The organism is Nonomuraea phyllanthi (assembly GCF_006334985.2).
Classification (GTDB): domain Bacteria; phylum Actinomycetota; class Actinomycetes; order Streptosporangiales; family Streptosporangiaceae; genus Nonomuraea; species Nonomuraea phyllanthi.
The window spans coordinates 55,409-113,079 of the sequence record NZ_VDLX02000006.1 but is presented as its reverse complement, the minus strand read 5'-3'; the positions used below and the strand labels follow the sequence as shown (position 1 = coordinate 113,079).

The following is a 57,671-nucleotide window of genomic DNA, read 5'->3' as shown; positions in this document are numbered from 1 at the left end:
GTCGTCGATCCACTGCCGGAGCGGCAGCGTACCCGTGCCCGGCGCGCCCCTGCCCGGTGCGTCGGCGATCTGCACGTGGGAGATGCGCGCGGCGTGCCGCTCGATGACGGCGGGCACGTCGTCGCCGTTGACCGCCAGGTGGTAGAAGTCGGCGAGCAGCCCCACGCGGGCGCCGGGCACGCCGGCCACGCGGTCGAGCACGGCCACGGCGTCGCCGGCCGTCAGCAGCGGGTAGCGCGGGGCGCCGCTGACCGGCTCCACCAGCACGGTCCCCGCCACTCCCCGGGCGCAGGCCGCCAGCATCTCGGCCGCCAGCTCGTCCTGCTCCTCCGCCTCGACGCCCTCGACGCGGTTGCCGTACAGCGCGTTGAACGCCCGGCAGCCGAGCCGCTCACCGATGGCCGCCACCACGGGGATGTTGTCCAGCAGCTCGCGCGACCGCCCCGGCCACGACACCAGCCCCCGGTCGCCGCCCGGCATGTCGCCCGCGAAGAAGTTGAGCCCGCTCAGCCGCACCCCCGCGTCCGAGACGGCGCGGACGAACGCGTCCGCCTCACGGTCGCCGGGCACGGCGACCTGCCACGGCCACCAGAACTCGACCGCCGTGAACCCGTCGGCCGCCGCCGCGGCCGGGCGTTCGAGCAGGGGCAGGTCGGTGTAGAGGATCGAGCAGTTGACGCTCCACCGGCTCACCCGCGGGCCCACGCAACCCCTCCCAAAGGATCAATCGTCAGACGAGTATACGATTCGCGTCATTGGTCGTGGCCGGCCTCGTGGAGCGTCCCGTCCAGCTCGCGGAGTGCCCGGTCGAGCTCCTCCATGGCGGCGACCGTGTCGAGGACGCCCAGCTCCGCGGTGAGCCGTACGGCGTCGCGCACCGCGTCCTCGCCCGCCGCCTCCAGGGCCACGGCCACGTGCGCGCGGAACGACCCGCCGAAGGAGCGGGCGGCGACGTGCGCCGTCAGCGCCACGAACGCCCGCTCGCGCACGCTGAGCCGCACCTCCGACCAGGCCCGCCCGAGGCGGGAGGCCAGGAAGCCGTTCAGCCACAGGTCGTCGGCGCGCGAGCCCGGCCCGTGGGCGCCCTCGGCCACCTGAGCGGGCTCGGCGGCGGTGTCGATGCCCAGCTCCTTCGCGACCTGCTTGAGCCGCCCCAGCGCGTCGGCCGCCGCCGGATAGCCCGCGTACGGGGCGACGAACCTGATCAGGGCCAGCATGTCGGCGTACGGGACGCCGTGCATGTTCATGGCCATGACGTGCATCGTGTACGCCAGGCCGAGCCGGCCGGAGCACACGTCGTGCGCGGTGATCTGCAGGAGCTTCTCCCGCGTGCCGGTGCCCGGCAGGCCGAACGTCAGCCCGGCCGTCTCCAGGCCGATCTTCTCGAACTCGGGGTCCACGTCGGCCAGCGGGCTGCTGGGCAGGTCGACCATGAGCGCACCTCTTCCTCGTCGGTGGCACCGGGACGGCGCGCCCGTCGCGCGCCTTCCCTCCACGCCCGAGACGTTATATCCTCAGCCGAGGACTTACAAGTCTCCATATAAGGACTTTCCTTGGAAGGGACGGCCAGGATGTTCAGGTTCGGAGTGGTGCTGCACGAGCCCGCGACCCGCCGCGCGTGGGTGGAGAAGTGCAGGCGGGCGGAGTCCCTCGGCTACGACACCATCGCGGTGGCCGACCACCTGGGGATGCCGGCGCCGTTCCCCTCCCTGCTGCTCGCCGCCGAGGCGACCGAGCGGGTACGGCTCAGCACCCACATGCTCAACGCCGGCTTCTACCGGCCCGCGCTGGCCTACCGCGACGTCGCGTCCACCGACCTGCTCACCGAGGGGCGGCTGGAGCTGGGGATCGGCGCGGGGCACGCACAGGCCGAGTTCGAGGCCGCCGGGCTCCCGTACGGGAGCGGCGGGGAGCGGGTGGACGCGCTGGAGCGGATGGTGGCGGAGCTGCGCCGGATGTTCGCCGACCCCGCCGCGCTGCCCCGTCCCGCCCAGCCCTCCGGGCCGCCCATCATGATCGCCGGCAGGGGCAACCGGCTGCTGCGGTTCGCCGCGCGGGAGGCCGACATCATCGGCTTCAACGGCGCCGCCGCGGGCGCGCACACGGGCGGGCTGCCGGCCTTCGCCTCCAGGGCTGAGATGGCCGAACGGGTGGACTACGCCCGCGCCGCGCTGGGCGAGCGGGCCGGCGCGGTGGAGTTCAACAGCACGGTCCCGGCCGTCGTCATCACGAACGACCGCAGGGGGGCGCTGGAGCGGCTGGCGCACCACGCGCCGCAGCTCAGCGTGGAGGAGCGGGGGGAGGTGCCGAGCCTGCTGGTCGGCACGCGCGAGCAGATCGCCGATCAGCTCCGGGCGAACCGGGACCGGCTCGGCTTCTCGTACATCACCGTCATGGAGAACTCCCTGGAGCCGATGGGGCAGGTCATCGAGCTGTTCCGGTAGGGCAAGGGCCTCAGGGGCCTCAGGGGCCTCGGTGAGGCCGACTCCGGCCGACATCACGTCGAGAAGGGATCGATCATGTCCAAGACCGTGCTGGTCACCGGGGCGTCCACGGGGATCGGGCGGGCGACCGCGCTGCTCCTCGCCCGGCAGGGCTTCACCGTCCATGCCGGCGTGCGCAAGGACGCCGGCGGCGAGGCCCTCGGCCCGGCCGTGCGGCCGCTACCCGGTGGGCAAGGGCTCCCGCGTGATGAGCACCCTCGGCCGCCGGCTCCCCCAGCGCACTCTCGACACCCTGCGCCTTCGCGCCCTCGGCCTCTCGTGACACCGCTCGACGCGCCGATTCGCCCCAGGAGACGGTGCCGCCTCGCCCTGGAGACGGTGCCGATTCGCCCAGGAGACGGTGCCGCCTCGCCGGCGCGCGGGCCGGCGAGGCGGCGGGAGGAGATCAGGCGCCGATGTTCGCCTGCGGCCCCGCGTACGTCCTGAGCAGGGACGGCACTTCGGCGGCCGGGTCGAGCGTGTACACGTAGAACGAGCCGGGCGTGAAGGCCGAGCCGCTCGTGCTCTGCTTGCCGGTGCAGCTGACGCAGATGCTCCCGCTCTGGCGCAACTGGGCGGTGGGGTCGGGGTAGTACGGGTCCTTGACGTGGTCGTAGTAGCTGTTCTCGATCACCATCTTGGTGGCGCCGCGCGAGTAGTTGCCGTAGCTGGCGACGTTCTGCAGGTAGTTGTTGTACAGGTGCGCGTACGCCACGTTGTCGGTGCTGGGGTTGCGCTGGTTGGTGTCGTGGATCCAGTTGTGGTGAATGGTCATCCGCGCCGTGACGTTGTCGGTCCAGCCGATGCCGAACGCCTTGTTGTTCTCCGACAGCACGTTCCAGGACACGGTCAGGTAGCTCGTGTCCTTGCGGCTGTCGATCAGGCCGTCGTTCATGCGCGTGATGGTGTTGTGGTCGATCCAGACGTGGTGCGCGGTGTCCATCTGGATGCCGTCGTAGTCGTACTCCTTGTCGTCGGGGTCGTCGTCCGCCATGCGGGTGTCGCGGATGGTGAGGTTGCGGATGATCACGTTGCTCACGCCGGAGCCCAGGAAGAAGCCGCCGTTGACGATGTGGCCGCTGGTGCCGACGCCGACGATGGTCTTGTTGGAGGCGACCCTGATCTCGGTGCCGTACGGCGTGACGGTGATCGCGCCGTTGACCCTGATGACGTACGGAGCGCTGGCCGTGGCGTACCTGACCAGGTCGGCGTAGTTGGAGACGGTGACCGTGGCGCCGCCCGCGCCGCCGGTGGTGGTGCTCAGGCCGTTGCCGCTGGTGGCGGCGAACCCGTCGGCGCTGTCGGACCAGTCACGCCCGCCGCCGCCGGCGCTCTCGAAGGCCCACTGCTTGTTGCTGTTGTGGGTGCAGGTCTCCTGGATGACGGCGGCGCCCGAGGAGGTGGAGGCGCCCTCGTCGCTCATGCACAGCCCGCTCGCGACGCTGATGACCTGGTACGTCCCGCTCCCCGAGGCGGCGAACCGCCACAGCTGGTTGGTCTTGTCGCCGGCGCCGCACCCCCACTGCTGCAACCGCAGCCCCGAGGTGGCCGCTCCGTTGGGCACGTCGACGCATCGCTCGCTGTTCACGTTGCGGATCGTGTAGGTGCCCGACCCGGCGGACACGACCCGGAACCGCTGCCAGGCGTCGCCCGAGCAGCTCCACTGCTGGAGCTGCGCGCCGTTGTCCTTGGAGCCGCCCACCACGTCCAGGCACTTGCCGCTCTTGGTGACCTTGAGCTGGTAGACGCCGCCGTCCACGGGGGCGGCGGCCTGCGCGGGCGCGGCCGTCAGCCCGATGGCGGCCAGCACGGCCAGTACGGTGAATGTCGCACGGATGTTCATGATGGTCCTTCCGCGGGGCGGGATCAGCCGACGGGGTTCCAGCCGTCGGAACCGGCGAGATACTTCTGCGGGGTGTAGTTCGCGGCCTGCGAGTCGCTGAGCTGCGGCCGGTTGGAGTTCGTCCCGGCTCCCGCGCCGGTGTTGCGGTACTCGAAGAAGCGGGCGTTCTTCCAGGAGTTGCTGGACATGTCGGTCCACGGCTGGGAGGTCTTGATCAGGGAGCCGAGGGTGGACTCGCGGTAGAGCACCTGCGCGTTGGGGCGCCAGGGGCGGCCCAGGTTGGTGCTGCCCGCCGCGGACGCGCCGGTGATGTTCGACCGGTAGAACAGGAAGCCGTACGTCTTGCCCGCGTCCGTGCTGGCCGCGGTGTAGACGCCGCCGCTGCTCCGCTTCTCGTAGATGTCGCAGTCGTCGAAGACGATGGTGCCGCCGCCGAAGATGAAGTCGACGGTGCCCTCGATGTAGGAGTCGGTGACGTACGCCCGCGTGTCGTCGTTGACGAGGAACGTGTCCTGGTCGCCGAGCAGCCGCACGTTCGAGAACCGCGCCCGGTCGGCGTTCAGGTTGAGCGCCACCGCCTGCTGGCCGCTGGTCTGGGAGTTCTCGTCGAAGTCGTTGGAGATCGTCAGGTTGGTGGCGACGAAGTCGTGGCCGTCGACGAACGCGGTCGCGCTGCCGGATGTCCCGTATGCGCCCGCATAGTGGTTGTTAACGATCACAACGTCGGCAGGAGAGGACCCCAGCCCCTGGAGCGTGATGTACGGCTTGTTGGCGGGCACCCGGACGATCTCCCGGTACGACCCGGGCGCGATGGTGATCGTGACCCGGCTCGCGTTCCCCGCAGGCACGGCGTCGATGGCGGCCTGCACGGTCCGGTACGTCCCGCTGCCGTCCGCCGCCACCGTGGGCCTGGCCAGCGGCTCGAAGGCCCATTGCTTGTTGCTGTTGTGGGTGCAGGTCTCCTGGATGACGGCGGCGCCCGAGGAGGTGGAGGCGCCCTGGTCGCTCATGCACAGCCCGGTGGCGACGCTGATGACCTGGTACGTGCCGCTCCCCGACGCGGCGAACCGCCACAACTGGTTGGTCTTGTCGCCGGCCCCGCAGCCCCACTGCTGCAACCGCAGGCCGGAGGTGGCCTCGCCGTACGGCACGTCGACGCACCGGCCGCTGTTCACGTTGCGGATCGTGAAGACCCCGGACCCGGCGGACACGACCCGGAACTGCTGCCAGGTGTCCCCCGAGCAGCCCCACTGCTGCAGAAGCGCGCCGTTGTCCTGCGAGCCGGCCACCACGTCCAGGCACTTGCCGCTCTTGGTGACTTTGAGCTGGTAGACGCCGCCCGCGGCGGGCGCCTCCGCCGCCAGCGCGGCCGGCGGCGACACCCCCAGGACGACCGCCGCCGCCGTGAGCAGGGTGAGGCCCGTGAGCTTGCGCACGAACATCGTGTGTTCTCCTTCCTCGTCGCCACCGAGAAAGAAGGACGCGCCCCATATATGTCAACCCAAGAAACAAAATGGCCGGGAAAACCGGAGGTCGGGTCTGAAAGTTTCAGGCGGGGGCGGTGCTGCCCCGTACGACGAGGGTGGTCGGCACCTCCAGCCGCTCCGGCGGCAGGCCGGACAGCAGCGCGGACAGGGCGGCGCCGCCCAGCTCGGACCAGGGCTGGCGCACGGTCGTCAGGCCCGGAACGGTGTACATCGCCGCCAGCGAGTCGTCGAACCCGACCACGCTGACGTCGCCCGGCACCCGCAGCCCGCGCTCTGCGAGCGCCTGGCAGACGCCCACGGCCATCGTGTCGGAGCAGGCGAAGACGGCGGTCGGCGGCTCGGGGAGCTCGGCGAGCAGGTCGCGGGTGACCTGCAGGGCGATCTTGGGCTGGAAGTAGCCGCACATCTCCCAGCGCGGGTCCACCGGCAGCCCCGCCCCGGCCATGGCCGCGCGGTAGCCGGCCAGCCGCTCCTCCGCGCACGGCACGCCGGGCCGGCCGGTGACGATGGCGATGCGCTCGTGGCCCAGGCCGATCAGGTGCTCGGTCGCGGCCCTGGCGCCGGCCAGGTTGGCCGCGGCCACGACCGGCACGCCCCTCGGGGGCGTGCGGCGCGGGTCCACGAGCACGGCCGGGATGCCCTGGTCGGCCAGCCACGCCCGCTGCGTGGCGGTCGGCGACGTGCGCACCAGCAGCGCCCCGGCGCTGTCGCGGGCGCCGATCCGGTCCAGCCAGGCGGGCGGCGGCTGGCCGTTCTTGGTGCTCCTGGCGGCGGTGGAGACGACCACGTCCACGCCGAGCCGCCAGGCCGCGTCCTCCACGCCGCCGAGGATCGCCAGCGCGTACACCGAGTCCAGGCCCTGGAGCATGACGTCCACCAGGCTGCCGCGCGCCGGCTTGAGCCGCCGGCGGGGATAGCCGCGCCGCTCCAGCACCTCGGCCACCAGGCGCCGGGTGTGAGCGGAGACGTCGGACCTGCCGTTGAGCGCTTTGGAAACGGTTGCGACGGAGACGCCCGCCTCCCGGGCGATCACGGACAGCTTGGGCAACGGCCGGGGCTGGTCTTCTGCCGTCATACCCCCACTTTCCTCCCCGCCGCCGGAGAATGACCAGGCCATACCCCCGAAAATTTCGAAATTTAGGCATTTCCCCTGGTAGAGGCGCTTGCCACCTTCTGCTGCCATTGACGCCGAGCTCGGTGCTGCCGCAACGTTTCCTGCAACCGATTGCACTCCCCGCTGCCCCCTGCACCCCGAAGGAGAGACGCACGTTGGCCGTCGTCTCGGCGCGTCCGCCCGGCTCAAGACCCCGCCGAAGAGGGAGGTGGACCCCCTACGCGCTGATCGCCCCGTCGGTGATCGCGATGCTGGGGTTCCTCGTCTACCCGATGGGCAGCGTCATCTACTACAGCCTCCAGCACTACAACGTGACCAAGCCCTGGGACAACGGCTTCGCCGGGCTGGAGAACTTCGCCAGGCTGCTCTTCGACGACCCGATCTTCTGGCAGAGCCTCGGATTCAGCCTCAAGTGGGTGGTCGTGCAGGTCGTGCTGCAGTTCCTGCTGGGGCTCGCTCTCGCGCTGATCGTGAACGAGAGCTTCGTCGGCCGCGCGATCTCGCGGGCGCTGGTCTTCTCGCCGTGGGCGGTCTCCGGCGTGCTCACCACCGCCATCTGGGTCCTGCTCTACAACCCGTTCACCGGAATCTCGCGCTACCTGGCGGACCTGGGTCTCATGGACTACGGCGCGGCGCCGCTGGCGAACCCGGGCACCGTGTTCTGGGCCGCGGTGGTCGCCGAGCTCTGGCGCGGGGTGCCGTTCTTCGCGATCCTGCTCCTCGCCGACCTGCAGTCGGTGTCGAAGGACCTGTACGAGGCCGCCGCCGTGGACGGCGCGGGCCGGACGCGCCGCTTCTTCCACATCACGCTGCCGCACCTGCGCGACGCGATCATCCTGTCCACGCTGCTGCGCTCGGTGTGGGAGTTCAACAACGTCGACCTGCTCTACACGCTGACCGGCGGCGGCCCCGCCCACCAGACCACCACGCTGCCCCTCTACGTGGCCGCGCTCGCCGCCCAGTCGCACGACTTCGGCTACGCCACCGCGCTCACCACGGTCGCCTTCCTCATCCTGACCTTCTTCTCGATCGCCTACCTGAGGCTGAGCAAGTTCGGGGTCAAGGCATGAGCGGGCGGCGGAGCCGGGTGTCGCGATGGCAGATCTACGTGCCGCTGGCGCTGTACCTGCTGTTCACGCTGGTGCCGTTCTACTGGATGCTGGTCTTCGCGTTCCGGCCGGCGGGCTCGACGGCGGTCTTCCCGTGGCCGGTCACGTTCGAGCATTTCGCCACGGTCTGGAATGGGATGGGGTTCGCCGTCTTCTTCCGGAACAGCCTGATGGTCGGCGTGGCGTCCCTGATCACCACCACGGTCGTGGCCCTGGCGGGCGGGTACGCCCTGGCCCGCTACGCCTTCCGCGGCAAGGGCGCGTTCATGGTCGGGATGCTCTGCACGCAGTTCATCCCCGGCGCCCTCATGATCATCCCGCTGTTCGAGATCTTCCGCACGCTGGGGCTGACCAACTCCCTGTGGAGCCTGGTCGTCGCCGAGACGGTCTTCCAGCTGCCGCTCTCGCTGATCCTCATCAGCGGCTTCATCAGGAACATCCCGTACGAGCTGGAGCAGGCGGCCTGGGTGGACGGCTGCTCCAGGCTGCGCGGCTTCCTCGCGATCGTGCTGCCGCTGCTGCGCCCCGCGCTGGTGGCGGTCGGCTCCTTCGCCTTCATCCACAGCTGGAACAACTTCCTTTTCGCCCTCATGTTCATCAACGACCAGGAGAAGTTCACCGTGCCCGTGGGCCTGGCCTACAACCTCGGCGAGAACAGCGTCGACTTCGGCGCTCTCGCCGCCGGCGGCGTCGTCGCCGCACTGCCCGTCGTCGTCGTCTTCGCCTTCATCCAGCGTTACCTCGTCCAGGGGATGTCCGCCGGGGCGGTGAAGGGATGACCGGGGAGACCTACCGCAACCCGGTGCTCAACGCCGACTGGTCCGACCCCGACGTGATCCGCGTCGGCGACGACTTCTACCTGACCGCCTCCAGCTTCACCAAGGTGCCGGGCCTGCCGGTCCTGCACTCGCGCGACCTGGTCAACTGGACGATCATCGGGCACGCCGTGACCCGCGGCTACGACGACGTGCGGCCCGGCTGCGGGGTGTGGGCGCCGTCGCTGCGCCACCACGGCGGCCGGTTCTGGATCTTCTACGGCGACCCCGACGTGGGCATCTGCTGGGTGAGCGCGGAGGACCCGCGCGGCCCGTGGACCCCGCCGCACGTCGTCAAGCCCGGCTCCGGGCTGATCGACCCGTGCCCGCTGTGGGACGACGACGGGCAGGCGTACCTCGTGCACGCCTGGGCCAGGAGCCGCTCCGGCGTGAACAACCGGCTCACGCTGCACCGCATGGCGCCGGACGGCAGCCGGGTGCTGGACGAGGGCACGCTGGTCGTGGACGGCGACCTGCTGCCCGGCTACCGCACTCTGGAGGGTCCGAAGCTCTACAAGCGCGACGGCACGTACTGGATCTTCGCCCCGGCGGGCGGCGTGGAGCAGGGCTGGCAGTCGGTCTTCCGGGCAGATTCGATCTCCGGCCCGTACGAGGACCGCATCGTCCTGGAGCAGGGCGGCACCGACGTGAACGGCCCGCACCAGGGCGGCTGGGTGGACACCCCGTCCGGCGGGCACTGGTTCATGCACTTCCAGGACCGCGGCCCCTACGGCCGGGTCGTGCACCTGCAGCCGATGGAGTGGGGCGACGACGGCTGGCCCGTCATGGGCGACCGGGGCGAGCCGGTGGCCGGCGGTCCCGTGCCCGTCCCGGGCGGCGCGCCGAGCGCGCCCGCCACCTCCGACGACTTCTCCGGCCCCGGGCTGGGGCTGCAGTGGAGCTGGCAGGCCGACCCCGACCCCTCCTGGTGGGAGCTGCGCGACGGCACGCTGCGGCTGGCCTGCGTGCCGGGCCCCGAGGACCTCGGGCGGCGGCCGGCCGTGCTCGGGCAGCGGCTGCCCGGCGAGCCCTGCACCGTCACCACCACGCTCACGCTGGAGGGCGAGGGGCGGGCGGGGCTGGCCGTGGTGGGCGGGGCGTCCGCCTCCGTGGGGGTGGAGCGCACGCCGGACGGGACCGCCGTGGTCTGCGGGGACCTGCGGCCGGTGCCCGTCGGCGACGGCCGGCCCGTCACCGTCGGGGCGCGCATCGGCGAGGGGGCGCTGGTCACCTTCCTCGCCGACACCGGCGACGGGCTGTGCGAGGTGGGCGAGCCCTTCCAGGCCACCCAGGACAAGTGGGTGGGAGCGGTGCTCGGCCTGTACGCCGCGGGGGACGGCGAGGGCCACGCGATCTTCGAGGCATTCACCGTCCATATCGACGGGCACATCGAGAGGTAGATGGCTATGAGACGACATGGGCCGATGGCCGCGGTCGTGCTGGCCGCGGCCGTCCTGGCCGGGTGCGGCTCGGACGCGGGCTCGGGAGGCAAGACCGAGATCACCTTCTGGGACACCAACGCCGGCCCCGCGCGCACGCCGGTCTGGCAGCACGCGATCGCCGAGTTCGAGAAGGCCAACCCGACCATCAAGGTCAACTACGTGGGCGTGCCGATCGCGCAGTCGGCGCAGAAGATCGACACGGCCATCGCCGGCGGCGGCGTGCCGGACGTGGCCGACGTCTCCACCTCGGGGCTCGCCAACCTCGTCGCCCAGAAGGCGCTGGAACCGGTGGACGAGCGCATCGCCAGGAACCCCGCGCTGAACGGCAAGTTCAACGAGGCGCTGCTGACCACGGTCAAGAACGTCGTCCCCGACGGCAAGATGTACATCTATCCCACCTCCACCAACGCCGGCGCGTTCTGGTACCGCAAGGACTGGTTCAAGGACGCCGGGCTGGAGCCGCCCAAGACCTGGAGCGAGTTCTTCGCCACGGTCGACAAGCTGACCAAGCCCGGTGAGAACCGGTTCGGCTTCACCATCCGCGGCGGCTCCGGCTCCATCGCGCAGATGCTGGAGGTCGTCTACGGCCAGTCCGGCGTCACCGAGTTCTTCGACGCCGCCGGCAAGGCCACGCTCAACGACCCGCGCAACGTGACGGCCCTGGAGAAGTACGCCGGGCTGTACAAGAAGAACACCCCCGAGGGCGACCTGCAGAACGACTACGTCAAGATGGTCGCCCAGTTCGACACCGCCGGCAGCATCGCCATCATGCAGCACAACCTGGGCTCCTACCAGGACCACATGAAGGCGCTCGGCCCCGGCAAGGTCGCCTCCTTCTCCGTGCCCAGGTCCGACTCCGGCACCCAGTCCGTGCTGTCGAACCCGGTCGGCGGCGTCGGCGTCTTCTCCGCCGGCGAGAACAAGGAGGCCGCGTTCAAGCTGGCCGAGTTCTTCGCCTCGAAGGACATGGACGGCTACATCTCCAAGGAGACCGGCGTCATCCCGGCCAACACCGACGTGACGGACAAGATGCCCGACCACATCGTCGAGGCGCAGCGGGTGCTGAACGATCCCGCGACCAAGGTGGTGCAGATGCCGTACCACCTGCCGGAGTTCAACGAGATCACCAAGACGTGGGCCGAGCCGCAGTTCCAGAAGGTGCTGCTGGGCCAGTTGAGCGCCAAGGACTTCCTTGACCAGTTCGCGGCCAAGCTGACCGAGGCCCAGGCCGGCTACAAGCAGCGCAACGGAGGCTCGTGATGAGAGTCAATGCCCTGGTCGCCCTGCTCCTGGCGGGAGCGGCCGTCGCGGCCGTCCCCTCCCCCGCCGCGGCGGCGACCCGGTGGAGCGAGAAGGCGGACGGGTTCGCCGGGCTGAGCGCGCTCGGCGTGGACGGCACCACCGGCGGCGCGGCCGGGGAGACCGTGACCGTGGACAACCTGGCCGATCTGGAGAAGTACGCCACGGCCGCGGAGCCGTACGTGATCAAGGTCAAGGGCTCGATCACGATGGACCCGTACGGCGAGGAGATCGAGGTCGCCTCCGACAAGAGCATCGTCGGCGACGGCGCGGGCGCCGAGCTCGTGCACGGCGGGTTCTTCCTCAACGGCGTGCACAACGTCATCATCCGCAACCTGACGATCCGCGACACCTACGTCGCCGGCGACTGGGACGGCAAGAGCAAGGACTACGACGGTATCCAGATGGACACCGCCCACCACGTCTGGATCGACCACAACCGCTTCACCCGCACCGGGGACGGCCTGCTCGACATCCGCAAGGACAGCGACTACGTCACCGTCTCCTGGAACGTCTTCGCCGACCACAACAAGGCCGTCGGCGTCGGCTGGACCCCCAACGTGGTCACCAAGGTCACCTTCCACCACAACTGGATCCACGGCACCCACCAGCGCAACGCCAGCATCGACAACACCGAGGCCGCGCACTGGTACAACAACTACGTCCAGGACACCGCCCTCTACGGCACCATGATGCGCGGCAGCGGCCGGCTGGTCGTCGAGAACAGCTACTACCAGGACGTGCCCGACCCGATCGTGGCCAAGGACCAGACGTCGCAGATCGTGCAGCGGGGCAACATCTTCAAGAACACCTACGGCCGCGTCGACAGCGCGGGCACCGCGTTCGACCCGTCCTCCTACTACAGCTACAGGCTCGACCCCACGGCGCTGGTGCCCGCCATCGTGACCAGGGGTGCGGGGCCGGAGGGCAAGGAGGCGCCCGCGCCGCGCGACATCACCGTGGCGCTCGACGGCACCGGCGACTACGGCAGCCTCCAGGCGGCCATCGGCGCGGCCCGGCGCGGCGCGACGATCACCGTCAAGCCCGGCACCTACCACGAGATGCCGCGCGTCTGGCCGAGTGCCGAGGATGTGACGATCAAGGGCTCCACGGGGAACCCCGAGGACGTCGTGGTGGCGTACGAACTGGGTGCGCAGAGCGCGAAGTTCTACGGCGTCACGTGGGGTGACGCCCAGAGCGCCACCGTCAACGTGCTCGCCGACGGCGTCACGTTCAAGGACCTCACGCTCCGGAACACCTACGACGAGTCGCTCGCCCCCGGCCCCGCCGCCGCCGTGCGCACGACCGGTGACCGCGCCGCCTTCGAGAACGTGCGGCTGCTCGGCAACTCGGGCGTCGTCCAGGCCGACGGCCGCCGCTCCTACCTGCGCGACTGCTACGTGGAGGGCGACGCCGACATCGTCCGCGGCCCGGGCACGACCGTCCTGGACCGGTGCGCGGTCAAGTCACTCGGCCCCGGCGCCGTGACCGCGGGCGGCTCCGTCCTCGTCGCCGGCAGCCGGCTGGAGGGCTCCCCCGCCGGGTCCGTCTCCCTGGGGCGGTCCGGCGAGGTCGTGGTCCGCGACTCCTGGCTGGGCGACCAGATCAAGGCCGCACCGTGGGAGGGCGAGGGCCGCTTCGCCGAGTACCGCAACACCGGCCCCGGCGCGGCCGTCACTGCGGACCGGCCGCAGCTCACCGACCGGCAGGCGCGCCACTACACGGTGCGGGCCTTCCTGCGCGGCTGGAACCCGTGATCCCGCCGCCTACGGGGGCTGGATCCGCGTCTCCGCTTTCGCAAGCCCTGGGGTAGTTGCATAGAAACCGGTGTCGGTTCAAGCTCGTGATCCGGACAGCCGCGATCAGCGGGGGCTCCACCGCGCCGCCACAGCGGGGTGGACGCCTAGACTCCGTACTCGTTGCCGGAAGCGCTATCTAAGGACACATGTTGACCGACTACCTGACCGCGTACCGCCCGGGGGACGGCCGGCGGGCTCCCCGTGCCGCCTTCGACTCCGACGGCGCTCGCCTCAGCCTCAACGGCCGCTGGCGCTTCCGCCTGTCCCCCACGGCCGAGGGGCAGCCCGTCGACGCCGACTTCTCGTCGTGGGACGAGCTGCCCGTCCCGTCGATGTGGCAGCTGCAGGGGTACGGCGTGCCCGCCTACACCAATGTGAACTATCCCTTCCCGGTCGAGCCGCCGTACGTGCCGGACGACAATCCCACCGGCGACTACCGGCTGGAGTTCGAGGCGCCGTTCGAGCGGGGGGTGCTGCGGTTCGAGGGCGTCGACTCCTGCTTCAAGGTGTGGCTGAACGGCGAGGAGCTGGGCTGGTCCACGGGGAGCCGGCTGCCGTCGGAGTTCGACGTGAGCCTGCGGCCCGGGCGCAACGTGCTCGCCGTGCGGGTGCACCAGTGGTCGGCCGCCAGCTACCTGGAAGACCAGGACATGTGGTGGTTGTCCGGGATATTTCGTGATGTGACGTTGTTGGCGACGCCTGTCGTGAACGACTTCTTCGTCCATGCCGATTACGACCACCGGACCGGCAACGGCACGCTGGCGGTCGAGACCGGCGCGCCCGGCGCCACGCTGAGCGTGCCCGAGCTGGGGCTGTCCGGCGTCCCCGCGGCCGGCCCGTACACCCTGCCCGTGGAACCGTGGTCGGCGGAGCTGCCCCGCCTGTACGACGCGGAGCTGAGTGCCGGCGGCGAGAGCGTGCGCTTCAGGATCGGCTTCAGGACCGTGGCCGTCGAGGACGGCGTGATCAAGGTCAACGGCCGGCGCGTGCTCTTCCGTGGCGTCAACCGCCACGAGTTCCACCCCGAGACCGGCAGGACGCTCGACGAGGCCACGATGCGCGCCGACATCGAGCTGATGAAGCGGCACAACGTCAACGCCGTGCGCACCAGCCACTACCCGCCCCACCCCCGCTTCCTGGAGCTGTGCGACGAGTACGGCCTGTGGGTGATCGACGAGTGCGACCTGGAGACCCACGGCTTCCACCCGGTCGGCTGGCGCGGCAACCCGAGCGCCGACGCGCGCTGGCGCGAGCCGTACCTCGACCGGATGGCCCGCATGGTCGAGCGCGACAAGAACCACGCGAGCGTCGTCATCTGGTCGCTCGGCAACGAGTCGGGGACGGGTTCCAAGGAGCCGGGCGGGACCGACAACCTGCGGGCGATGGCCGAGTGGGCGCGCGAGCGCGACCCCTCGCGGCCCCTGCACTACGAGGGTGACTGGGACAGCGGCTACGTCGACATGTACAGCCGCATGTACGCCGGGGTCGAGGAGGTCGACGCGATCGGGCGGCGCGAGGAGAAGCCGCTCGACGACCCGGCCCTGGACGAGCACCGGCGCGGCCTGCCGTTCGTCCTGTGCGAGTACGCGCACGCGATGGGCAACGGGCCCGGGGGGCTGTCGGAGTACCAGGAGCTGTTCTACCGGCACGAACGCTGCCAGGGCGGCTTCGTCTGGGAGTGGATCGACCACGGGTTCTCCCACGAGCGGTACGGCTGGGCCTACGGCGGCGACTACGGCGAGGAGCTGCACGACGGCAACTTCGTCACCGACGGGCTGGTGTTCCCCGACCGCACGCCGTCGCCGGGGCTGGTGGAGTTCAAGAAGGTCATCGAGCCGGTCCGCGTCACCGTGTCGCCGGAGTCGGTGACGGTGACGAACCTGCACGACTTCCGCGACCTGTCCCACCTGTCGTTCTCCTGGGCGGTGGAGGAGGAGGGCCGCGAGGTCGCCTCGGGCGTGCTGGACGTGCCGGAGACCGGTCCGGACGCCTCCGTCACGCTCCCGCTGCCCGCGCTGCCGGAGACGGCCGCCGAGACGTGGCTGACCGTGCGCGCCGCCCTCGCCGCCGGCCAGCCCTGGGCCCCGGCGGGCCACGAGATCGCCTGGGGCCAGTGCCAGGTCCGCTCCGCCACCGCCGCGCCGGGAGCGTCCGCGGGCGCGACAGCCGGCGAGTCCGCGGAGGCGTCCGCCGCCACGGCCGGGAGCGGGCCCGCGAAGGCGTCCACCGTAGCGGTCGCCGGCACGTCCGAAGGAGCTTCCGCCGGCGGGGAGCTGGCGGTCGGGCCCGGCGTGTTCGACGCGGCGACAGGACGGCCGCTGCGGATCGGCGGCGTGCCCGTCGAGGACGTCCGGCTGGACCTGTGGCGCGCGCCCACAGACAACGACCTGCGCGGCTGGCCGACCCAGGTCGCCACCGAGTGGCGGCGGGCCGGGCTGGACCGGCTGCACCACCGCCTGCTCGGCGTCGACCGGACCGCCGGGGAGCTGGTGGTCCGGTCGAGGGTGGCCGCCGCCGCGCAGGACCGCGCCATGCTGGCCACGTACCGCTGGTCGGCCACCGGTGACGGCGGCCTCGCGCTCACGCTCACGACCGAGCCCGAGGGCGAGTGGGGCTTCCCGATCCCCCGGCTCGGGATCCGCGCGACGCTGCCCGCGTCCGTGGACACCGTCGAGTGGTACGGCCTCGGCCCCGGTGAGGCGTACTCCGACAGCGTCCAGGCCGCCAGGGTCGGCAGGTACGCAATGTCCGTGGACGACCTGCAGACGCCGTACGTCTTCCCCCAGGAGAACGGCCACCGGCCGGGCGTGCGCTGGGCCGAGCTGGGCGGGCTGCGGGTGGAGGGCCTGTTCGGGCTGACGGTGCGCCGCTGGACCAGCGAGGACCTGGACGCGGCCCGCCACCTGACCGACCTCGTCCCGCGCGAGGCGGTCTACGTCAACCTCGACCTGGCGCAGCAGGGACTCGGCACGGCCTCCTGCGGCCCCGGCGTGCTCCCCCGCTACGACCTGCCCGCCGAGCCCGCCACGTTCTCCCTGACGTTCCGGAGCGCTGTCTGATGTTCCGGAGCGCTCCCTGACGTTCCGGAGCGCTCCCTGACGTTCCGACGCGTCAGTAACTCCACCGCCTGAGCACGATCCGGTAGGGGGCGCGGTCCGCCGAATCGCGGGCCGCGCCCCTTCCCCTGCCGGTCCTCATGCGCCTCAGCCGGACATCAGGTGGGTCCCGTGGCCACGCGAAAGGTCACAACTGGGTGAAGCTGGCCCCCGCCATGGCGGCGCGGGCGCCCAGCACGTGGCCGCCGCACATCCTCGTCTCCGTGCCGCCCGGGTCGACCACCTTCCACGCCACCCGCTCGCGGCACGGCTGGCCGAGCCGGTCATAGCTCCAGCTGCGCTCGCACACCCGGCACGTGGCGACACCGGCGCTGGAGCGGAGCGTGTTGCCGTGCTCGGGGCAGACGCCCCACCCGATGCCGCACACCTGATCACGCAGGGCCTCCAGCCGCTCCAGCTCGGCGGCGGCCCGCTCCAGGTCCTCGACGCCCCTGGCCAGCCAGTCAGCCGCGTGCCGCGCCGCCCTGATGTGCTCGTGCTCGGCCGAGCCGCTGGGGGCGCCGCCGCAGACCTCCCTGACCTCGGCGGTGAGCGCTTCGGCGCGGCTCACGAGGTCGCGCATACGCGCGGCGGTGACGCTCATGCGGTCTCCCTCTCCACAGGTTCCGTCTCATGGGCCGCCGCAGGCCGCGGCCGGGGCTGATCGCGTCTCGGAACCCGCCGATCACCAGCGTAGTCGGTGATCGGCGGGGGTGCGGGGGGCGGCGGACGCGTCACCGGCGGGGAGCCGCCGTCTCTGCCCCCGTGGACGGTGTGGCCCTATGATCGAGTCACCTGCCCTCGCCCCCGCCCAGGAGTCCTGTGCCGGAGATCAAGCCCCTCAAGCCCGGAGATCCCAGGTCCGTCGACCGCTACCGGATCACGGGCCGCATCGGCGAGGGTGGCCAGGGAACGGTCTTCCTCGGGATCGACGAGCACGACGAGCGTGTGGCGATCAAAATCATGACGTCCGTCGACGCCTCCGACGTCGAGTCCAGGCTGCGGTTCCAGCGGGAGATCGAGGTGGCGTCCAAGGTCGCCTCCTTCTGCACGGTGCGCGTGCTCGGCCACGGGATGACCGACGACCGCCTCTACATGGTCAGCGAGTACATCCCGGGCGAATCACTCCAGCAGCACGTCCGCACCAGGGGGCCGCTGGAGCCGTCGGCGCTGACCCGGCTCGCCGTCAACACCTCCACGGCGCTGGTGTCGATCCACAACGCCGGGATCGTGCACCGCGACTTCAAGCCCAGCAACGTCCTGCTCGGCCCGGACGGCCCGTACGTGATCGACTTCGGGGTGGCGCGCTCGTTCGGCGACCAGACCGTGACCGTCACGGGGGTGCTCGGCACCCCCGCCTACATGTCGCCCGAGCAACTGGCGGGCGAGCGCGTCACGCCGGCCTCCGACCTGTTCAGCTGGGGCCTGACGATGACGTTCGCGGCGCTGGGGCGGCCCCTGTTCAGCGGCAGCACCATCGCGGCCATGGCCATCACGCTGCGCCAGGACGAGATCGACCTCAGTGGCATCACCGAGCCGCTGCGCTCGATCATCGCCTCCTGCCTGGTGCGCCGGCCGGAGTCACGGCCGACCGCGCACGAGGTGCTCAACTCCCTGATCGTGCCCTCGGCCCGCCCCGACTCCGGCGACCAGCCGCGGACGGGCGAGCGCGGTCCGCGCGTCCCCCTCGCTCCCTCCGAGCCGGGCGACCGCTCCCAGCCCGGCAGCCGGTCGCAGCAGGGCGACCGCTCGCAGCCCGGGGACCCGTCGCAGCCGGGCCACCCGTCGCAGCCGAATCCGGCGCAGCAGAGCCATCCCTCGCAGCCGTGGCGGCCCGGAGGTGACGTCGCGCCCGGCCAGCCCTGGCCGGGCCAGGCGAGCCAGCCGTGGCCGGGTCAGCACGAGGCGAGCCAGCCGTGGCCGGGCCGGCACGAACCGTCCGACCAGCAGTGGTCAGGCGAGCGCGACGCGTCCAACCCCCTGGTCGCCCCGTTCGCGCCGCCCGACGCGCCCCGCGGCGGCGTGCCGCGCCCGCGGGGGGCGATGCACCCCGGCGGCCCCGACCCGATCTCGCAGCCCACCGGCGCCGCGCCCCCGACGCTGTTCTCGCGCAGGCGGGCCGGGCGGCTCGCCGTCGCGGCGGCCCTGCTGGCGGCGCTGACCGGCGCGGGCGTGGTGCTCGTGCCCCGGCTGATCGCGGGTCCCTCGACGCCGCCGAGCGTCTCGCCGTCCCCCACCGGTTTCGGCAGCCCGGTCGGCTGGCAGCCCACCGGCCACTTCGCGGCGGTCACCGGCGTCGCCACGGCCGAGGTCGGCGGGCGCCTGATGATGGTGACCGCCAGCGAGGACGGCACCTTACGCCGGTGGGACGCGCGCACCGCGCAGCCGATCGGCGCGCCGATGCCCGGGCACGGCGACTGGGTGCGGGCGGTCGCGACCGCCACGGTCAACGGCAAGCCGGTGGCGGTCACGGGCAGCGACGACAAGACCGTACGCATGTGGGACCTCACCACCGGCCGCCCCCTCGGCAACCCCCTCACCGGCCACACCGGCGCCGTGCTGACCGTCGCCACCACCACGGTCAATGGCAAGCCGGTGGCGGTCACGGGCAGCGACGACAAGACCGTACGCATGTGGGACCTCACCACCGGCCGCCCCCTCGGCAACCCCCTCACCGGCCACACCGGCGCCGTGCTCGCCGTCGCCACCACCACGCTCGACGGCAGGCCGGTCGCGGTGAGCGCGGGCAAGGACCGCGTGCTGCGGTTCTGGGACCTGCAGACCGGCAGGCAGACGGGCACCCCCAGGGCCGGGCACACCGACTGGGTGCGGGCGCTGGCCGTCACGCCCGACGCGGTCGTCTCCGCCTCCGACGACAAGACGATCAGGATCTGGGACCTCGCGTCCGACCGGGTCAGCACGATCCGCGGCCTGCCCGACGTCGTGATCTCGCTCGCGACGATCAGCAGGGGCGGGTCCTGGACCGTGCTGGGGGCGGGCCGCGACGGCGTGATCCGCGGCTGGGACACCGCGGGCGAGCCGGTGGGCACCCCGCTCACCGGCCACGCGGGCTACGTCACGGCCGTCACGGCGGCCGCGGCGGGCGGCACACCGCTCGCGTTCTCCGGCGGCGCGGACAAGTCCGTTCGCACGTGGGACCTGTCCAGGTGGAGCGCCTCGGCGATGGCGGCGGGCAACCCCGGCCACTCCGCCGGGGTCAAGGCGGTGGCGCTGACGAGCGTGGGCGGGCGGCCGGTGGCGGTCTCGGGCGGGATGGACAAGACCGTACGGATGTGGGACCCGCTGACGGGCCGGCCGGTCGGGTCGCCGCTGCTCGGGCACACCGACCAGATCATGGCGATGGCCGCCGCGACCGTGGCGGGCGAGCCGGTGGCGGTCAGCGGCGACGCGGGCGGGGTCCTGCGCAGGTGGCGGCTCGACACGGGCGCCGCCCTGGGCAAGCCGCTCCTCGGCCACCGGGGCAGCGTCAACGCCATCACGATCATCAACGGCGTCATCGTCTCCGGCGGCGCCGACGGGCGCCTGCACCGCTGGAACGCCGCCACGGGCGCGTCCGCCGGGCCGTCCATGCCGGGGCACCGCAAGCCGATCAGGGCGCTGGCGTCCACGGTCGTCAACGGCAAGCCCGTCGCGATCTCCGCGAGCGAGGACCACGAGCTGCGGCTGTGGGACGTCACCACCGGCAAGCAGATCGGCGCCCCGCTGACCGGCCACGACGGCGTGGTCCTCGCGGTGGCCACCGCCGTGCTCGACGGCCGTCCCGTCGCGGTGTCGGCGGGCGCGGACCGTACGCTGCGCCGCTGGGACCTCATCACCGGCACGGCCATCGGCGGCCCGCTCACCGGCCACACCGACTGGGTGCGGGCGCTGGCGACGGTCGGCGACCGGGTGGTCTCGGCGGGCGACGACCGGTCGCTGCGGGTGTGGGACCTGCGCACCGGGAAGGAGCTCGGCAAGCCGATCGGCGGGCACGCCGGCCCCGTCTACGCGCTGGCGGCCGGCCGGGCGGGCGGCACGACGATCGCGGTCTCGGCGAGCACGGACTGGACGGTCCGGGCCTGGGACCTGCGCGACCAGTGACCGGCATAACCAATGGCCGGCATAACCAATGGCCGGCGTGACTAGTGGACCGTGTCCACCGCGTTGCCCGGTCCGGTGCGCTCGACGTACTCGCGGGCCCGGTCCTTCTTGATGGCCTCGCTCAGCGCGCGGGTCTTGCGGGCGTCGAGGTAGACGACGCTCTGCTCCCCCTCCATGCCGGTGCCCTTGGTGGGCATCGTGAAGTAGTCGGAGGAGTCCAGCCCCGCCAGGTCCACCAGCCGGGTGCGGAGCGTCTCCAGGCTCACGCCGTCGTCGACGGTGGTCGCCTTGGTGATGGCCCGCAGCAGCGCGTCCACCTTGACGGGGTTGGCGAGGGTGCCGGCGCTCAGCACCCGGTCGGACAGCGCCTTCAGCAGCGCCTGCTGGCGCTTGATGCGGCCGAAGTCGCCGCCGGGCAGGTTGTAGCGCTGCCGGACGAAGAGCAGGGCCTGCTCGCCGTCGAGATGGTGGCGGCCGGCCGTCCAGGTGGTGCCGGTGTTGGTGTCGCGTACGGTCTTCGCGACCTCGACGTCGACCCCGTCCACCGCGTCCACGGCCGCGGCGAACCCCTTGAAGTCGATCGCGGCGTAGTGGTCGACGCGCACGCCGGTGAGGGTCTCGATGGTCCTGATCAGCAGGGCGGGCCCGCCCCAGGAGAAGGCCGCGTTGATCTTGGCGTGGCCCCGGCCGGGGATGCTGACCCACGAGTCGCGCGGGATCGAGACGACGGCGGCGTGCTTGCGGTCCTCGGAGAGGTGGGCCAGCATGATCGTGTCGGTGCGCTGCGAGCCGGGCTGCCAGAGCTCCGCCTTGGCGTCGTCGCCCGTGGTGGCGGCCTCGGACCTGCGGTCGGTCCCGACGAGCAGCCACGTCTCGCCGAGGCCGGGCTTGGGCTGCGGGCGCTGCTTCTCCTCCTCCTTCGAGGTGGGCAGGGCCGCGGGCAGCCGGACGATGTCGCTGTCGAGGCTCGACTGGTAGATGAACAGCCCGCCGGTGCCCAGCGCCACCAAGAGCACCAGGAAGCCCAGGGAGATCAGCAGCAGGCGGCGGAAGCGGCGCATCCCTCGAAACCTCCCTGATCGATCAGTGGACTTTATAGCTAATTGCCGGGAAGCGCCTGTCCGTTGAGGTATCCGAGCCAGCGCTTCTCGATCGCGCTGTAGCGCCCGCCGGTGATCGCGTCCAGGGCGGACAGCTGGGTCACGTGCAGGGCGTGGTAGTCCCAGCGGGCGGGGTTGGGCGCCGTCGCGGGGGTGCGGGTGTAGTGCAGGAGGTCGTAGCTGGTCCGGTACGCGAGGTCGTACAGCGGCAGCATCCGGTCCAGGCTCTTGAGCCCCCGCTGGAACATCTCCTTGGCCGTCGCGTCGTTCATGAGCTCGCCCACGTCGTACACGCCGATCAGGGCGAACATGTAGCCGTTGAGGACGTGGGTCGGGGTCGGCGTCGGATATTCCTCGAACCAGTCGTAGCGGCCCTCGAAGCGGCGCAGCACGCCGCCGTCCTCCACCTTCGTGCGCAGGGGGCCGAGCGCCCGCAGCGCGGCGTCGCCGTAACGGGACTCCCTGGTCTTGTCGTACATCTTGGCCAGGAAGGCCGCGCCGATGCCCTGGGCCATGCCGGAGTACCAGCCGGCGGGCAGCTCGCCCGCCAGCCCCTCACGGTAGGAGTAGGCGAAGGGGACGGGCCAGCCGCCCTTGGTGTCCTGGTGCTCCAGCAGCCAGCGGGCCACGGTCTCCGCTTTGGTCCGGTATTTCTCGTCGTCCGTGGCGACCCACTTGCTGTAATTCTCCATGCCGTACTGCACGACTTCGACCGGATACTGGAACGTGCCGAAATCGTAGGTGCTGATCGGAATGCCGTCCGAGCCGATGGCGATGCGCCGCCAGGTGGTGACGTCCACGGTGGCGAAGTGCAGCCAGGGGCCGCGCGGATCGTGCTTGGTGACCAGGAAGGGCTGGTCCTGGGCGTACTCGGCCCGTACGACGCCGTCGGACCCCGTGGAGACGCGCAGCTCCAGGCGCTTGGCCAGCGCGTCGAGCGGCACGTACAGCTTGTCGCCGACGCGCAGGCCCGGCATGGTCTGGCTGAGGAAGCTGACGGGGGCCTGGGTCGCCTGAGGTGCGGGGGTCGTCCTGCGCGCGGCGCCGGGATCCGACGAGGTGCAGCCCATCAGGCAGCACAGTGCGACCACCAGGATGAACGACTTACGCAACACAGGCACCTTGGCTACCGCCCTTACCGGTTATTTCTGGAAATGGTAATGTCGGGCCTCCACTGATCACCCCAGGGGTCCCTGCCCACATGAACCATGATCGCGTCCATTGTGCCTATAACGGGATAGATGTCGATCCCGAGACCCAGGCGCTGACCAGGAACAGGCTGCACTGGCTCCTCGATCACCTCCCGTCGGGGCGGATCCTCGACCTGGGCTGCTCCCAGGGGACCCTGTCCGTGCTCGCCGCCCGCCGGGGCGAACGGGTGGCGGGGGTCGACATCGAGGAGGAGGCCGTCGCCTTCGCCGCGCGGCTGGCCGCCGAGCTGCCGCCCGACGTGGCCGCCAGGCTCGCCTTCCTGCGGGGGGACGGCGAGCGCCTCGGCTTCCCCGACGGCTGCTTCGACGCGGCGGTCGCCGGCGAACTGCTGGAGCACGTCAACGATCCCGGCGCGGTGCTGGGCGAGCTCCACCGGGTGCTGGCGCCCGGCGGCACGCTGCTCGTCTCCGTACCCCACGGGCTGATGCCGCACCACGACCACCGCCGTACGTTCTACCGCGCCGGGCTGCGAAGCCTGCTCGCTCCCCTCTTCGACGTCCGCGAGCTGACCGTGCTGGACCGCCACATGACCGCGGTCGCCGTACGGCGGAAGACGCCCCGGGGGACGCCCGCGTTCGTGCTCTCCCCCGAGGAGACGGACTTCCTGCGCCGCGAGGAACGCCTGGAGCAGCAGGCGCAGACCCTGCGCGACAAGCTTGAGCGGGCCAACCGCCTCTACCGCGACGTCACCGCCGTCAACGCCGAGCTGAAGGCGCGGGGCGGCGACGGCGGGGCGGCGGGACAGGACGTCCTCGACCGGCTGTCGGCGCTCCAGGAGAGCGTGAGCCTGCTGTCCGGCAGGACGAGCGCGGGAGCGGACGAGCTGGGCGCGGTGACGGAGGAGCGCGACCGGCTGCGCGCCGACCTCCGGGCGGCCGAGACCGAGATCGGGCTGCTCCGCGAGGCGGCCGGCGCGGCGGAGGACGAGCGGCAGCGGCTCCTGGAGTCGATCCGCGAGCTGAGCACCGGCCTGGCGGCGGTCCGCGACACCGCCGACGCCGTGGCGGCCCAGCGGGACGAGTTGCGCGCCGTCGTCCGCGCCCAGGCGGAGGAGCTGCGCACCGCGGGAGCCGCGCGCGACGAGGATTTGGGCACGGCCGAGGCCAGGCACGAGCAGGTCCTGCGGGGCCTGCACGCGCGCATCGCCGACCTGGAGGAGGAGGCGAGGACGGAGCGGGCGGGCCTGGAGCGGCTGCGCACGATCTACAACGGCGAGCGGCACCGGCACGACCTCACCCAGCAGCGCCTGAGCAAGCTCCTCGGCACCGAGGCCAAGGTTCGCCAGGAGAACGAGCGGCTCAAGGAGAAGCTGGAGGCGGTGACCGGCCGACTGTCGGACTACCGCGAGCAGGTCACCAGGATCCGCTCGTCGCGAGCCTGGCGCGTGCTCTCCGTCTACCGCCAGTTACGCCACCCCGGCCGGCCGGAACCGGCCCAACCGGAGCGGCGGGACGCCCTGCCGGCCCCCTCCCCCGCCCGCACGGTCGTGCCGGTCCCGGTCGCGGCCCCCGCCACCGCGCCGAAACCCGCCGCGCCCGCCCCCACCTCCCTGGAGGAGGTCAGGAGCGGGCTGCGGGAGTGGATCGAGCGGGCCAGGGACGCCGACGGCGACGAGGTGGTGCTGATGTTCTCGGGCACCACGTACGTGCAGGAGGCCCGGGGGAACAGGCCCATCCGCCTCACCCGCGTCTACCTCGGCCGCGACTGCCCGGTCTTCTTCAACTACTACCGCTGGCGCGACACCGAGCCGCTGCCCGAGCACCCCGATCCGCTGCTCTTCCAGAGCCCGATCGACATCACGCCCCGGCTGCTCGACGAGGTGCTGGGGGCCGACTACGGCGGCAAGCGCAAGCTGCTGTTCGCCTCGTTCCCGCACGAGGCGATGGTGCGGACGCTGACGCACGCCGCCTCGCACGGCTGGGTCACGATCTACGACGCCCGCGACGACTGGGAGGAGTTCAGCAAGATCGGCATGGCGAAGTGGTACCACCCCGGGTACGAGCGCTACCTGGTCGCGCACGCCGACGTGGTGACCGCGGTCTCCGCGCCGCTGGCCAGGAAGATGGAGACGCTGGGCGGGCGCTCGGTGAGCGTCAACGCCAACGCCCTCGACCCCGGCTTCCCCACCCCGTCGGCGCCGCGCCGGCCCGACGCCGCGCGGATCGGCTACTTCGGCCACCTGACCGACAAGTGGTTCGACTGGGACCTGGTGCTCCGGGCCGCGAGGACGTACCCCCACTACACCTTCGAGCTGGCCGGTCACCAGAACCCCGACCTGCGCCTGCCGGACAACGTGCGCCTGCTCGGGCTGCTCGGCCATCGGGAGCTGGCCGAGCTCAGCGCGGGCTGGGCGCTGGCGCTGATCCCGTTCAAGAACGGCGCGCTGGCCGACGCCGTGGACCCGATCAAGGTGTACGAGTACCTGCATCTCGGGCTGCCGGTCCTGACCACCTACTTCCCGCAGTGCGTGGACTATCCGGGGGTGCGCGTCACCGAGTCGGCGGCGGAGTTCGTCGCCGCCCTGCCCGAGGTCGCGGGCTCGGACCCGGACCTCGGCGAGATCCGGTCCTGGCTCGACCGCAACACGTGGGAGTGCCGGGTGGCCGCGTACTCGGAGCTGGCCGAGCAGGTCGTGCGCAAGGGCCGCGAGGGCCTGCTGACGCTGCTGGAGTGCCGATGAAGGTGGTGTTCTGCTACCGGTACGGCGTGATCGGCGGGGTGTCGACCCAGCTGCTCAACCGCTACACGCACTTCTCGGCCGAGTTCGACATCGCCGTGCTCTACGAGTCCGACCACGGCATGGTCGGCCACTTCCCGCCGGGGGTGGCCCGGGTGGCGGCCAGCGACGAGGCCCGCGAGACCGCCATCAGGGAGGCGGAGCCGGACGTCCTCGTGGTGATCGACAGCCCCAGCTTCCTGTCGGCGTGGCAGCGCGCCGACTCGCCCGGGTCGCTGATCCTCGAGGTGCACACGACCACGACCAACCTGTCGTATCTGGGCGAGCTGGCGATCCAGCCCGACCATATCGTGACCGTGAGCGAGTACATGCGCGGGAAGCTGGGGGCGCTGGGCCTGTCGCCCATCAGCGTGGTCCCCAACTGCCTGGACGAGCGCTGGTACGCCGAGACCGTCCCGCCCGCGCTCGGCTCGGCGCCGGTGGCCTGGATCGGCAAGCTCGACGGGCACAAGCGCTGGCGGGCCGCCGCCGACCTGCTCGACCGGATCGCGGGCGCGAGCCCGGGCGTCACGCCGCTGCTCGTCGGCGGGTACACCGCCCCGGCGGGCGAGGTCTCGGCGCTGACGACCAAGCTCGCCACCTCGCCCGCGCTCGGCACGGCCCGCTGGCTGCCGCGCCTGGACTACGACCGGATGCCGGCCCTCTACTCGGCCATCGCGGCGAACGGCGGGCTGACCGTCTCGACGACGACCGACGAGTCGTTCGGCATGTCGGTGGCCGAGGCGCTGGTGCGGGGCTGCCCGGTGGTCGCGCCCGCGGTGGGGGCGCTGCCGGAGATCCTGCCGGACGAGGCGCTCTACCCGCCCGGCGACTGGGCCGCCGCGGCGGACAGGGCGCTCCGGGCCCTGTCGGACCCCGGCTTCCGCGCCGCCCTGCTGAGCACGGCCCAGCTCGTCAGGGAGCGCACGCACACCGAGTACGCGCTGGCGGCGTTCCGCAACGTGCTTCAGCGCACCGCAAAGTCGTCGAAGGTGGCCTGACCCGGCTCGGTCAGCACCAGCCCGAAGCTGATCCCGGCGGCGCCGGCCAGGCGGGGCGTCCAGGTGGCCCGGCGCCAGGTCGAGGTGGCCGGGAAGACCGGGCCGTCGGACCAGTCCGACCACACGCCGTCGCGGGTCCGCCTGCTGAGCGTCAGGCGTACCGGGGCGGTCGCGGTGTACCAGACCGACAGGCCGCCCGCCGTGGGCGCGCACTCGCCGTCGTCCTGCCTGATCGCGAGCCTCAGCCGCGCCGGGTCTCCCCCGGTCACCTTGATGCGGCCCGCCCAGCGCCCGGTGCGCGCGTCCGCGACCCGGCCGAACGTGGCCGTCGCGGACCGCCCGTCCAGCTGCCAGCAGTCCGGGATGCCTTCCTTGCCGAAATAGTTCTCCAGCGAGGCGTTCAGCACGATCGACGGGGCCTTGACCGGCGGCACGGGCCGCGTCTCGCCGCCGATGACGTCGCCGACCGTGCGCACCGGGATCTTCTGCCCCTTCAGCCAGTCGAGGAAGGCGGTGAAGAGCGTGGGCTTGACCCCCAGCGGCCCGCAGCCGTCGCAGTAGTCGTGGAAGACGAGGATCGCCCAGCCCTTGCGCTTCTCGGCCGCGAGCACGTACTGCTGGATCTCGGGCAGCGTGGCGTTCGCGCCGACCGCCAGCGGCGTGTTGAGGTCGTACGGGTCGCCCGGCGGGGTGGTCTCCGCCGCGACGCCCGCCCGGCCCCTGGCGCTGTTGTACCCGCACTCCTCGGCCACGGCCTCGGCCGCGGCGTTCACCGCGTGGAAGGGGAAGGCGAACGACCTCGGCGTGAAGCCCATGGCCTCCAGCGCGGACCGGTCGCCGCAGATCTCCCTGCGCTGCTCGTCGTGGTGGAGGGTGGGCAGCCTGGCGTGCGTGCGGGTGTGCCCGCCGATCTCGTGCCCCGCCTGCGCCAGCCGCGCCAGCTGGGTCTGGTCGAGGTAGCCGGGGGCCTGGACGCGGGTGCTGAGGACGTAGAAGGTGCCCGCCATGCCGCGCTCGGTGAGCTCGCGCGCCATCTGCTCCTGGCGTTCGAGGCCGTCGTCGAAGGTCAGCGAGACCACGCCGCCGGCCGCGGGCGTGGCGCCCGTCTGGGAGGGGCGGGGCGACGGCGGGACGTCCTGCCCGCCGCATCCGCCGGTCAACGCCGCCACGGCGATCGCCACCATCAGCACACGACGCACTGGCCCCTCCTCCTCGCCTCGGCGCGTATTTTCGCATGCGCACCACTTGGGTGGCATGTCCGAGTCAGCGGTCTTTCAGCGCGTCCCGACCTTGCGCGCGGGCCGGGGCTCCACGGGACGCCGGTCCCGTGGCCACCTGGCCAGGCCCGCCAGCGTCGCGGCGATCATCGCCAGGCCCAGGGAGATCCCGGCGACCACGTCGCTCACCCAGTGCACGCCCAGCGCGATCCGGGTGTAGCCGACTGAAAGCACCAGGAAGCAGGCCGCGGCCCAGGCTGCCTTCCGGCCCCGGCGGGACAGCGCGGGCAGGGTGAGCAGCAGGATCACCCCCGCGCCGAGGGTGACGTTGAGCGCGTGGCCGGACGGGAAGGCGTGGCCCTCCGCGAGCGCGACCGGGTCGGGCAGGAGCGGCCTGGCGCGGGCCACGACGAGCTTCAGCGCCGCGCCGAGCAGCCCGCCCACGGCCATGGTGGTGACCGCCCAGACGGCCGGCCTCGTCGCGCCCCGGCGGAAGAGCCAGACGGCGTACGCGACGACCGCGACCCGCCAGGGCCACGGGCCGAACACGTTCGTCCACACGATGAGCAGCCGCGTCACGCCCGGGTGGGCCAGCGCGTACGCGTGCAGCTCGGCGGCCGCCCGCGCGTCCAGCCCGTCGGCCGGCGCCCTGGCCACCACGAGCAGCAGGCAGAACGGGATGAGGACGAGCGCCGCCGCGAGACCGGCGACCGCCGGCTTCGCTCCGTCGATGCGCATCCCCGCACCGTACCCGGGACGGGGGCGACGATTCTCCGGCGGTGGTCAGCCGGACGACTTGCAGCGGTGCTCCAGCAGGAGCAGCGCGATGTCGTCGGCGCGCTCTCCGGTGTGCGGGGCGTGCGCGATGAGGCTGCCGCCCAGCTCCCCCAGGTCCTGGAAGTCGCGGGTGAAGTTGCCGGCCAGGGCGGCGATGGCACGGTCCAGGTCGGTGCCCGGCGTCTCGACCAGGCCGTCGGTGTAGAGGGCGAGCAGCGCGCCCGGAGGAAAGGGCACCTGCAGGGTGGGGTACTCGGCGTCGGGGTCGACGCCGAGCAGCAGCCCCGCCGGCACGTCGATGATCTCGGCGGGCATGTTGGGCGGGCGCAGCAGCGGCGGTGGGTGCCCGGCGGTGGCGGCGCGCAGGGTGCGCAGCTGGAGGTCGACGTGGATGAGCAGGCAGCTGGTGAACAGTTCGGTGTCCACGTCGATGAGCAGGCGGTTGGTGTGCTTGAGCACGTCGCCGGGGCTGGCGCCGGCGACCGCGTTGGCGTGGATGGCGGTGCGCACCTGCCCCATGAGCGCGGCGGCCGTCATGTTGTGGCCCTGCACGTCGCCGATGACGGCGGCGGCCGAGGTGTCGGTCAGCCGGATCAGGTCGTAGAAGTCGCCGCCGATGCCGACGCCGCGGGTGGCGGGCACGTACCAGGCGGCCACCTCGAGGCCCGGGATCTCGGGCAGGCTGCGCGGGAGCAGGGCCTTCTGCAGGGAGTGGGCGAGCCGGTCCTTGGTGTCGTACCGCATGGCCCGGTCCAGGGAGTGGGCGACCAGCCCGGCCAGAGCGGTGAAGGTGGCGCGCTCCTCGACGGTGAAGGGGTGGGACTCGCCGAAGGCGAGCACGCAGGCCCCGATCACCTCGTCGTAGACCGTCAGCGGAAGGAACGCCCAGGCGGACATCCGGTCGTAGTGCACGGCGTGCGGGTACCTCTCCCGCAGCTCGTCCCAGTCGGCGAAGAAGAGCGGCTCGCCGGTGCGCGCGACGTCCTCGGCGGGCAGGCAGGTCGACACGGGCATGCCCTCGAACCGTTCGATGACGTCGTGGGGGTAGCCGCGGGAGCCGACGATCCGCATCCTGCGGCCCTCGACCTTCATGATCGCCATGGCCTTGGCCTTGAACACGGGCATGACGTGGTCGGCGACGAGATCGACGATCTCCGGTACGTTCAGCGCCCGGCTCAGCGCCACCGCCAGCGGGAGGAAGCCGTAGGAGACCTCCGCGCGCGACAGGAGGGCCTGGCCCGGCAGGCCGTCGGCGACGGGGTCCTCCACGTCGACGGGCGAGATGCGCAAACTGATCCCCGCAGGATCCGGATAAAGACGGAATTTCATGATGCTGCCATCGGGGCCGCGGGCGACGTACGAGGTCATCTCCTGGCTCACCACCGCGGCGCGGCAGCGATCCTCGAACAGCGGGTCCTTCAGCCAGGGCGCCGCCTCCCACAGCGGCCTGCCCACCAGGTCGGACGCGTGGGCGTCGAGCAGATCGGCCGCCGCGGCGCTGACGAAGGTGATGCGGCACTCCAGATCCATGGCCAGACAGCCCACGCGCAGCCGGTCGAGGTAGTCGCAGACGGCCGAGGCGGGATGCTGCTCCGGCACGCGGAGCGCCATCGGGGTCACGATCCGGGGCTCGCCGGTGCGGTGCAGCGGCCGGTCCTCGCCGACCGTCTCCCGCAGCAGCGCGCCCATCCTGTCGCAGGCCGAGGAGATGGCTTCGAGCTCGTGCGGGGCGAGGTCGGATGGATGCGACGGGGGCCAGAGGAAGAGCATCGCCCCCCAGAGGCGCGTGCCGGTGATGATGGGGGCGGCGGCGATGGCGAAGGCGTACGGCGCGGCGAGCGCGATGGCGGGGAAGCGCCGGGCGAGCTCCTGGTGGCCCGGCACCCAGATCAGCCGGCGCTGGCGGGCGGACGCGGACGCGGGAGAGCCGGAGCTCAGCCGCATCCTCGCCCACGGCTTGGCGATCTGGCCCGGCAGGCCGACCTCCGCGTCCATGACGAGGACCGGCTCGCCCTCGGGCAGGACGTAGAAGACGGTGATGTGGGCGCCGGACTCGCGGGCGGCCCGCATCAGCACCTCGTCCGCCTCGGGCCCGTGCCAGGGCGGGACCTGGCCCTCGTGCACGGAGTGCTCCTCGCCGCCCTGGGGCGGTGCCGGCGCCGCGTGCGAAGGAATGCTCATACAACGACCGTATGAGGGGGGCGCCCGCGGCAAGAATCCCCATTGCCAGATCCTGGCCGCTCGGTGGGCGGAAATTAGCCGATTTTCCGTATATGTGCCGTTATATCGGCGCTTGCGGGCAGTGCCACCCCGGCGCCACCCCATCGCCACCCCGGCCTCCGGCCAGAGGGAACCCCGGCGTAACAATCCCGCAAAGGGGTCTTCACCCGACATTTGTGACCGGTCACACTAGGGAAATGCGGCTTATGTGACCGGTCACACGTTCTGGAGCACGCCCCCGCCCGCCCGCAGCAGGAGAGGACCCCCCATGCACCGACATCCGTTGACCCGGCAGGCCACCGTGGCAGGCGCCGTCACGGCGCTCGTCGCCGGCCTGGCCACCACCCCGGCCGACGCGGCCACCGCCCCGGACGTCGTCACCGTCGACTTCGCGCAGCGCACCGGGCCCGTCCACGGCGGGGCGACCGGCATGCTGTACGGCCTGTCGGACCCGGGCGTGCCCGGAGACGCCCTGCTCGCGGGCGCCCGGCCGCGTACCGTCGCGCAGAAGGCGCCGGACGGCGACCAGCACCCCAACGGCGACGCGCTGGTGATCGCGGACGGCTTCTTCGCGGCCGGCGGCACCGAGGTCGTCGTCTACATGCAGGACGTCTACAGCCAGTGGCCCTACGAGAACCTCGGCATCGACGACTACCTCGCCAAGGTCGACGCGATGGTCCGCAAGGTCGTCAGCGAGCGGCCGCAGGACAAGGGCAAGTTCGTCTGGGTGCCGTTCAACGAGCCGGACGGCATCTGGTACCAGGACTGGGCGAGCTCGAAGGAGAAGTTCTTCAGCGACTGGAAGGCCGTGGTCGAGCGCATCCGCTCGATCGACCCCGGCGCCCGCATCGCGGGCCCGAACGAGGCCGGCTACAACCCCGGGCGGCTGCGCGACTTCCTCACCTGGGCCAGGGACACCACCTGCGGCGACGGCACCTGCCTGCCGGACGTCATGAGCTGGCACGAGCTGCAGCGCGACAAGCTCGCCTCCTACCGCGGCCACTACGAGCACTACCGCCAGATGGAGCGCGACCTCGGCATCGGCCCGCTGCCCATCAACATCGACGAGTACGGCAACCGCCGCGACATGTCCGTCCCCGGCCAGATGATCCAGTGGATCTCCCTGTTCGAGGACACCAAGGTCGACGCCGACATGGCGTACTGGACCTACGCCGGCAACCTCGACGACCACGCCGTGCGCACCCGCCAGGCCAACGGCGGCTGGTGGCTGCTCAAGTGGTACGCCGACCTGACCGGGCAGACGGTCAAGGCGGTCCCGCCGCGGCTGGACACCGCCGACACGGTCCAGGCCGTCGCCGCGATCGACGAGCCGGCGCGGCGGGGCACGATCCTGGTCGGCGGCGGCTCCGAGCCCGTGCGGCTCGACGTCTCCGGGCTCGACCCGGCCGTCTTCGGCCGGCAGGTGGACGTGGTGGTGTCGAGGACGACCTGGTCCGGGTACGAGGGCGACGCGGTCAAGCCGCCGGTCGTCGCGGCCCGCCGTACCAGCGTGTCCGGGGGCAGGCTGAGCGTGGACCTGCCCGGCGGGGACGTGATGGCCGCCTACCGGGTCACCGTGGTGCCGTCCACCGGCGCCGCGCCGGAGCCGGACGCTCCCTGGTCGGTCTCGGTGGAGGCCGAGTCCGCCACGCTGACGTCGGCGCGGTCGTACGAGCAGGACACGACGGCCGACCCGCAGCTGTATGCGACGTCCGGCAAGCGGGACGTGGGCTCGATGAACCGGGTCGACTCGGCCGTGACGTTCAGCGTCACCGTGCCCCGCGACGGCCGCTACCGCCTGGGCGTCTATCAGGGCGCGAACAAGATCCCGGGCAGGCACGCGCTGTTCGTGGACGGCGCGCTCGACCAGATCGTGCAGTACTCGGCGACCCTCGGCTGGACCTACCGGGGCCGTACCGACGTCGAGGTCCGGCTGAGCGCCGGCACCCACGAGCTGTCGCTGCGCACCAGCGCCGACGGCGCGACCCTGCTGCCGGGCAGCGACGTCACCCTGGACAGGTTCGACCTCACCGAGGTCACGGACGGGCGCGCGGTCCACCCCGCCGACGAGGCTCGGCTGTCCGGGTCCGCCAGGATCACCCGGCAGGGCAGGGGCCCGGCCGTCGCGCTCGGCGGTGCCGCGCGGGCCACGTTCTACGTCGCGGCCCGCGAGGACGGCTACCACGACCTGGAGTTCGCCTACCGGGCGCGCGGAGCGGGCGACCTGCGGGTCACCGTGGACGACCGCGAGATCCCCGGCCTGCGGGCGACCCGCCCCGGCGAGTCCGCCTCCCGGGCCCGCGTGTACCTCCCGGCCGGCATCTCGCGGATCGAGGTCGGCGGCCCGGCCGGCCTGGAGCTCCGGTCGCTCACCACGGTCCGGGCCGGCGAGGCGGACGAGGCCGTCCACCGGGTCGAGGCCGAGCAGGCGCTGCTCTCCGGAACGGCGCAGGTGGTCGCCGTCCCCGCCACGAGCGGCTCGAACGCCTCCGGCAAGGCGTACATCGGATCCGTCGGGAACGGCGCGGGCAACACCGTGACCCTCCCCCGCCCGGACGGGTTCGGACCCGGCGAGTACGTCCTGGTGGTGCACTACGCCAACGCCGACAGGAACACCGGCCACCCGTACAACACCGACGTGATCAGCCGGTTCCTGGACATCACGGAGACCGGCGGCGCGACGACGCGCGGGGTGTTCCGGCACAACTACGCCTGGGACAACTTCTGGCCGCAGGCGACCCCGCTCACGCTCACGACCAGGGACGGCGCGATCGTCCTCGGCAACGCCAGGGCCTACGGCCCCAACGTCGACCGGGTCGAGCTCGCGCGGCTCGTGCTGGAGGTGGACAACGCGCCGCGGAGCTGACCTCCCGCGCCGGTCCGCGCGGCCTCGTGGGGTGCGGCGTCCCCGAAAAGATCAACTCATGTTAGAAAGGGGGCGCGTTTCCGAGGACGAGGTGTGCCGCGTGATTGACGACGTGCTCCGTGCGATGGCCGAGAAGATCGCGGCGGATGCGCCCGCCGGGTGGCGGCGGGCGGAGCTGCGCGGGTTCGCGACGGGCCGCGGCGGTTCCGGCCATCGCGGCATCACGTACGAGCCTGGCGGCGGCTGCGGCGACACCGACGTGCACGCGGAGCTGTCCGCCCTGCACGAGGCGGCCGGGGCGGCGGCCAGTGCGGCGGGCGGCCGGCTGACCGTCGAGCTGGTCGTCGAGGCCGGGGGCCGGTTCGAGGCGATGCTCAGCGAGCCGCTGGAGCGCGTCGAGGACGGCGGCTTCCTGTACGTGCTCGACCCCGACGGCCTGCCGCCCGAGCCGGGGACGTTCCAGCGGGGCCCGGTGGCCGCCGCGCCCGCCGGTGACCCGCGGGAGGCGATCGCCCTGCTGGGGGCGTACCTGCGCGAACGCGACCGCATCCTCGGCAGGGACACGTACGCGCCGCCGCCCGCGCTGCCCGGCGCCCGCCGCGCCCGGCTGGAGGCGCGGCTGCCCGCCCCGCTGCCCGACGACCTGCGCGAGCTCTACGCGCACGTGGACGGCGACGGCGGGGAGGGGCTGCTGAACCGGCACCCGTGGTTCGGCCTCGAACGGCTGGAGCACCAGAGCCGCCCGGAGAACCGCTGGTGGGCGGCGGGCCGCGCCTGGCGCGACCACCTGCGCCACCCCGTCATCACCGGCTCGGGCCCGGCGCTGGCGGTGCGGCGGATGTCGGACCATCCGCGCTGGATCCCGTTCGCGAGCGGCGCCGCCGGCGACTTCCTGGCCGTGGACCTGGCGCCGGGCCCGGGCGGGCGGCCCGGCCAGGTCATCCGCCTCGCCCCGCACCACGACGGCGGCCCGTCCCACGTCGCCGACTCGGTGACCGGGCTGCTGCGCCTGCACGTCAAGGCGCTGCGGACGGGCGCGTACCGGATGGAGGAGGGTGTGCTCCGGATCGACCTGGACGAGCCGGACGCGGGCCGGCAGTCGCGCTCGCTGACGATCAGCGGCCCCCACGCGGACCGGCAGCTGCGCCCGCCCACGAGCACCGGCCCGGACGCGCACCCGCCGGCGCCCGCGAAGCCCGGCACGGACCCGCCACCGCCCACCAAGCCCGGCACGGACCCGCCGGCGCGCACCAACCCCGGCACGGACCCGCCGGCACAGGCCGACCCTGGCATGGATCCGCCGACGTACCCGCCCGCCCATGCCGGACCCGACGCGGGCCGGCAGTGGCGCGCCGCGTCCTCGCGGGGCGCGCATCGCGGGATCGAGCGCCTGACGGTGGCCGACGCCCCCGGGATCGACCTCGGCCCGTTGCGCGGCGCGCCGGCGCTGTGGGAGGTGCGGATGACCAACTGCCCGGGAGCCGACCTGGCGCCGCTGCGTGACACGCCGGTGGAGCTGCTCGACCTGGCCACGGACGGCGTCGACCTGGCCCCGCTGGCCGGCCACACCACGCTCCGGATGGTGACGCTGAGCGGCGACCGGCCCGTGGACCTGGAGCCGCTGGCGTCGTGCCCCCGCCTGTACGGGCTGGACCTGTCTCGGGCGGCGATCCGCGACTACGGCGTGCTCGCCCGGCTGCCCGGCCTGCTCTACCTGCGGCTGCGGCGCGGCCAGTGGGAGGAGTTGTGGCGGCGCGCCGGCCGGCCGGCGGGGCTGGCGGCGGCCGGGCTGGCCGCCGAGCCGCGCCGGGACAGGGCACGGTGGTGGCAGGCCAGGCGGTCGGGCCGCGAGCCGTCGCCGTGGACGGCCGCCGCCTGGGCGAACCGGCTGGCCGGGGAGTCGGCCGACGTGCTCGTGGTCACGGGCCGGTACGGCCGGCGGCGGTGAGCGCCGCGGCGACGGCCTCGTCCACGCTGGGATGGACATCGAGGGCGTCCCACACCCTGGTGATCCGCAGCACGCGGGCCGGCATGTCGTGCACGACGGCGCCCCGAAGCGACCTCGCCGCCACCTCCGGCACCCGCCGAACCCCTCTCGGACCAGCGTCACACGCGTCACCCGGCGGGCGGCTCGGCAGCGGCGTCGCCGGGGTGCCTGCTCGCGCTGAGGAAGCCCCCCGCCGACGGCCCGGGAACGGGACGGCCGTAGGAGGCCGCGACGTCGGCGAGCCGCTGGACCTTCGGCCGCCGATCGCCCAGGCCCTCGGCGATCCCGGCCGGGCCCGGCGGGCGAACCGGCTGCTGGAGGAGTTGGCCGACCTCCTCCTGTGACGCCTCAGGCGGCCCGGCCGGCCGGCGTCGGACTCCCGTGACGCCTCAGGCCGGCATCGGGGCCTGAGCGCGTATCGCCTCGGCCAGTTCCGCGCCGTGGGTGAGCTGCGGGTGATGGCCCGCACCTTCGATCACGGTCACGCTCGCCCGCGTGCCGAGCGCGTCCAGCGCCGCCCGGCCGTCGCCGCTCAACGGGTCCTCGGCTCCCACGATCACGTGCACGCGGCCGGGGTAACGCCCGAGGGCCGCCCGGAGTTCGGCGCGCCACCGCTCGCGGCCGGCGGCGGACAGCATCCGCGCGACGTGGCCCGCCACGTGCCCCCGGCGCAGGTCCTCGGCGCTGGAGGCGAGCCGTTCCGCGTGGGCGGAGTCGCCGGTGAGCAGCCGTGACAGGGCGGCCGGACGCGCCCGGCCGAGATACAGCCGGGTCAGCGGGGCCACCCGCGTCGCCATCCCGGCGCGTGGCTGGAGGAAGAAGGGCGACACCAGGGTGAGCCGCCCGACCCGGCCGGGATGCGCGAGAGCGGCCTCGACCGCCGCGGCGGCGCCGATGGAGTGGCCGACCAGGTGCGCCCGGCCCGCCTCCTCGACCAGGGCGGCCAGCCACGCGGGCAGGTCGCGCGGATGGCCCGCGCTCATCCCGAGGCCGGGCAGGTCCACCACGCGGGCCTCGCCGAGCGCGACGGCGACCTCGGCCCACGTGTCGGCGTTGACCGGCAGGCCGGGCAGCACCAGCGTCGGCGCGCCCGGCTCGCCGATCCCGAACGTCCGCACGCCGGCGTGCCGGGTGAACCGCCGTTCCCGCCGCCGCGCCGGGACGGCGCCGAACCGGTGGGCGGCCAGGTGGTCGGCCCAGCGCAGGATCGACTCGGTGGTGCCGGGCAGGGCGAGCCCGTGGCGCCCGGCGAACGCGCGGGCAGGACCCGTGGGGTAGCGGTCGGCCGACAGGAACGTCAGCGTCTCCGGGTCCGCCCTGGTCAGCGCCTGCGGCAGGCGCCTCACCAGCGGCACGGGGACCCGTAGCCGGGGCGTCCTGACCTGGTAGTGCCGGCCCACGAGCGTGAGGAGGTCCGGCAGCGGCGGGGTGTCGTCGTCCAGGATCCAGTACGCGGCCCCCGCCGTCGCCGGGTCCTCGGGCAGCAGCGCCATGAACCGCGCCAGGTAGTCCGCGGTGATCACCGGGACGAACGTGCGCCCGTCTCCCGGCAGGGCCGCGAGCGAGCCGCGCCAGAGCTCGCGGATGGTGGAGGCGAGGCCGAGTCCCTGGTCGGACTCACCGCTCGCGGCGGGCCCGATCACGCTGGAGGGGTTCACGACGGTCCAGGGCACGCCCAGCCGGTCGGCGGTGGCCCGGAGCACGGCGTCGGCCTCGACCTTGGACGCCTCGTAGGGGCCGAGACGCCGGTACGTACGCCGTACGAGATCGTCGCTCCACGGCACGGCCGCAGGGCCCTGGCCGCCCACGCGGTAGCCGGAGACGTGTACGAGCCGCCGCAGGCCGGGCAGCCGCGCGGCGAACGGCACGATCGCCTGGACGCTGCCGACGTTGGCGTGGCGGGCCTCCCGCACGGACATGCCGAAGCGGTACGCGCCGGCGCAGTTGTACACCTCGGTGACGTCCGCCCAGGCTGCCGGGCCGTCCTCGATCAGCCCCGGCACGCCGAAATCGACCCGGACCCGCGCCGGGACGGTCGTGCACCCCCGCTCGGCCAGCCAGCTGCTCAGCCCGGCGTGGGACGCGCCGTCGCGGGTGGCGACGGTGACCCGGACGCCGGCCTCGTCCAGCGCCAGAACCAGGTGCCGGCCGATGAACCCGGTGGCCCCGAACACCAGCGCATGCCTGCTCACGACCCCACCTTCGCGCAGCCGCAAACCGCCCATCCCCTCGCGAGGCTCGCCCCACCGGAGGCCGCCCATCCCCTCACGGGCCTTCCACCGCCGGAGGCCGCTCGCCTCGCCATCAGGCCGCACCCCCCGAAGCGCCCGCCCCGGAGGGTGGTTGGTCGAGCAGGGGCCCGAGCACCTGGGCGGCGTCGCGCAGGGGTGCCACGTCGCGCCGGGCGCGGGACACGATCACCGCCCCCTCCAACGAGCTGACCACGGTCGTGGCCAGGGCGCGCGCCGCCGTACGCGGGTGCCCGCGGCCGACCAGGAGGTCGGTCACCGGCCCGATCCAGGACTCGAACGCGGCCGCGCAGGCGGCGCGCAGCCGTTCGCTGTCCGCGCCCATCTCCAGCGTCACCACGGACACCGGGCAGCCCAGCCGGTAGTCGCTGCCGGTGAGGAGGCCGGTCAGGACGTCGACGACCCGCCGCAGGACGTCCCCCGGGCCTGCCGCCTCGGCGGCCGTGCCGGTCACGAGCGTGCGGAACTGCTCGGCCGCCAGCTCGACGGCCTGCTCCCCGAGCGCCTCCTTGCCCTCCGGGAAGTGGAAGTAGAGCGACCCCTTGGGCGCTCCGGCGTGCTCCACCACGGTGGTGAGCCCCGTGCCGCTGTAACCGCGCGCCTGGATCAGCTCCAGCATCGACGTGACCAGCCTCGCGCTGGTCCGCGCTCCCTTGTCGGTAACCACGCCGGTCAAAATAGACCGGTCTACATATTTTGGCAAGCCCGGTGGCCCAGGGCGGCGGACGGACCGGTCAGAGCCCTGTCCCCCAGATTCTGGTCACAAACATTTCCCGAAATAACCGGTCTATCGTATTGCCATTGACTGGAATTGTTGGAACATATGGTCATAGTCATCGAGTGAAGTCCAAAGATCGCTTACCGCGACAAGGGGTGGCGGCGAGGGGAAAGGGGCAACGCTCATGCACCAACGTGCCGTCCGAAACCTGGCCAGGCTTGACACGACGCAGGCCAGAATCACGCGCATATTCGACGCTGCCGCCGGCGGGAAGAACAACTTCCTGGTGGACAAGGACATGGTGCGGCATTTCGATCAAGTGACCCCCGCGCTGACCACCGCGGCCCGCGCCGTCCTGCAATTTCTGTCCCGCGCCGTGCACCATCTGGCCGCCGTCGAAGGCGTGGACCAGTTCCTCATCGTGGGCAGCGGGGTCCCCAGCGGCCTGTCGGCGGGGCACCGGCTGCACGACATAGCCCGCCGCGCCTCCACCAGTCCCGACCTGCGCGTCGTCTACGTGGAGAACAACCCGATGGTGGTGACCATGGCGCAGGCCACCATCGAGCCCTTCACGGACTCGGTCCGCGTCGTGGACGGTGACCTGCGGGAGATCGACGAGATGCTGCGTGACCGCGTGATCCAGACGTTCCTCGACTGGGACCGTCCGCTGGCCGTGCTGGTGCTGTCCACGCACTGCCTGGACGACGACGAGTACGCCCACTACCTCGTCAAGCGCCTCCGCCACGCGGCCCCGAACGGCAGTTTCCTCGGCCTGCTGCACACCACGTTCGACGGCGTGCCGCCGGAGTTGCTGCCCGCCATCCGCGACATGCTCGCCATGACGCTGCCCCGCCTGGCGATCCGCTCGCGCGAGGAGGTGCGGTCCCTGCTGGACGGCCTCGACCTGGTGGAGCCCGGCCTGGTGTGGGTGCCGCAGTGGCGCCCCGGCGGCCACGACCTCGCCTGCGGCGACGCGCCCCACTCGTCGGGCAACTACTGCGCCGTGGCCCGCATCCCCTGACCGGAACCCGCGGTCAGGCCGCCGCCCCGAGCAGGACGGCCAGCGCCTCCGCGAGGCCCGGCGACGGCTCGCCGGGCACCGTGTAGACCTTCCCCGCTCCGTCGCCCACGATGATCCGGTACGTCACCAGGCCGGCGCCCATCCCGCCCGCCTCGTGCCCCGTGGTCGACTGGACCGCGGTCAGCGCGCCGTACACCTTGGCGGCCTCCCGCTCGGGCAGGTCGTCGGTGTCGTAGGCGGCGACGGTCTCCTCATTGCCGGCGAATCCGCCGGCTTTTTCGATCTTCACACGCATGTTGCCCCCCTGCACTTCCAGTCTGACCTGGGAAGTCACCGGAAAGTCACCTTCAAGGTCAACTCTTTGCGCAGCTAATAGCAGGGGCCTCCGCCACGCCGATCACTTCTTTTTCTCGCGGGGCTCATGAATCACATGTGCCGATTCCGTCACTCGATATTCGTCTCGAGCCAGGCGACAATGTGTTCCACATAACTATCGACGAGCGTCAGCGGCTTGCCGCCCAGTTCGAGCACCGCGACGAGATGGTCGACGCCGAACGTCCGCTCCCAGACGAGGGCGCGCCGGTAGGTGTCGGCGGTGACGGCCCGCCGCACGGTATCCCAGCCGTGCCAGCCCATCAAGGCGGCGTCGATCGCCGGGTCGAACAGGTGGGCGCGGTCCCAGTCGAGCACGCCGACCAGCTCGCCGTTCCCGTCCCAGTGAACGTTGCTGCCGGCGAGGTCGCCGTGGACGAGGGCGTCAGGGACCGGCTCCAGCGCGAGCGCCGCCTCCAGCCGCCGGCGGCCCTCCTCGCGCCACCTGCGGGGGAACCGGGGGATGACCTCGTCGGCCAGGATGGCGGCCCAGCTCGTGGCACCCTCGTGCTCGCGCGGCGCGGGCAGCAGCGCCCGCAGCTCCGGCGTGACCGGGAGCTCCCGCAGCGCCCGGAGCAGTTCCCCGATCCGCGCCGGGTCGCCCTGGCCTTTGCCCAGCGCCGTACCGCCGATCCACGACACGGCCACGGCCGCCCGCTCCCCGAACGCCGTCACCGGCGTCAGCGGCTCGGGCACCGCGAACGGCAGCCCGGCCGCCGCGACGGCCCGCAGCACGTCCGTGCGGCGCGGCAACGCCTCGGCCCCCGACGGCCGATTGCTGATCCGTACGGCCGCCTTCCCGGGCACCAGGACGACGTCGTGGAATGCGCCCCGGGCGAGCCGCGCCGCGTCCAGGGAGACGCCGGGCAGCAGCGCGTCGGCGATCTCCAGCAGATCGGCGGGGACGGGCTCATTCATGCCATGCCACTTCCTTCGGCCGGGACGGGGAACAGTGCCACATCATCCCAGCACCGTGGGGCCGCCCGTCCCGCCGGCCTCGCACCACTTCCGTCACGCCCCCAGGAGTCCTCGCCGAGACGGCGGCTTCCGTACGGGACGTCGCGCCCCCGACGTCATGACCTCGCAGGAGACGGCGGCACGACCTCGCAGGTTGCGGCGGATCAGGCGACGTGCGCGGGTGCGGTGCCGAGGTCGCGGTAGCGCCGGAGCCGGCCGGCGAGCAGGCCGGCGCGGTCGGCGTGGACCATCGCGAGGAGCTCGCGCTCCAGCTCGCGCCCGACGCGGCGGCAGAACGCGCGCGGCTCCTCCGCCGCGTCCGGGCGCTCGGCGATGATCCGGTCGGCGATGCCGGCGGCGACCAGGTCCGCGGCGCGTACGCCCTGCGCGGCGGCCAGCCGCGGGGCGTGCGCCACGTCGCGGTGCACGATGGCGCTGGCCCCCTCGGGCGGGAGCGGGGACAGCCAGCCGTGCTGGGCGACGAGCACCCGGTCGCAGGGGATGAGCGCGAGCGCGCCACCGCCGCTGCCCTGCCCGAGGATGATCGACAGCGTCGGCGTCTCGAGGGTGACGAGCTCGGCCAGGCACCGGGCGATCTCGCCGGCCAGCCCGCCCTCCTCCGCCGCCGGGCTGAGCGCCGCGCCCGGGGTGTCGATGACGGTGACGAGCGGCAGGTCCAGCTCGCGGGCCAGCGCCAGCCCGCGCCGGGCCGCGCGCAGGGCAGCGGGGCCCATCGGCCCCTCGTCGGCCTGGGTGCGGCGGTCCTGGCCGAGCAGCACGCACGAGACGCCACCGAAGCGGGCCGGCGCCAGGTACAGGCCCGGGTCTCGCTCTCCCGCGCCGGTCCCGCTGAGCGGCAGGACGTCCGTGGCGGCGTGCCGGAGCAGTTGCCTGACGCCGGGGCGGCCGGCCCGCCTGGAGCGGGTGATCGACTCCCACGCGGGCACGTCGGGCAGCCGCTCCCCCGACGCCTCCTCCCCTGACGCTTCCTCCCCCGTCGCCCGCTGCCCCGACGGTTCATCGCCCAGCGCCCGCTCATCCGGAGCCGGGGGCGGTGCGGGCGGGGATCGCAGGATGGTCAGGGCCCGGTCGGCGATGCCGGCCAGGGCGGACGGCGGCAGGACGGCGTCGACGAGCCCGTGCCGGTACAGGTTCTCGGCCACCTGCACCCCCTCGGGGAACGCCTCCCCGTGCAGCGCCCGGTAGACCCGCGGCCCCAGGAAGCCGATCCGCGCCCCCGGCTCGGCGGCCGTGACGTGGCCGAGCGACCCCCACGAGGCCAGCACGCCGCCGAAGGTCGGGTCGCGCAGGTAGACCAGGTAGGGAAGCCCGGCGGCCTTGTGCCGCGCGACCGCCGCCGAGATCTTCACCATCTGCAGGAACGCCACGGTGCCCTCCTGCATCCTCGTACCGCCCGAGGCGGGCGCGGCGAGCAGCGGCAGCCGTTCGGCGGTGGCCCGCTCGACGGCCCGCACCACCCGCTCGGCGGCGGCCACCCCGATGGAACCGGCGAGGAAGCCGAACTCGCAGGCGACGACGGCCACGCGGCGCCCGCGCAGCAACCCCTCCCCCGTGATCACGGCCTCGTCCAGGCCGGTACGCCGCCGGGCCGCGGCCACCTCGGGGTCGTCCACGGGCCCGAGCGGCTCGTCCCAGCCGCGGAAGTCGTCGAGGACGAGCCCGACCAGTTCGGGCGCCGTCAGCCGGCCAGCCACGCGCGGATCTCCTCTTCGTCGGCGTTCAGGAGCGGAGGCGCGGCGTGGTCGACCTTCGTGGTCTCGACCTCGCCGTCCGGCCCCGCCGGGTCGAAGAACCGCAGCGGCGGCCCGGGCAGCGCGACCTCGCCAACCTCATCCAGGGTACGTACCGTTCCTAGCGATGTTGGCCACTGCTGGCCGGATCGCGTGATACCGGGCTTAACCGGTGGCCCTCCGAACGGTCGTGAGGGGCGGGGGACAGCGCGAACGGGCCACTTCGGCGCGGACGGGTCTTGCCGCCCCCGTGGGGCGTGCCCGCTGTCCTGGGTGGGCTCGCGGCCCCACGCGCTCTCGGGGCGGGTATGGCCTGGCCGGTAGCTCTCCGCGCCGTCATCCTCCGGTGGCGGGCGGTCACACCTGGCCGACGCCGTAGCCGCTGCCCGAGGCCGCGTCGTGCGATGGCCACGGCGGCACCATGATGCCGCGTGACGGTGATCTGCTTGGTCTGGTCCTGCAGCGGGGCGGTCCAGTACCGGCCGCCCCACCGGCTGGTGTAGGCGGGATCAACGGCGAGGACGACCAGCCCAGCATGGTAGGCCATGCCCCGGATGCGTTCCCGGAACTTCGCGGTGGGTATCTGGGCGACGGTGCGGCGCAACGCCTTGCCGCGCTTGCCGCGTCCCAGGGTTTCGCGGCCGGTGGCGCGGGCGTCGTCGAACCCGAGATCCTCCACGGCGATGGCCGCGCAACCATGCGTTCGCGCGAGGCGGATCAGTTGCGTGATCGCGGCCCGGAGTCGTCCGTCGCGTTGCGAGGACGGCCCGGTCAACTCGGCCGGGATGGTGAACGGCTCACCGACGGGGTTACCGTACCCGTCCAGCACACAGGCGGCGAGGTGGCCGGCGTTCAGATCGACGCCCAGCACGCGCACGCCGGACGCGCGCAGTTCTTGCGGCGTCGGCAGGACTGTGGTGTCCGCTGCCCACGAGGCGTCGAGGTACCACCTGCCGCGCTCAGGGTCGCAGGCGATGTCGTAGCGGACGGCCTTGTTGGCGGTGGCCCGGTCCAGCCGCTCCTGCCGCCGGTGGGAGAACGTGACGGTGCACGACAGCGTGTAGCGTCCGCGTGGCGCGTTCGCCAGGTGCCGCAACGGCGCGGGCAGCACGATTGAGATCTGCCCGGTGTCCGGGTGCACGGTGATCGTGTAGTTGCCGTGTGGTGCGCCTGATTCTCCATCGGCTGTCAGGAACAGCCGTTGCGCCTGCCACCGCTCACGCCACTGGGCTTCGGTGAGGTGAGCGTCGTGGAGGTTGTGGCGGGTGTTGAGCAGCCGCCGCCCGCCCGCCACGATCGCCGGGCGGGCGGAGGCAATCTGTTGTTCCACGCCCGTGAGCCGCGCCCGAAGCGTCTGCAGGCGGCGCTGCTTGTGTCGGCGTTCGTCCCGGGTGGCGTAGCCGCGTACCCGGCCGTGGCGGTGACCGCACGCAGCGGCGAGCCGCTGGGTGATCACGCGGATCGCCCGCTGCAAGCTCACGCGATGCGCCTGCAGCGTTCTCATGGCGAGCTGGTACTGGTCCTCGCTGGCGCGGGTGATGGCTCCGGCCCACCGCGAGGAGGATACGGCGGTCAAGGCGCGCTTGCGCTCGGCGCGCTGGTTGTCGCGGGCGGGCACGTTCCCGATCGTGATCCGCCGGGCGAGGTCACGCCGCTGGTGGGAGCCGAGAAGCTCACCCAGCAGCCGTAACACCTGAGCGTCTTCGGCCGTGACGCGGAGCCGGTCACGGATACGCGCCCCCGACGGCGCGGCGACGGTGAAGGGGGCGGCGAGGGGACGCGGACGGCGCTTGTTCGCGCGCTTGGCCATCGCCCCCTCCCCCACGCACACGTTCGCCCGTGTCCAACAATGACCTACTCTACCACGTCTTTACTACGTCTCGCACACACCTGATCACCTGGCGTTGCCGGGCAGAGCGCTGCCCATACAGGCGACCCGAGAACACGGTCACCACCGCGAGCATGTCCCGCACCAGTTCCGACTCCCGCGACGCCTCCAGCCCCTCACCCGTGCCGGCGACCTGCGTGCCGGTGACCTCCAGCACGGTCCCGAACGCCGGCAGCAGCACATCCCGGATAACGCCGACACCGAACCGGGCCAGCCGCTCCTCTTCTTCCACCAGCAGCGCCGACACCTCTGGTCGTTGGCACGCCGTCAGCGCCCCGCGTAGCCCCCGCCGCTGGTCGGACAGGCCCGAGGCGACATCGGAGAACTCAGCGACGATCACCCGGCCCCCGGCCGCCAGGCGCAGACGCTCCATCTGCCGCTCCAGGTCCCCATCGGCGCGCTGCCGCTGCGACGACACCCGTCCGTACAACACCACCCCCGCCTCCTCGCGTGACCGGCCCGCCTCCCGGCGCACAGCCTCCAACTCAGCGACCGAGAACACCCGCCGCCCCCCGGGAGAGCGACGGTCGGGCAACACCCCGGAAGCGGTATATCTGCGCAGAGTCCGGGTGGAGACGCCGAGTATTCTCGCAGCGGCGGTCGCCGACACCATCCCGTGATCCATTCAGGCAATCTAGACCTGACTGACCAACGATGGCCAACTATTCAGGGAACTGCTTCCAACCCGCCCGGCGGGCACTCCGGCGGCGGCGAACCGCCGATGGGCACGCCGACCCGTACCCCTCCAGCGGGCCGCTCACGACAGGCTCCCCGGCACGACGAAGATCGCCCAGGACAGCACCGGCGCGGCGACCACGATGGTCATGCCCCACGTCATGAGGCGCTTGAAGACGTCGTCGCGGTCGGCGACGACGGAGTTGGCGACGACGAGGGCGCCGTTGGTGGAGAACGGGCTGCAGTCCACCACCGACGACGAGATCGCCAGGGCCGTGATCAGGCCGACGGCACCGACCTGTCCCGTCTGCAGGAACGGCACGGCCAGCGGGATGAGCGCGCCGAGGATGCCTGTCGTGGAGGCGAACGCGGAGACCGCGGCCCCGATCAGGCAGATCAGCAGCGCGGCCAGCAGCGGGGTGCCGACCTGGGCGACGCCGTCGCCGAGCCACTGCACCGTGCCCTGGTCCTGGAGCAGGGAGACGTACGTGACGATGCCGCCGACGAGGAGCACCGTACCCCAGCTGATCTTGTCGACCGTGCCGCGCGCCGCCGAGGGGAAGATCAGCGTGAGCGCCACCGCCACGGCCAGCGCGAGGAAGCCGATGTCGAGGTCGAAGACGAGCGCGCCCACGGCGAGCACGGCGAGGCCGACCAGCGCGAGCGCCCGCTGCGCGTCGAGGCGGGGCGGGTCCTGGCCGGACGGCTCGCCCTCGGCGTCGCCGGTGGACCCGCCCACCCGTGCGAGAGCCGGCACCTCGGGCGACTCGCGGTCGCGGCGCACGAGCTTCACGCCGCCCAGGGCGGGGAACGGCGACGAGGCTGATCAGGGCGCACGCGCCCAGGAAGAACAGCACGGCCGGGCTGCCCGGGAGCTGGCTCTTGTCCACCACGCCGTTGGTGATGGCGCCGAAGATGCCGATCGGAAAGAAGCTGCCGCCGGTGGAGCCCTGCACCACCATCATGCCCATCATGACGGGGTGGATCCGGTAGCGGGTCGCGCCAGCGCGCCCATGTTGGTGACTCCTCCGCTCCCTGTAGGGAGCAGCTTCTCGCTATGCCGCTTCCGCAGCCTCGCGAAGGGCAAGCCCTGCCCTCAAGATGTTGATCGCCGCGTTCACGTCGGCGTGTGCGGTGTGCCCGCACGCCGTACAGACGAACTCGGCCTGGGTGACGCGGTTCTCCGCAGCGCAGTGCCCGCAGCCGGCACAGGTGCGGGAGGTGCCGGCGGGGTTGACCGCGATCAGCTCTCGACCGGCGCTTTCAGCCTTGTACGCGAGGATCGTCAGGAACACCCCCCCAGCCCGCGTCGAGGATCGACCTGTTCAGACCCGCCTTGGCCGCGACGTTGCGGCCGGGCTGGTCGACGGTGCCGGAGGCCGAGCGGGTCATGTTCGCGATCCGCAGGTCCTCGTGCACGATCACGTCATAGTCGCGCACCAGCGCCAGCGCGGCTTTGTGTGCGCCGTCCAACCGCCGGCGGCGGACCTTCGCGTGCAGGGCGGCCACGCGCACGAGGGCTTTGCGGCGGCGTCTGCTGCCGCGCTCCTTATGGGCCAGCGCCTGCTGGGCGGCGGCCAGCCGGTCGGCGGAGGCCGCCAAATGGCGGGGGTTGGCCAGCTGGACGCCGTCGCTCGTGGTGACCAGCGAGGCCACGCCGAGGTCCACTCCGGCTGCGCGGCCGGTTGGCTGCAACGGCCGGGCGGGGACGTCCTCGCACGCCAGCACCGCGTACCAACGCGAGCCCTCGCGCTTGACGCTGATCGTCTTCACTCGGCCCTTCACTGGCCGGTGCCGGTGGACGCGGATGTGGCCGATGCCCTGAAGCCGGACGGAGGTCGCGGTGGGGTGCTCGGGCTGGGAGTTCCAGCGGCAGCCGTCGCCGTCTTTGGACCACTCGACGGTGTCGAACCAGCCGCGCCCCTTGAACCGGGGGAAGCCCGGCGTGCGGCCTTGGCGGACGCGTTTGAAGAACGCGGCGAAAGCCTTGTCCAGGCGGCGCAGCGTGGCCTGCTGGGAGGAGAACGACCAGCGCGCCTGCCCGTCGGGGTCGTCGGCGCGGATGTGCTTCAGCTCGCTGGACCGGTCGCCATAGCGGATCGTGACCCCGGCCTTGGCGTAGGCGGTGCGGCGGTGCTCCGGCGCGGCGTTGTACAGCTGCCGGTGATCCTCCAGGCACGCCGTGAGCGCGGCGGCCTGCTTGCCGGTGGGGCGCAGCAGGAACTTGAACGACATACGCACTCCCACCTCCCACGTTCTGTAACAAGACGACCACGGTATCGGCCGGCACCGACAAAACCCGGAAGGACGTCCGTGATGCGCGGACCTGGCAGGTCAGGCCACGCTCGGGCCTTGACGACCCTCCCGCCCTGACCCCGCGGCGGGCTCCGGGCAGTGGGCCTCGGCGGGTTCCGAGGAGAGGGCCACGGCGGGTTCCGGGCAGGAGGCCACGCGCTTTCCGGGAACGAGGAGGCCGCGTCAAGTGCGGAGCGGGTTCACCGGCGGCGGGGACGTGCGGGTCGTGGTCTCGCCCGGCTCGTGGATGTGCCCGCCCGGATGGGTGGGCGTGGTCGTGCTGGGAGGCGCCTGCCTCGCCACCGTGCCCGTCGCGGGCCTGGTCGAGCCGGTACGAGCGGCGCTGCTGGACCTCCACGACGCCGACCTGGCCCGGCTCCCTGAGCGCCTGCGGGCCCTCGAGGAGCTGGGCCCGGCGACGCTGGCCTACCTCGACGCCGAAGACTTCAACACCGCTCAGCCTGGTGTCGAGGTCGAGTGCCTGACGGTCGGCCACCCGGTGGTGCGGCGACTGCTGGACTCGGTGGCGGAGGAGGACGCGGAGGAATCCGGCCTGGCGGAGGTCTCCTCGGCAGCCTTCGTCGTCCGCGAGGGCGGGCGCGCGGTCGCCGCATCCGGTTACCGACCGTGGCTGGAGATGGCGGCGCACCTGTCCGTGCTGACCGCGCCGGGGCACCGCGGCCGGGGGCTGGCGCGCCGGGCGGCGTCCGCGGCGGTCGCCGACGCGCTGGCCGCCGGGCTGCTGCCGCAGTGGCGGGCGCGTCCCGAGCCGTCACGCCGGGTGGCGCGGGCGCTCGGCTTCCGGCAGCACGGCGCTCAACTCAGTGTCCGGCTCGGCTAGCGCGTAACGCCCGAGCTCCAGGCCAAGCCCGAAAGGCCCCAGCCGGAAGCCCCGAACCGGAAGCCGCGAGCCCGAAGCCGCGAGCCCGAAGCCGCGAGCCCGAAGGCCCAAGCCGGAAGCCGCGAGCCCGAAGGCCCGAACCGGAGGGCCTGATCCCGGAGGGCCTGAGCATGGAGGGGCGCCCCGAGGCTGTGCCGCGTGTTCCTTCTGAGAGGCGCCCCGCCCACGCCGCGGTTCGGCGCGGGCGGGGCGGCGGGTGTCAGTTGCGCGGGCGCCCGCTGAACGGGGCGACCTCGATCCGGTCGATCACCGGTGCGTACTGCGACCGCAGCAGCACCCCAGGGAAGGTGTCCGACGCGTACGTGGTCCCGTCGAAGTTCGGCAGTTCCTCGGCCGCGAAGCGCACCGTGTTGTCCCCCTTCCGCAGCTGCACCGGCACGGTGAGCTCCCAGAAGTTGTTCTCGTGGAACGTGTGCGGGAACGTGACCCGCTGCGCGGCGGCGCCGTTCACCGAGATGTCGGCGTGCCTGGTCAGCGGGTCCGGGTTGTAGTGGGTGGCGGCCGACTGCTCCGGGTTGGAGTAGCGGACGCGCATGGCGTACGTGCCGGACCGGTCGGCCCGCACGGTGAAGGTGAGGGTGTTGGCGTTGCCGGGCTCGCCGCCGATGCCGGTGACGGCGGCCTGGCCGCCGGCCAGGGAGAGCGGCGCGGCCGAAGCCGTCCCCGCGAGCTGCGCGGACTCGGCCTCGTAGACGGTGGCGGGCAAGGCGTCGTTGGCGGGGGTCACCTCCAGCCGGTCGACGAGCGGCCGGCCGGACCGGCCGGTGACCGTGACCTTGTTGACGCCGCCGGACAGCGACACCGCCGCCGTGGAGTCGTTGCGCTTGGCCTCCATCACGGGCACGCCGTTGACCGCCACCGTCGCCTTGCCGCCCCCGAGCATCCTGAGGTCCAGCGTGGCGGCGGCGTCGCGGGCGGAGTAGACCCAGAAGGTCGCCGACTGGCCGCGCCGGGTCTCGACGACGCCCGAGCCGGAGATCTTTCCGCCGTGCGCGGTGTACGACGGGCGGGTCCCGTGCAGGTCGGCCAGTTCGGCCTCGTAGACGGAGGTGGCCGCGGCCGGGTTCGGCAGGGAGAGCCGGATCCGGTCGACGATCGCGTCGCCCTTGGTGGCCTTCGAGCCGTCCAGGCTCCGCGCGGCCAGGGAGATGACGTGGGTGCCGGCCGTGAGCTCGACGGTGGTGTCGGCGTGGTCCCACACCACCCACTTGTAGCCCAGCGGCAGGTACAGCTCCTGCTCGGCGCCGCCGTCCACGCGGACGAAGACGTTGGTCGGCCCCTGCTCGCGCACCCTGTCGAAGGTGTTGAGCGAGTTGGCGAACACGCCGAGGTCGTAGCGGCCGTCCCGGGGCACGTCGACGGTGAAGTCGAGCACGCCGTCGGAGCCGGTGCGCAGCCCGCCGACGTCGTAGCGGCCGGAGGTGTAGAACTTCGACACGTCGGAGGGCGAGCCCTCGGGGCCGTTGCGGCTGTAGCCGCCGCCGGTGTACTTGGCGTCCTCGGCCTCGTACGACCCCTCCCACAGCTCGGGCGCGGCCGAGGTCAGGCTGCCCGTGCCCGCCGGGGTGAGGACGATCTCGTACGCCGACGACTCCGTCAGCTTCGGCAGGTCGCCGCCGTCGAAGTCGAAGGCCACGGCGCCGTCCTCGACCGCGAGGTCACGCTCGGCGACGAGCTCCGGCTGCGGCGAGTCGCCGATCTGGCCGGTCCAGGGGATCTCCCGCACCCAGGCGTGCACGGTACGGCCGAAGACGCCCGCGGGCACGTGCTCGAAGCGGATGTGCCCGGCGCTGCTCGCGCCGCCGATGATGGCACGGGCCTGCTTCTTGGCGGGGTCGAGGGTGGCGACGCCCTGCAGGGTGTAGTTCTGACCGGGGTACGGCGGCGTGACCCGTACGGTGTGGCCGCTCATGCCGCCGTAGGCGTTGAACAGCCACCACTGGCCGTTGCCCCGGTTGGACTGCACGGCGGAGTCGGACAGGTTGCCGTCGATGTTCCAGTACGCGATATCGGCGTCGACCTTCGACTCCTCGATGGCCGACACCCACTGGATCATCTGGCCGGGCACCGAGGTGTGGTAGTTGAAGGCGTACTCGTTGACGTTGATCGGCAGTCGCTTGCCGTCATAGGCGGTGCCGTCGAAGACCTCGGCCTCCATCTCGCGGTAGCGCTCGACGCTCTCCCTGACCCGCTCGGGGTGGCTGAGCTCGTGCCAGGTCATCACGTCGGGCACGGTGCCGGCCTCGACGACGTGCTCAAGATAGCCCTTGACCTGGGAGTACAGCACGCTGGTGTTGGGCCCGGCGATGCGGGCGGCCGGCATCCGGCCCTTGATGAGCGCGTAGACGTCGTCCCACGCCTTGAAGTAGTCGGTCGGGTCGTTGAGCCAGCTGACCCGGTTGTAGCTCCACTCGCCGGTGCCGAACATGTTGCCCTCGGGCTCGTTGAACGGCACGAAGACAATGTTGTCCTGATATTTCGGGTCGAGCTGGAGGACCTGGTCCACCTGCTTGGCGATCTTCTGCTTGTACAGGTCGAGCTTCTCCTCCGGGCTGTCTCCCGGCCACTGGTACGGGAAGCCGCGGTGGATGTCCGTCATGTAGATGTACACGTCGCCGTCGGTGCTGTCGGCCAGCGGCCCGACCACCTCCAGCGCGTCGGCGCCGGGGTGCTGCGGCCCGTCCTGGGCCTTGGTCGAGACCGTGCGCAGGCGCATGCCCTCGATCAGGTTGTTCGTCGGCACCCCCGGCCCGTACAGGCCGTAGAGCGTGCCGGACGCGCCGCCGTGGAAGGCGCCGGTGTCCTCGGCGAGGTCGATGACGAGTTGGCCCTCACGGATCACGGTCACGGTGGCGGTGACGGGCCTGCCGCCGGCCGTGCCGTTCGCGGTGAAGGTGCCGGCGGCGGCGTAGTCGCCGGGGTCCACGGGCGACCACGTGATGGGCAGGTCGCGGTCGTAGCCGTCGGTGAAGGTGGCGCGGACGGCGGCGGGCAGGGCCGGGGCGGTGCCGATGGTGGTGCGTACGGCGAAATCGTCCCGGGACAGGCCCGTCGGCGTCGGTACGGTGCCCCCGGTGACGGCCGCCACCTGCTCGGCCGAGAGCGTGGCGGCGTAGACGCGGAAGTCGTCGACCGCGCCGTCGAAGAGCGGGTCCTGGTAGAACGAGCGCCCGATGAACCCGGCGGACGTCGTGGCCGCGTCGATCAGGTCGGCGGCGCTCAGCGTGGTGGGCGCGGAGGCGACGGCGGCCCCGTCGAGGTAGGTGGTGACGCGGTCGGCGGCGGTGTCGAGGGTGACGGTCAGCGTCTTCCACGCGCCGGCCGGCAGCGCGGCCGAGCCCGTCACCTGGGCCTCGCCGCCCCCGCCCGAGGACGTGACGGCCGTGCGGAGGAGCCCGTCGCCGTTGTACGGGGTGGTGAACAGGTAGCGGCCGTTGTCCTTGCCGAGCGCGTAGATCCACTGCCAGGGGGCCGTGGTGCCGTCCCACTTGACCCGGACCGAGACCGTCAGGTCGGTCCTGCCCTTGAGCGCGGCCAGCGGGATCCGGACGTACGCGCCGTCGGAGCCGGGGGCGCCGCCCGGCAGGCTCAGGGCGTGACCGCCTCCCGAGCCGTCGACGAGCGCCGCCGTGGAGCCGTTGACCAGCGTCCCGTCCAGGCCGTGGCCGGAGGAGTCGCTGATCGTGCCGGAGGAGAGGTCGTCGGAGTCGAAGGTGTAGACGAGTTCGGGAGCGGGCGGGTCGGCCGCCGCCGAGGCGGGCAGGGCGGGCAGGGCGGAGGCGAGGCCGCCGGTTAACGCGATGGCGAGCGCGGCCGGGAGCAGGCCGGCACGCAGGGACTTCAAAGTCATCACGACTTCCCTCAGTGATCGTGGGCTGGGAGTGCCGGTCCCGCCACACCGTGATGTGAGCGTTAACAGATGATGGGGAGTCGAGGAGGACAATGCAACGCGGGGTTTCGCGTAGGTTACGTAGCCGCGCCCCGGCCGTCAATGCCCCCGCCGCTGCCCTCCCGCTGCCCCTGCTCATGCCCACCCTGCCGTTTCGCGACATGTCACGATTCGGTCTCTCACTCTTGACGCGGACCGGCCACCGGGGAACAGTCGGACCACATCGTTGAACCGGTTCGCCTGGTTCTGCGGATCGCCGGTGCACCCCGTGCGGGGCGGTGCCGCGCCGCCGCATGGACACAGACCCGATGGATCCCCAGGAAACAACGGCGATCCGGTCCCGCGATGTGGGGAGTTCGCAACGCGACGGTTGAACCGGTTCGACAACAGGAGGTGAGAGTGGCGACGATCGGAGACGTGGCCCGGGAGGCCGGGGTGAGCCGCAGCACGGCGTCGTACGCGCTGTCGGGCAAGCGGCCCATCTCGGAGGAGGTCCGCCGCCGCGTGCTGGCGGCGGCCGAGGCGCTCGACTACACGCCGAACGCGGGCGCCCGCGCGCTGGCCACATCCCAGACCAAGGTCCTCGGTCTGCTCGCCCAGTTCCACGAAGACGAGTTCGCGCCCGCGATGATGCAGTACATCCTGGGCGTCACCGACACCGCCCGCGACCTGGGCTACGACACCCTGCTGGTCACCGAGACCGACGGCGCCCGCGCGCTGCGGCGCATCACCGACTCCCGGATGGTCGACGGCGTCGTCCTGATGAACATCGCGCAGGACGACGCCCGGCTGCCCATCCTGCGGTCCGCGCCGCAGCCGGGCGCCCTGGTCGGCCTGCCGGACGACTGCTCGGGGCTCGACGTGTTCGACCTGGACTTCGAGGAGGCCGGCCGGGCCATGGTGGAGCACCTCCACCGGCTCGGCCACCGCGAGCTCATCCTGATCTCGCAGCCGGAGCACGTGGTCGAGCGCGGCGGCGCGTACGTGTGGCGCCTGCGCGACGCCGCGCTGGAGCGCGCCCGCCAGCTGGGCGTCACCCTGCACGCGGTGTACGGCGAGTCCCGGCAACCGGCCGTCGGGCTGATGCTCGACGCCCTGCTGGACGCCTACCCCTCGGCGACCGGCCTGCTGATCAACAACGAGGCGGCCACGGCCGCCCTGCCCTCCGTCACCTACCGGCGCGGCCTGCGGGTGCCCGAAGACCTGTCGGTCATCGGGCGGTACTCCGACGAGTTCGCCGCCACCTTCTCCCTGCCCTACTCCTTCATCGAGAGCGCACCCGACCGCCTCGGCTCCATGGCGGTGCGCCAGCTCGTGCGCCGCGTCGAGTCCGAGGCGGCGCGCGGCGAGCCGTTCGTGGTGCGCTTCATCTCCCCCGAACTGGTGTCCCGCGGAAGCACCGCACCCCCAGCGGCCCGCTGACGCGCGGGCCTGAGCCGCCATGCCATCCGCAACGCTCCATGTGAGCGCTAACATTGGAGGAATCGGATGAACCGTACGTCCATTTCCGCCAGGACAGCCGCCGTCCTGGCCCTGTCCGCCCTGGCCGCCGCCTGTTCCTCCGCTCCTCAGGGCGGCGGCGGCACCGCAACCGCAGAGGGCGGCACCACCTACACGTGGTGGGACCCGTACCCGCAGCACGACGCGAGCTCCGCGTGGGCCAAGCGCGTGGACTCCTGCGGCAAGGAGGCCGGCGTCACCATCAAGCGCACCGCGTACGACACGACCGCGCTGACGAACCAGGCCCTGCTCGCCGGCCAGGAGGGCAACGCGCCGGACGTCATCCTCCTCGACAACCCGGCCGTCTCGACGCTCGCGGACGCGGGCATGCTCACCGCGATGGCGGACTTCGGCCTGGACACGTCCAGGTTCGACAAGAACCTCATCGCCGCCGGCGAGCTGGACGGCAAGACGTACGGCATCCCGATCGGCGCGAACACCCTCGCCCTCTACTACAACAAGGAGATCCTCGACGACGCCGGCGTGGACCCGGACTCGATCAAGGACTGGGCCTCGTTCGGCGCGGCGCTGAAGAAGGTCAAGGCGGCCGGCAAGAAGCCGATCACGTTCGCGGGCATCGGCACCGAGGAGGGCTCGTTCCAGTTCCTGCCGTGGTTCTGGGGCGCCGGGGCGCAGCTCACCCAGCTCGACTCGCCGCAGGCGGTCGAGGCGCTCACCCTGTGGACGTCATGGGTCAAGGACGGCATCGCCCCCAACTCGGTCATCAGCAACTCCCAGAACACGACCTGGGAGGAGTTCCTGACCGGCGAGTTCGCCTTCGCCGAGAACGGCACCTGGCAGATCAACAGCGCCGCGAAGGCGGGCTTCCCCACGGGCATCGTGCAGATCCCCGCCAAGGACGGGGGCACCGCGCCCACGCCGACGGGCGGCGAGTTCATCACCGTGCCGACGCAGAAGGACACCAAGCGGTACGACGTCACCAAGAAGATCCTCGAGTGCATGACGACGCCCGAGGGCCTGGTGGAGACCGGTACGACGTTCGCGTACTACATCCCCTCCACGGCCGAGGGGCAGGAGGCGATCCTGAAGAAGGAGCCGAGCCTGAAGCCGTGGGTGGAGGCCGTGCGCTCGGCCAAGGGCCGGACCAGTGACAACCTCGGCACCAAGTACCCGAAGATCTCCGAGGCGCTGTGGACCGGCGTGCAGAAGGCGCTGAGCGGCTCGGCGAGCCCGGCGGACGCGCTCAAGGAGGCGCAGACCCAGGCCAAGCAGGCGACCGGCGACTGATGGCCGCTCTCGTCACCCGTGCGGGCGGCGCCCGCGGGCGCTCGCGGCAGTGGACGGCCCTCGCCTTCCTGGCGCCGCTCGTGATCTACCTGCTGATCTTCTACGCCTACCCGCTCTACCGCAACATCGACCTCAGCGTGCACGACTACACGCCGCGCGCGTTCGTGCAGGGCGACCCGGAGTTCACCGGGCCGGCCAACTACCTGGACATCGTCTCCGACGACACCTTCCTGCGCGCGCTGCGCAACACGGCCCTGTTCACGCTGGGGTCCATCGCGGCGCAGTACGCGCTGGGCCTGGGCCTGGCGGTCTTCTTCCACCGCCACTTCCGGCTGTCGGTCGTGCTGCGCGCGCTGTTCCTCGTGCCGTGGCTGCTGCCGCTCATCGTCTCCGCCTCCACCTGGTCGTGGATGCTCAACAGCGAGAACGGCATCGTCAACTCGGTGCTCCAGGCGTTCGGGATCGGCCAGATCAACTGGCTCACCTCGCCGGACACCTCGCTGCTGTCGGTCACGATCGCGAACATCTGGCTCGGGATCCCGTTCAACCTGGTGATCCTGTACGCCGGGCTGCAGAACATCCCGGACGACCTGTACGAGGCGGCCGGCCTGGACGGGGCGAACGCCTGGCAGCGCTTCTGGCGCATCACGTTCCCGCTGCTGCGGCCGGTGTCGGCGATCACGCTGCTGCTGGGGCTGATCTACACGCTGAAGGTCGTCGACATCATCTGGATCATGACGAAGGGCGGACCCGCCGACGCCTCGACGACGCTGGCGACCTGGTCGTACCGCGAGGCGTTCGGCACGGGCCAGCCCGACTTCTCCCCCGCGGCGGCCGTCGGCAACCTGCTCATCCTCATCGCCTTCGCCGCGGGCCTCGTGCACGTCCGGCTGCAGCGCAAGGAGGCGAACGCATGAGAGGCCCCATGAAGGCCCCCACGAGGGCATGGAAGACCGTGGTGGGCGTCGTGCTCGTCGCGGTGATGCTCTTCCCGGTCTACTGGATGTTCAACGTCTCGCTCACCAAGACGGGCGACATGCGGGCGGACCCGCCCCACTGGTTCCCCTGGGACCCCACGTTCGAGGGGTACGCGGCGGCGCTCGGCCAGCAGCTCCCGGCCCTGGCCACCAGCCTCTTCATCGGTCTCGGGACGGTCGCGCTCACGCTGGTCGTCGCGCTGCCGGCGGGCTACTCGCTGGCCAAGCTCCGGCCGCGCGGGGCGGGCGTGATGGACTTCCTGCTCCTGGTGGCGCAGATGATCCCGGCGGTCGTCATGGCCATGGGCTTCTACGCGATCTACATCAGGCTGGGCCTGCTCAACACGGTCGCGGGCCTGATCGTGGCCGACTCGACGCTGGCCGTGCCGTTCGCGGTGCTGCTCTTCCGCGCGTTCATGGCGGGCATCCCGCGCGAGCTGATGGCCGCGGCGCAGATCGACGGGGCGGGCACCTGGCGCACGTTCCGCTCGATCATCCTGCCGCTGAGCCGCAACTCGGTGATCACGGTCTCGCTCTTCGCGTTCCTGTGGGCGTGGTCGGACTTCATCTTCGCCTCGACGCTCAACCGCAACAGCGACGTCATCCCGATCACGCTCGGCATCTTCCGCTACATCGGCAACAACACCACGCAGTGGAACTCGATCATGGCGACCGCCGTGATCGCGTCCATCCCCGCCGCCTTCCTGCTGGTGATCGCGCAGCGCTACATCGCCGCGGGGGTCACCGCGGGCGCGGTGAAGGACTGAAGAAAGGCCCATGACATGACCGAAGCCTGTCCCGTGCTGCCGCAGCGCGGCCCGGTCCGCCCCCTCGGCCTCGCCCGGGTGTCCATCGCGGGCGGGTTCTGGGGCGGCCGCCAGGCCGTGAACGCCGCGGCGACGCTCGCCCACTGCGAGGAGTGGATGGAGCGCCTCGGCTGGCTGGCGAACTTCGACCGGGTCGCCGACGGGACGACCGGGCCCGACCGTCCCGGCTGGCCGTTCTCCGACTCGGAGGTCTACAAGCTGCTGGAGGCGCTGGCCTGGGAGTCGGGCCGGACCGGCGACCCGGAGGCGGAGGCCGCGATCAAGCGGCTCACCGCGCGCGTCGCCCGCGCGCAGGACCAGGACGGCTACCTCAACACCTGCTTCGGGCACGGCGAGCAGGCGCCGCGCTACAGCGATCTCGAAGGCGGGCACGAGCTCTACAACCTCGGCCACCTCATGCAGGCCGCGGTGGCGCGGGTGCGCACGCACGGCGAGGACGACCTGGTACGCCTCGCGCGGCGGGCCGCCGACCACGTGTGCCGGACGTTCGGCCCCGGCGAGCGCGCCGGGATCTGCGGGCACCCGGAGATCGAGGTGGGCCTGGCCGAGCTCGGCCGCGCCCTCGGCGAGGAGCGGTACGTCGAGCAGGCCCGCCTGTTCCTCGACCGCCGGGGGCACGGGACGCTGCGCGACATCCCGCTGGGCCGCGCCTACTTCCAGGACGACGTGCCGATCCGGGAGGCCGCGGTCTGGCGCGGGCACGCCGTACGCGCGCTCTAC

General features: G+C 72.4%; 44 protein-coding genes (2 of these 44 running past the window's edge). 21 read left to right on the top strand and 23 right to left on the bottom strand.

The annotated features are described in order from the left end of the window. Both FH608_RS17740 and FH608_RS17735 read right to left on the bottom strand, forming a co-directional pair. Positions 1-705, bottom strand: partial view of a hydroxypyruvate isomerase family protein gene (locus FH608_RS17740; protein WP_139631639.1) — the 5' portion only. The gene continues 117 nt to the left of window position 1, outside the view; only the first 705 of its 822 coding nucleotides appear in the window; its start codon is at positions 703-705; its stop codon lies off the left edge, out of view. 47 nt (positions 706-752) lie between these two features. Beyond that, positions 753-1,433 (bottom strand): hypothetical protein, encoded by a 681-nt coding sequence (locus FH608_RS17735; RefSeq protein WP_226899644.1) that lies wholly within the window; start codon positions 1,431-1,433, stop codon positions 753-755. Positions 1,434-1,571: 138 nt separating this feature from the next. Here FH608_RS17735 and FH608_RS17730 point away from each other — a divergent pair, with 138 nt between their 5' ends. Next, a complete protein-coding gene (locus FH608_RS17730; protein ID WP_139631638.1) occupies positions 1,572-2,444 on the top strand; it encodes a TIGR03621 family F420-dependent LLM class oxidoreductase in 873 nt (290 codons plus the stop codon). Between the two features lie 75 nt (positions 2,445-2,519). Beyond that, the gene (locus FH608_RS54400) at positions 2,520-2,930 is read left to right on the top strand and encodes an SDR family NAD(P)-dependent oxidoreductase (protein ID WP_394367685.1); all 411 of its coding nucleotides are present in this window, start codon (positions 2,520-2,522) and stop codon (positions 2,928-2,930) included. On the opposite strand, the gene FH608_RS17720 is transcribed toward FH608_RS54400, so the two are convergent. The 3 genes from FH608_RS17720 to FH608_RS17710 all read right to left on the bottom strand — a co-directional run bounded on the left by FH608_RS17720 (position 2,890) and on the right by FH608_RS17710 (position 6,888). After that, positions 2,890-4,326, bottom strand: a complete 1,437-nt coding sequence (locus tag FH608_RS17720) for an RICIN domain-containing protein (RefSeq protein WP_139631637.1) — start codon at positions 4,324-4,326, stop codon at positions 2,890-2,892. The two genes, FH608_RS54400 and FH608_RS17720, sit on opposite strands and share 41 nt — an antisense overlap. A gap of 23 nt (positions 4,327-4,349) precedes the next feature. After that, complete coding sequence (locus FH608_RS17715) at positions 4,350-5,768, bottom strand: pectinesterase family protein (RefSeq protein WP_139631636.1); 1,419 nt, start codon at positions 5,766-5,768, stop codon at positions 4,350-4,352. A 106-nt stretch (positions 5,769-5,874) separates the two neighbouring features. After that, positions 5,875-6,888: a LacI family DNA-binding transcriptional regulator gene (locus FH608_RS17710; protein ID WP_139631635.1), complete on the bottom strand. Its 1,014-nt coding sequence runs from the start codon at positions 6,886-6,888 to the stop codon at positions 5,875-5,877. A 287-nt stretch (positions 6,889-7,175) separates the two neighbouring features. On the opposite strand from FH608_RS17710, the gene FH608_RS17705 reads away from it, so the two are divergent. The 6 genes from FH608_RS17705 (at position 7,176) to FH608_RS17680 (ending at position 16,450) form a co-directional block, all read left to right on the top strand. After that, a complete protein-coding gene (locus tag FH608_RS17705) occupies positions 7,176-7,997 on the top strand; it encodes a carbohydrate ABC transporter permease (protein WP_139631927.1) in 822 nt (273 codons plus the stop codon). After that, positions 7,994-8,815, top strand: a complete 822-nt coding sequence (locus tag FH608_RS17700) for a carbohydrate ABC transporter permease (protein ID WP_139631634.1) — start codon at positions 7,994-7,996, stop codon at positions 8,813-8,815. The genes FH608_RS17705 and FH608_RS17700 overlap by 4 nt, the downstream gene beginning before the upstream one ends. Then, on the top strand, positions 8,812-10,251 hold the full coding sequence (locus tag FH608_RS17695; RefSeq protein ID WP_139631633.1) for a glycoside hydrolase family 43 protein: 1,440 nt from the start codon (positions 8,812-8,814) through the stop codon (positions 10,249-10,251). Before FH608_RS17700 ends, FH608_RS17695 begins: the two co-directional genes overlap by 4 nt. A 6-nt stretch (positions 10,252-10,257) precedes the next feature. Continuing rightward, entirely contained in the window at positions 10,258-11,553 is a 1,296-nt protein-coding gene (locus FH608_RS17690; protein WP_226899643.1) for an ABC transporter substrate-binding protein, read from the top strand. Then, the gene (locus FH608_RS17685; protein ID WP_139631631.1) at positions 11,553-13,349 is read left to right on the top strand and encodes a pectinesterase family protein; all 1,797 of its coding nucleotides are present in this window, start codon (positions 11,553-11,555) and stop codon (positions 13,347-13,349) included. Before FH608_RS17690 ends, FH608_RS17685 begins: the two co-directional genes overlap by 1 nt. A 188-nt stretch (positions 13,350-13,537) precedes the next feature. Then, entirely contained in the window at positions 13,538-16,450 is a 2,913-nt protein-coding gene (locus tag FH608_RS17680) for a glycoside hydrolase family 2 TIM barrel-domain containing protein (RefSeq protein ID WP_139631630.1), read from the top strand. A gap of 184 nt (positions 16,451-16,634) precedes the next feature. Here the strand turns inward: FH608_RS17680 and FH608_RS17675 are convergent, their stop codons facing one another. Continuing rightward, positions 16,635-17,090 (bottom strand): hypothetical protein, encoded by a 456-nt coding sequence (locus FH608_RS17675; protein WP_139631629.1) that lies wholly within the window; start codon positions 17,088-17,090, stop codon positions 16,635-16,637. 218 nt (positions 17,091-17,308) lie between these two features. On the opposite strand from FH608_RS17675, the gene FH608_RS17670 reads away from it, so the two are divergent. Next, entirely contained in the window at positions 17,309-20,587 is a 3,279-nt protein-coding gene (locus FH608_RS17670; RefSeq protein WP_139631628.1) for a WD40 repeat domain-containing serine/threonine protein kinase, read from the top strand. Between the two features lie 41 nt (positions 20,588-20,628). Here the strand turns inward: FH608_RS17670 and FH608_RS17665 are convergent, their stop codons facing one another. Continuing rightward, complete coding sequence (locus tag FH608_RS17665; protein ID WP_139631627.1) at positions 20,629-21,648, bottom strand: LCP family protein; 1,020 nt, start codon at positions 21,646-21,648, stop codon at positions 20,629-20,631. A gap of 38 nt (positions 21,649-21,686) precedes the next feature. Beyond that, positions 21,687-22,799: a D-glucuronyl C5-epimerase family protein gene (locus FH608_RS17660; RefSeq protein ID WP_139631626.1), complete on the bottom strand. Its 1,113-nt coding sequence runs from the start codon at positions 22,797-22,799 to the stop codon at positions 21,687-21,689. An 89-nt stretch (positions 22,800-22,888) separates the two neighbouring features. On the opposite strand from FH608_RS17660, the gene FH608_RS17655 reads away from it, so the two are divergent. Both FH608_RS17655 and FH608_RS17650 read left to right on the top strand, forming a co-directional pair. Beyond that, on the top strand, positions 22,889-25,579 hold the full coding sequence (locus tag FH608_RS17655; RefSeq protein WP_139631625.1) for a methyltransferase domain-containing protein: 2,691 nt from the start codon (positions 22,889-22,891) through the stop codon (positions 25,577-25,579). Further along, positions 25,576-26,616, top strand: coding sequence for a glycosyltransferase family 4 protein (locus tag FH608_RS17650; protein WP_139631624.1), 1,041 nt, complete (start codon positions 25,576-25,578; stop codon positions 26,614-26,616). Before FH608_RS17655 ends, FH608_RS17650 begins: the two co-directional genes overlap by 4 nt. Here FH608_RS17650 and FH608_RS17645 read toward each other — a convergent pair. From FH608_RS17645 to FH608_RS17635, 3 genes are all read right to left on the bottom strand, one after another. Beyond that, entirely contained in the window at positions 26,583-27,815 is a 1,233-nt protein-coding gene (locus FH608_RS17645) for a polysaccharide deacetylase family protein (protein WP_193318473.1), read from the bottom strand. The two genes, FH608_RS17650 and FH608_RS17645, sit on opposite strands and share 34 nt — an antisense overlap. Positions 27,816-27,890: 75 nt before the next feature. Then, positions 27,891-28,571, bottom strand: a complete 681-nt coding sequence (locus FH608_RS17640) for a phosphatase PAP2 family protein (protein WP_139631622.1) — start codon at positions 28,569-28,571, stop codon at positions 27,891-27,893. Positions 28,572-28,616: 45 nt separating this feature from the next. Continuing rightward, positions 28,617-30,791 carry a PP2C family protein-serine/threonine phosphatase gene (locus FH608_RS17635; RefSeq protein WP_193318472.1) on the bottom strand — a complete coding sequence of 725 codons (2,175 nt, stop codon included), beginning with the start codon at positions 30,789-30,791 and terminating at the stop codon, positions 28,617-28,619. Positions 30,792-31,098: 307 nt separating this feature from the next. Here FH608_RS17635 and FH608_RS17630 point away from each other — a divergent pair, with 307 nt between their 5' ends. Next, positions 31,099-33,696 (top strand): carbohydrate-binding protein, encoded by a 2,598-nt coding sequence (locus FH608_RS17630; RefSeq protein WP_139631620.1) that lies wholly within the window; start codon positions 31,099-31,101, stop codon positions 33,694-33,696. A 100-nt stretch (positions 33,697-33,796) separates the two neighbouring features. Continuing rightward, complete coding sequence (locus tag FH608_RS17625) at positions 33,797-35,644, top strand: SMI1/KNR4 family protein (protein WP_139631619.1); 1,848 nt, start codon at positions 33,797-33,799, stop codon at positions 35,642-35,644. Here the strand turns inward: FH608_RS17625 and FH608_RS51510 are convergent. Further along, positions 35,616-35,777 (bottom strand): hypothetical protein, encoded by a 162-nt coding sequence (locus FH608_RS51510; RefSeq protein WP_226899642.1) that lies wholly within the window; start codon positions 35,775-35,777, stop codon positions 35,616-35,618. The genes FH608_RS17625 and FH608_RS51510 overlap by 29 nt on opposite strands. Before the next feature lie 70 nt (positions 35,778-35,847). On the opposite strand from FH608_RS51510, the gene FH608_RS17620 reads away from it, so the two are divergent. Beyond that, on the top strand, positions 35,848-36,027 hold the full coding sequence (locus FH608_RS17620; protein ID WP_139631618.1) for a hypothetical protein: 180 nt from the start codon (positions 35,848-35,850) through the stop codon (positions 36,025-36,027). 45 nt (positions 36,028-36,072) lie between these two features. On the opposite strand, the gene FH608_RS17615 is transcribed toward FH608_RS17620, so the two are convergent. Both FH608_RS17615 and FH608_RS17610 read right to left on the bottom strand, forming a co-directional pair. Further along, positions 36,073-37,875: an alpha/beta fold hydrolase gene (locus FH608_RS17615; RefSeq protein WP_226899641.1), complete on the bottom strand. Its 1,803-nt coding sequence runs from the start codon at positions 37,873-37,875 to the stop codon at positions 36,073-36,075. A 112-nt stretch (positions 37,876-37,987) separates the two neighbouring features. Next, positions 37,988-38,599: a TetR/AcrR family transcriptional regulator gene (locus FH608_RS17610; protein WP_226899640.1), complete on the bottom strand. Its 612-nt coding sequence runs from the start codon at positions 38,597-38,599 to the stop codon at positions 37,988-37,990. A 235-nt stretch (positions 38,600-38,834) separates the two neighbouring features. Here FH608_RS17610 and FH608_RS17605 point away from each other — a divergent pair, with 235 nt between their 5' ends. Further along, entirely contained in the window at positions 38,835-39,671 is an 837-nt protein-coding gene (locus tag FH608_RS17605) for an SAM-dependent methyltransferase (protein ID WP_139631616.1), read from the top strand. Between the two features lie 13 nt (positions 39,672-39,684). On the opposite strand, the gene FH608_RS17600 is transcribed toward FH608_RS17605, so the two are convergent. The 8 genes from FH608_RS17600 to FH608_RS17565 all read right to left on the bottom strand — a co-directional run bounded on the left by FH608_RS17600 (position 39,685) and on the right by FH608_RS17565 (position 47,549). Beyond that, entirely contained in the window at positions 39,685-39,966 is a 282-nt protein-coding gene (locus FH608_RS17600) for a hypothetical protein (RefSeq protein ID WP_139631615.1), read from the bottom strand. A gap of 149 nt (positions 39,967-40,115) precedes the next feature. Continuing rightward, positions 40,116-40,961, bottom strand: coding sequence for a phosphotransferase family protein (locus tag FH608_RS17595; RefSeq protein ID WP_139631614.1), 846 nt, complete (start codon positions 40,959-40,961; stop codon positions 40,116-40,118). Between the two features lie 203 nt (positions 40,962-41,164). After that, positions 41,165-42,715 (bottom strand): carboxyl transferase domain-containing protein, encoded by a 1,551-nt coding sequence (locus FH608_RS17590; RefSeq protein ID WP_139631613.1) that lies wholly within the window; start codon positions 42,713-42,715, stop codon positions 41,165-41,167. Positions 42,716-42,872: 157 nt separating this feature from the next. Beyond that, positions 42,873-44,561 carry a transposase gene (locus FH608_RS17580; protein ID WP_226899639.1) on the bottom strand — a complete coding sequence of 563 codons (1,689 nt, stop codon included), beginning with the start codon at positions 44,559-44,561 and terminating at the stop codon, positions 42,873-42,875. 49 nt (positions 44,562-44,610) lie between these two features. Continuing rightward, entirely contained in the window at positions 44,611-45,252 is a 642-nt protein-coding gene (locus tag FH608_RS17575; protein WP_226899690.1) for an IS607 family transposase, read from the bottom strand. A gap of 144 nt (positions 45,253-45,396) precedes the next feature. Then, positions 45,397-46,107: an SLC13 family permease gene (locus FH608_RS17570; protein ID WP_226899638.1), complete on the bottom strand. Its 711-nt coding sequence runs from the start codon at positions 46,105-46,107 to the stop codon at positions 45,397-45,399. A 262-nt stretch (positions 46,108-46,369) separates the two neighbouring features. Further along, complete coding sequence (locus FH608_RS52780) at positions 46,370-46,609, bottom strand: transposase (protein WP_226899637.1); 240 nt, start codon at positions 46,607-46,609, stop codon at positions 46,370-46,372. After that, positions 46,578-47,549: an RNA-guided endonuclease InsQ/TnpB family protein gene (locus FH608_RS17565; protein WP_226899636.1), complete on the bottom strand. Its 972-nt coding sequence runs from the start codon at positions 47,547-47,549 to the stop codon at positions 46,578-46,580. Before FH608_RS17565 ends, FH608_RS52780 begins: the two co-directional genes overlap by 32 nt. Before the next feature lie 247 nt (positions 47,550-47,796). Between FH608_RS17565 and FH608_RS17560 the strand changes: the two genes are divergently transcribed. Then, a complete protein-coding gene (locus FH608_RS17560) occupies positions 47,797-48,450 on the top strand; it encodes a GNAT family N-acetyltransferase (protein ID WP_139631611.1) in 654 nt (217 codons plus the stop codon). 259 nt (positions 48,451-48,709) lie between these two features. On the opposite strand, the gene FH608_RS17555 is transcribed toward FH608_RS17560, so the two are convergent. Beyond that, entirely contained in the window at positions 48,710-52,360 is a 3,651-nt protein-coding gene (locus FH608_RS17555) for a LamG-like jellyroll fold domain-containing protein (RefSeq protein ID WP_139631610.1), read from the bottom strand. Between the two features lie 438 nt (positions 52,361-52,798). Here FH608_RS17555 and FH608_RS17550 point away from each other — a divergent pair, with 438 nt between their 5' ends. The 5 genes from FH608_RS17550 to FH608_RS17530 form a co-directional block, all read left to right on the top strand. Further along, positions 52,799-53,821, top strand: a complete 1,023-nt coding sequence (locus tag FH608_RS17550) for a LacI family DNA-binding transcriptional regulator (RefSeq protein ID WP_139631609.1) — start codon at positions 52,799-52,801, stop codon at positions 53,819-53,821. A 66-nt stretch (positions 53,822-53,887) separates the two neighbouring features. Next, positions 53,888-55,147 (top strand): sugar ABC transporter substrate-binding protein, encoded by a 1,260-nt coding sequence (locus tag FH608_RS17545; RefSeq protein WP_139631608.1) that lies wholly within the window; start codon positions 53,888-53,890, stop codon positions 55,145-55,147. After that, the gene (locus FH608_RS17540) at positions 55,147-56,064 is read left to right on the top strand and encodes a carbohydrate ABC transporter permease (RefSeq protein ID WP_139631607.1); all 918 of its coding nucleotides are present in this window, start codon (positions 55,147-55,149) and stop codon (positions 56,062-56,064) included. Before FH608_RS17545 ends, FH608_RS17540 begins: the two co-directional genes overlap by 1 nt. Beyond that, the gene (locus FH608_RS17535) at positions 56,061-56,891 is read left to right on the top strand and encodes a carbohydrate ABC transporter permease (protein WP_226899635.1); all 831 of its coding nucleotides are present in this window, start codon (positions 56,061-56,063) and stop codon (positions 56,889-56,891) included. Before FH608_RS17540 ends, FH608_RS17535 begins: the two co-directional genes overlap by 4 nt. Positions 56,892-56,906: 15 nt before the next feature. Next, positions 56,907-57,671: the beginning of a glycoside hydrolase family 127 protein gene (locus FH608_RS17530; RefSeq protein ID WP_139631606.1), read on the top strand. Its footprint extends 1,152 nt past the window's final position; 765 of the gene's 1,917 nt are visible here — the first part of the coding sequence; the start codon lies at positions 56,907-56,909; its stop codon lies beyond the right edge, outside the window.

Bases quoted from the DNA above. Each gene is read 5' to 3' on its own strand.
- FH608_RS17735 (WP_226899644.1), bottom strand. From the start codon at position 1,433: ATGGTCGACCTGCCCAGCAGCCCGCTGGCCGACGTGGACCCCGAGTTC.
- FH608_RS17730 (WP_139631638.1), top strand. From the start codon at position 1,572: ATGTTCAGGTTCGGAGTGGTGCTGCACGAGCCCGCGACCCGCCGCGCG.
- FH608_RS54400 (WP_394367685.1), top strand. From the start codon at position 2,520: ATGTCCAAGACCGTGCTGGTCACCGGGGCGTCCACGGGGATCGGGCGG.
- FH608_RS17720 (WP_139631637.1), bottom strand. From the start codon at position 4,326: ATGAACATCCGTGCGACATTCACCGTACTGGCCGTGCTGGCCGCCATC.
- FH608_RS17715 (WP_139631636.1), bottom strand. From the start codon at position 5,768: ATGTTCGTGCGCAAGCTCACGGGCCTCACCCTGCTCACGGCGGCGGCG.
- FH608_RS17710 (WP_139631635.1), bottom strand. From the start codon at position 6,888: ATGACGGCAGAAGACCAGCCCCGGCCGTTGCCCAAGCTGTCCGTGATC.
- FH608_RS17705 (WP_139631927.1), top strand. From the start codon at position 7,176: ATGCTGGGGTTCCTCGTCTACCCGATGGGCAGCGTCATCTACTACAGC.
- FH608_RS17700 (WP_139631634.1), top strand. From the start codon at position 7,994: ATGAGCGGGCGGCGGAGCCGGGTGTCGCGATGGCAGATCTACGTGCCG.
- FH608_RS17695 (WP_139631633.1), top strand. From the start codon at position 8,812: ATGACCGGGGAGACCTACCGCAACCCGGTGCTCAACGCCGACTGGTCC.
- FH608_RS17690 (WP_226899643.1), top strand. From the start codon at position 10,258: ATGAGACGACATGGGCCGATGGCCGCGGTCGTGCTGGCCGCGGCCGTC.
- FH608_RS17685 (WP_139631631.1), top strand. From the start codon at position 11,553: ATGAGAGTCAATGCCCTGGTCGCCCTGCTCCTGGCGGGAGCGGCCGTC.
- FH608_RS17680 (WP_139631630.1), top strand. From the start codon at position 13,538: ATGTTGACCGACTACCTGACCGCGTACCGCCCGGGGGACGGCCGGCGG.
- FH608_RS17675 (WP_139631629.1), bottom strand. From the start codon at position 17,090: ATGAGCGTCACCGCCGCGCGTATGCGCGACCTCGTGAGCCGCGCCGAA.
- FH608_RS17665 (WP_139631627.1), bottom strand. From the start codon at position 21,648: ATGCGCCGCTTCCGCCGCCTGCTGCTGATCTCCCTGGGCTTCCTGGTG.
- FH608_RS17655 (WP_139631625.1), top strand. From the start codon at position 22,889: ATGAACCATGATCGCGTCCATTGTGCCTATAACGGGATAGATGTCGAT.
- FH608_RS17650 (WP_139631624.1), top strand. From the start codon at position 25,576: ATGAAGGTGGTGTTCTGCTACCGGTACGGCGTGATCGGCGGGGTGTCG.
- FH608_RS17640 (WP_139631622.1), bottom strand. From the start codon at position 28,571: ATGCGCATCGACGGAGCGAAGCCGGCGGTCGCCGGTCTCGCGGCGGCG.
- FH608_RS17635 (WP_193318472.1), bottom strand. From the start codon at position 30,791: ATGAGCATTCCTTCGCACGCGGCGCCGGCACCGCCCCAGGGCGGCGAG.
- FH608_RS17630 (WP_139631620.1), top strand. From the start codon at position 31,099: ATGCACCGACATCCGTTGACCCGGCAGGCCACCGTGGCAGGCGCCGTC.
- FH608_RS17605 (WP_139631616.1), top strand. From the start codon at position 38,835: ATGCACCAACGTGCCGTCCGAAACCTGGCCAGGCTTGACACGACGCAG.
- FH608_RS17600 (WP_139631615.1), bottom strand. From the start codon at position 39,966: ATGCGTGTGAAGATCGAAAAAGCCGGCGGATTCGCCGGCAATGAGGAG.
- FH608_RS17595 (WP_139631614.1), bottom strand. From the start codon at position 40,961: ATGAATGAGCCCGTCCCCGCCGATCTGCTGGAGATCGCCGACGCGCTG.
- FH608_RS17580 (WP_226899639.1), bottom strand. From the start codon at position 44,561: ATGGCCAAGCGCGCGAACAAGCGCCGTCCGCGTCCCCTCGCCGCCCCC.
- FH608_RS17575 (WP_226899690.1), bottom strand. From the start codon at position 45,252: ATGGTGTCGGCGACCGCCGCTGCGAGAATACTCGGCGTCTCCACCCGG.
- FH608_RS17565 (WP_226899636.1), bottom strand. From the start codon at position 47,549: ATGTCGTTCAAGTTCCTGCTGCGCCCCACCGGCAAGCAGGCCGCCGCG.
- FH608_RS17555 (WP_139631610.1), bottom strand. From the start codon at position 52,360: ATGACTTTGAAGTCCCTGCGTGCCGGCCTGCTCCCGGCCGCGCTCGCC.
- FH608_RS17545 (WP_139631608.1), top strand. From the start codon at position 53,888: ATGAACCGTACGTCCATTTCCGCCAGGACAGCCGCCGTCCTGGCCCTG.
- FH608_RS17540 (WP_139631607.1), top strand. From the start codon at position 55,147: ATGGCCGCTCTCGTCACCCGTGCGGGCGGCGCCCGCGGGCGCTCGCGG.
- FH608_RS17535 (WP_226899635.1), top strand. From the start codon at position 56,061: ATGAGAGGCCCCATGAAGGCCCCCACGAGGGCATGGAAGACCGTGGTG.